The organism is Leucobacter sp. BZR 635 (genome assembly GCF_048061935.2).
Taxonomy (GTDB): domain Bacteria; phylum Actinomycetota; class Actinomycetes; order Actinomycetales; family Microbacteriaceae; genus Leucobacter.
In genome coordinates, this window is record NZ_JBLUNZ020000037.1 from 1 (window position 1) to 42,475 (window position 42,475).

Annotated in this window: 33 protein-coding genes and 1 tRNA gene; 24 read left to right on the forward strand and 10 right to left on the reverse strand. The window is 65.7% G+C overall.

What is annotated here, in order from left to right:
* A partial coding sequence (locus ACI1US_RS07415; RefSeq protein WP_461639418.1) for a DUF222 domain-containing protein occupies positions 1–875 on the reverse strand: 875 nt, incomplete at its 3' end.
* A 501-nt stretch (positions 876–1,376) separates the two neighbouring features.
* On the reverse strand, positions 1,377–1,841 hold the full coding sequence (locus ACI1US_RS07420; RefSeq protein WP_416549498.1) for a hotdog fold thioesterase: 465 nt from the start codon (positions 1,839–1,841) through the stop codon (positions 1,377–1,379).
* 72 nt (positions 1,842–1,913) lie between these two features.
* Between ACI1US_RS07420 and polA the strand changes: the two genes are divergently transcribed.
* Together polA and rpsA are read left to right on the forward strand one after the other, a co-directional pair.
* A complete protein-coding gene (gene polA / locus ACI1US_RS07425) occupies positions 1,914–4,535 on the forward strand; it encodes a DNA polymerase I (RefSeq protein WP_416549500.1) in 2,622 nt (873 codons plus the stop codon).
* 233 nt (positions 4,536–4,768) lie between these two features.
* Positions 4,769–6,220 carry a 30S ribosomal protein S1 gene (gene rpsA / locus ACI1US_RS07430; protein ID WP_416549499.1) on the forward strand — a complete coding sequence of 484 codons (1,452 nt, stop codon included), beginning with the start codon at positions 4,769–4,771 and terminating at the stop codon, positions 6,218–6,220.
* Between the two features lie 538 nt (positions 6,221–6,758).
* Here the strand turns inward: rpsA and ACI1US_RS07435 are convergent.
* Positions 6,759–7,358, reverse strand: a complete 600-nt coding sequence (locus ACI1US_RS07435; protein ID WP_461639421.1) for a DUF4126 domain-containing protein — start codon at positions 7,356–7,358, stop codon at positions 6,759–6,761.
* Positions 7,359–7,402: 44 nt separating this feature from the next.
* Between ACI1US_RS07435 and coaE the strand changes: the two genes are divergently transcribed.
* Entirely contained in the window at positions 7,403–8,020 is a 618-nt protein-coding gene (coaE, locus tag ACI1US_RS07440) for a dephospho-CoA kinase (protein WP_461639423.1), read from the forward strand.
* A gap of 12 nt (positions 8,021–8,032) precedes the next feature.
* Here the strand turns inward: coaE and ACI1US_RS07445 are convergent, their stop codons facing one another.
* Positions 8,033–8,641, reverse strand: coding sequence for a vitamin K epoxide reductase family protein (locus ACI1US_RS07445; RefSeq protein WP_461639425.1), 609 nt, complete (start codon positions 8,639–8,641; stop codon positions 8,033–8,035).
* A gap of 264 nt (positions 8,642–8,905) precedes the next feature.
* On the opposite strand from ACI1US_RS07445, the gene ACI1US_RS07450 reads away from it, so the two are divergent.
* The 11 genes from ACI1US_RS07450 to ACI1US_RS07500 all read left to right on the forward strand — a co-directional run bounded on the left by ACI1US_RS07450 (position 8,906) and on the right by ACI1US_RS07500 (position 19,711).
* Positions 8,906–12,316 carry an Rne/Rng family ribonuclease gene (locus ACI1US_RS07450; protein ID WP_461639427.1) on the forward strand — a complete coding sequence of 1,137 codons (3,411 nt, stop codon included), beginning with the start codon at positions 8,906–8,908 and terminating at the stop codon, positions 12,314–12,316.
* Between the two features lie 160 nt (positions 12,317–12,476).
* Entirely contained in the window at positions 12,477–12,785 is a 309-nt protein-coding gene (gene rplU / locus ACI1US_RS07455) for a 50S ribosomal protein L21 (protein WP_416549501.1), read from the forward strand.
* Between the two features lie 28 nt (positions 12,786–12,813).
* Positions 12,814–13,068 carry a 50S ribosomal protein L27 gene (rpmA, locus tag ACI1US_RS07460; protein ID WP_042542900.1) on the forward strand — a complete coding sequence of 85 codons (255 nt, stop codon included), beginning with the start codon at positions 12,814–12,816 and terminating at the stop codon, positions 13,066–13,068.
* 178 nt (positions 13,069–13,246) lie between these two features.
* Positions 13,247–14,761: a GTPase ObgE gene (obgE, locus tag ACI1US_RS07465; protein ID WP_416549502.1), complete on the forward strand. Its 1,515-nt coding sequence runs from the start codon at positions 13,247–13,249 to the stop codon at positions 14,759–14,761.
* Positions 14,743–15,546 carry a glutamate 5-kinase gene (gene proB / locus ACI1US_RS07470; RefSeq protein ID WP_416549503.1) on the forward strand — a complete coding sequence of 268 codons (804 nt, stop codon included), beginning with the start codon at positions 14,743–14,745 and terminating at the stop codon, positions 15,544–15,546. Before obgE ends, proB begins: the two co-directional genes overlap by 19 nt.
* A gap of 35 nt (positions 15,547–15,581) precedes the next feature.
* Positions 15,582–16,832, forward strand: a complete 1,251-nt coding sequence (locus ACI1US_RS07475; RefSeq protein WP_461639430.1) for a glutamate-5-semialdehyde dehydrogenase — start codon at positions 15,582–15,584, stop codon at positions 16,830–16,832.
* Positions 16,833–16,890: 58 nt separating this feature from the next.
* The gene (locus tag ACI1US_RS07480) at positions 16,891–17,100 is read left to right on the forward strand and encodes a hypothetical protein (RefSeq protein ID WP_416549505.1); all 210 of its coding nucleotides are present in this window, start codon (positions 16,891–16,893) and stop codon (positions 17,098–17,100) included.
* Positions 17,101–17,102: 2 nt separating this feature from the next.
* Positions 17,103–17,702 (forward strand): nicotinate-nucleotide adenylyltransferase, encoded by a 600-nt coding sequence (nadD, locus tag ACI1US_RS07485; protein ID WP_416549506.1) that lies wholly within the window; start codon positions 17,103–17,105, stop codon positions 17,700–17,702.
* The gene (locus ACI1US_RS07490; RefSeq protein ID WP_461639433.1) at positions 17,699–19,153 is read left to right on the forward strand and encodes a hypothetical protein; all 1,455 of its coding nucleotides are present in this window, start codon (positions 17,699–17,701) and stop codon (positions 19,151–19,153) included. The genes nadD and ACI1US_RS07490 overlap by 4 nt, the downstream gene beginning before the upstream one ends.
* Positions 19,154–19,188: 35 nt before the next feature.
* Complete coding sequence (rsfS, locus tag ACI1US_RS07495) at positions 19,189–19,548, forward strand: ribosome silencing factor (protein WP_461639465.1); 360 nt, start codon at positions 19,189–19,191, stop codon at positions 19,546–19,548.
* A 90-nt stretch (positions 19,549–19,638) separates the two neighbouring features.
* Positions 19,639–19,711: transfer RNA gene (locus ACI1US_RS07500), tRNA-Ala, on the forward strand.
* A gap of 57 nt (positions 19,712–19,768) precedes the next feature.
* Here ACI1US_RS07500 and ACI1US_RS07505 read toward each other — a convergent pair.
* A complete protein-coding gene (locus ACI1US_RS07505) occupies positions 19,769–21,520 on the reverse strand; it encodes a CocE/NonD family hydrolase (RefSeq protein WP_461639435.1) in 1,752 nt (583 codons plus the stop codon).
* 100 nt (positions 21,521–21,620) lie between these two features.
* On the opposite strand from ACI1US_RS07505, the gene ACI1US_RS07510 reads away from it, so the two are divergent.
* Together ACI1US_RS07510 and ACI1US_RS07515 are read left to right on the forward strand one after the other, a co-directional pair.
* Positions 21,621–22,391, forward strand: coding sequence for a cyclase family protein (locus ACI1US_RS07510; protein WP_461639437.1), 771 nt, complete (start codon positions 21,621–21,623; stop codon positions 22,389–22,391).
* 26 nt (positions 22,392–22,417) lie between these two features.
* Positions 22,418–23,365: a fumarylacetoacetate hydrolase family protein gene (locus ACI1US_RS07515; RefSeq protein WP_461639439.1), complete on the forward strand. Its 948-nt coding sequence runs from the start codon at positions 22,418–22,420 to the stop codon at positions 23,363–23,365.
* Positions 23,366–23,379: 14 nt separating this feature from the next.
* On the opposite strand, the gene ACI1US_RS07520 is transcribed toward ACI1US_RS07515, so the two are convergent.
* Positions 23,380–23,976: a TetR/AcrR family transcriptional regulator gene (locus ACI1US_RS07520; RefSeq protein ID WP_461639440.1), complete on the reverse strand. Its 597-nt coding sequence runs from the start codon at positions 23,974–23,976 to the stop codon at positions 23,380–23,382.
* 227 nt (positions 23,977–24,203) lie between these two features.
* On the opposite strand from ACI1US_RS07520, the gene ACI1US_RS07525 reads away from it, so the two are divergent.
* From ACI1US_RS07525 to ACI1US_RS07540, 4 genes are read left to right on the forward strand one after another with little or no spacing between them, the layout of a single operon-like run.
* Positions 24,204–25,244 carry an ABC transporter substrate-binding protein gene (locus ACI1US_RS07525; RefSeq protein ID WP_461639442.1) on the forward strand — a complete coding sequence of 347 codons (1,041 nt, stop codon included), beginning with the start codon at positions 24,204–24,206 and terminating at the stop codon, positions 25,242–25,244.
* A gap of 27 nt (positions 25,245–25,271) precedes the next feature.
* Complete coding sequence (locus tag ACI1US_RS07530) at positions 25,272–26,315, forward strand: FecCD family ABC transporter permease (protein ID WP_461639444.1); 1,044 nt, start codon at positions 25,272–25,274, stop codon at positions 26,313–26,315.
* Positions 26,312–27,391 carry a FecCD family ABC transporter permease gene (locus ACI1US_RS07535; protein WP_461639446.1) on the forward strand — a complete coding sequence of 360 codons (1,080 nt, stop codon included), beginning with the start codon at positions 26,312–26,314 and terminating at the stop codon, positions 27,389–27,391. Before ACI1US_RS07530 ends, ACI1US_RS07535 begins: the two co-directional genes overlap by 4 nt.
* A gap of 29 nt (positions 27,392–27,420) precedes the next feature.
* Positions 27,421–28,287: an ABC transporter ATP-binding protein gene (locus tag ACI1US_RS07540; protein WP_461639448.1), complete on the forward strand. Its 867-nt coding sequence runs from the start codon at positions 27,421–27,423 to the stop codon at positions 28,285–28,287.
* Here the strand turns inward: ACI1US_RS07540 and ACI1US_RS07545 are convergent.
* Together ACI1US_RS07545 and ACI1US_RS07550 are read right to left on the reverse strand one after the other, a co-directional pair.
* Complete coding sequence (locus tag ACI1US_RS07545; protein ID WP_461639450.1) at positions 28,191–29,000, reverse strand: helix-turn-helix transcriptional regulator; 810 nt, start codon at positions 28,998–29,000, stop codon at positions 28,191–28,193. The genes ACI1US_RS07540 and ACI1US_RS07545 overlap by 97 nt on opposite strands.
* Before the next feature lie 151 nt (positions 29,001–29,151).
* Complete coding sequence (locus tag ACI1US_RS07550; RefSeq protein ID WP_461639451.1) at positions 29,152–31,518, reverse strand: arylsulfatase; 2,367 nt, start codon at positions 31,516–31,518, stop codon at positions 29,152–29,154.
* Positions 31,519–31,752: 234 nt separating this feature from the next.
* Here ACI1US_RS07550 and ACI1US_RS07555 point away from each other — a divergent pair, with 234 nt between their 5' ends.
* From ACI1US_RS07555 to ACI1US_RS07565, 3 genes are all read left to right on the forward strand, one after another.
* Positions 31,753–32,721: an SUMF1/EgtB/PvdO family nonheme iron enzyme gene (locus tag ACI1US_RS07555; protein WP_461639453.1), complete on the forward strand. Its 969-nt coding sequence runs from the start codon at positions 31,753–31,755 to the stop codon at positions 32,719–32,721.
* Positions 32,722–32,759: 38 nt separating this feature from the next.
* A complete protein-coding gene (locus ACI1US_RS07560; protein WP_461639455.1) occupies positions 32,760–36,590 on the forward strand; it encodes a DUF7927 domain-containing protein in 3,831 nt (1,276 codons plus the stop codon).
* Positions 36,591–36,748: 158 nt separating this feature from the next.
* Complete coding sequence (locus ACI1US_RS07565) at positions 36,749–37,864, forward strand: magnesium and cobalt transport protein CorA (RefSeq protein ID WP_461639457.1); 1,116 nt, start codon at positions 36,749–36,751, stop codon at positions 37,862–37,864.
* Between the two features lie 33 nt (positions 37,865–37,897).
* On the opposite strand, the gene ACI1US_RS07570 is transcribed toward ACI1US_RS07565, so the two are convergent.
* On the reverse strand, positions 37,898–38,818 hold the full coding sequence (locus ACI1US_RS07570) for an NAD-dependent epimerase/dehydratase family protein (protein ID WP_461639459.1): 921 nt from the start codon (positions 38,816–38,818) through the stop codon (positions 37,898–37,900).
* 105 nt (positions 38,819–38,923) lie between these two features.
* Positions 38,924–39,991, reverse strand: coding sequence for a heme o synthase (gene cyoE / locus ACI1US_RS07575; RefSeq protein WP_461639461.1), 1,068 nt, complete (start codon positions 39,989–39,991; stop codon positions 38,924–38,926).
* Between the two features lie 242 nt (positions 39,992–40,233).
* Here cyoE and ACI1US_RS07580 point away from each other — a divergent pair.
* On the forward strand, positions 40,234–42,475 hold a 2,242-nt coding region (locus tag ACI1US_RS07580; RefSeq protein WP_461639463.1), incomplete at its 3' end, for a DEAD/DEAH box helicase.

Genomic DNA, 42,475 nt, shown 5'->3' on the forward strand with positions numbered 1-42,475 from the left:
CCCTGCAGTTCAGCGCCGGTGTTGTGGGCGGCTGCCTCGGCAGCTTCGAAGGGGTCGCGGCTGAGGAGCGCGTAGAACGCGTCGGCCCGCAGCTCATCGAGCCCGCGCGTATCCGGGGCTTCGGCACCACTGCCAGTACCATCAGCATCGATGGCTGTGGGTTCCGGCTGCCCAGCACCAGGAGTTACTGCGTCCGGGCTGGCTGGTGCTGGGATGAGGCCCCGCTTCACCGCCCGACCCATACGCGTCAGCCGGTCGTACAGCCCCAAAGCCTGCACCGCGGGCAGGTAGGCACGCAACTCTGCCATGCCCTCACCCAGCTGCACGACGGTCACCCGCCGCTTCTTCGCTTCCCTGGCTTGCCGCACCTCGATCGGTTCAACCGCCCACCGCTCAGCGATGCGTTTCGCGACCGGGCGTAACCGGTTCGGGGTGAGCTCACGCGCATACACCAAGACTTCTTGCTCGTACGCGTGACGGCGCTGTTCTGCGAGCTTGTCCTGCTCGAGGGCGAGGGCGATCGCTGCCTGGTCAACGCCGGCCGCGGTGACGTTCGTGATGACCATTCCCGCGTCAGTGATGATCTCCGCATGCCGCAAAGAGATCTCCCCGGCACGGACGAGTGCGTGAGTGTCGCGGTAAGTGTCGGTGAGGAACACTGCAAGACCGAGCATGGATTCGACGCGCGGCTCGGACACCCCGAGCGCGAGCGCAGCCTCAGTGACGTAGGCCCGTGTTGCCATTTCGCCGCCAGTGACCGCTGCGTATCCCCGTGCGAGATGCTCGAGCCGGGTCGCTTCCGCGACGCGGATCGCGCGCGTCGCGTCTTCGAGGCCGGTGATGGCCTCGTCCCGGATCTGCGGCTTTGCTTTCATGACTGTAGTCAAACACGCACCACCGACATTCAAGCCCTCAAGTGTGGCCCAAAATAGAATCTTTCGAAAAAGATTCTGAAGCTCTTCAACGGTCATGTTCGGCATGTGAACCGGCAGAGAGGAGACCCGGAAAACGGCACGGGGATTCTTCGGAACTGAGCGAGGAGCAACTACTTACACCAGAGCAGAGGCTGCAACGAGCGCGGCACAGCGGGAATCACCCAAGGCCACCACAACCAGGCCCGACGAAGCACCTTGCGAGCCGCGAAACGCACACGGCCCGGGCGCACCCGCCCTACAGGGCAAGGGTGCGAAGCGCCCGCGGCAGGCCACCCCGCGCCACTTCAACCGAAAACCTCCTCACCCCCATGTAATCCTTTCCGACCCAAGCGAGGGGTGTGCAAGGCTCATACAGGATTAATCGGGGTGGTGAGAAGCGTGCAGACGCCGAGCAATTCGAAGCAGTAGTCCAGCCCCGCCAGCGGTCGAGTTGAGTTTCGCCTACTTCGTCGGAATCGACTTGTAGAAGTTGGTGATGCGCAGCGTCGAGCAGCGGCGACCGTTATCGTCGGTGCAGACGATCTCATGGACCGTCATCGAGCGGCCCGCGTGGATCGGCGTGCAGACGGCAGTGATGGTCCCCGACGATGACGAGCCCGTGTGCGTCGCGTTGATGTCGACGCCGACCGGCAGCTTTCCCTCGGGAGCGAGGAAGCCCGCGTGCATCGAGCCGAGCGTCTCGCCAAGTACGGCATAGGCGCCACCGTTGACGAGTCCGTAGGGCTGCGTGTTGCCCTCGACCGGCATCGTCGCAACGACACGCTCGCGGGTGAACTCGGACAGCTCAATACCCATTGAATTCGCAAGCGCTCCAAGACCCACAGAGTTGATGTATTCGAGGTCTGCGCTGTCTTCGCCGGGGCGAACTCCAAAGCGGTTGGGTGCTGCTGCGTCCTGCTCGGTCATTGCCACTCTTTCAATGTCAGTCCAGCCTTGTAGGCTGTGTGTGTGTCGAATACCACTCAGCAGCCTACCCTCATGGTGATCGATGGTCACTCCCTCGCCTTCCGCGCCTTCTACGCGCTTCCGGTCGATAGTTTCCAGACGCAGACGGGGCAGCACACGAACGCTATCCACGGCTTCATCTCGATGCTCATCAACCTGTTGGCGAACGAGAACCCCGACGCTCTCGCGATCGCGTTCGATATCTCGCGCCACTCGTTCCGCACCGAGGAGTACCCCGAGTACAAGGGAACCCGCGGGGAGACGCCAGTCGAGTTCAAGGGCCAGATTCCGCTCCTGCAAGAGGCACTCCACGCGATGGGCATCACGACCATCGAGAAGGAGGGCTACGAGGCCGACGACATTCTCGCGACGCTCGCGACCGAGGGGCGCGCAGCTGGCTACCGTGTGCTCGTCGTGAGTGGCGACCGCGACACGATCCAACTCGTGAACGACGACGTCACGCTGCTCTACCCCTCCAAGCAGGGCGTGAGCGAGCTCACCCGCTACGACGCCGACAAGGTGATGGAGCGCTACGGTGTGCGCCCCGAGCAGTACCCGGAGATCGCGGCGCTCGTCGGTGAGACGAGCGACAATCTCCCGGGCGTTCCGCGCGTCGGCGAGAAGACCGCGGTGAAGTGGATCAATCAGTTCGGCTCGCTCGACGAGATCCTCAAGCGGCAGGACGAGATCGGCGGCAAGGTCGGCGAGAGCTTGCGCGAGAACGCGCACCTTGCGGTGCGCAACCGCCGCCTGAACCACCTCATCACCGACGTTGAGCTCAACCTGCCGCTCGAGGGGCTGAAGCGCGGCGATGTCGACATGGACGCAGTTGCCGAGAAGTTCGCGGAGCTCGAATTCCGCACCCTGCTGCAGCGCGTCGCCAAGCTCGTTGGTGCTGAAGTGCCGACCGGCTCGGGCAAGCCAGCCACCCTCGGAGCGACGCTCCCAGAGGCTCGCCTGCTCATTGACGAGGAGCTCGGCGACTGGCTCGCGAAGGCCCAGACCCCCGCCGTCTATCTCGCGGAGGCCGACGGTGGCATCGACGTCGGTCTCGCGACGCCCGAGTCGACGGTGAAGCTGCTCTGGCAGCCCGGCGGCCGCGACTACGCCCAGTTCGAGCAGTGGCTTGCCTCCGATGCGCCGAAGATCTTCTTCGACGCGAAGGCGCAGCTGCGTGTTGCGGCAGCAGCGGGTGTGTCGATCGACGGAATCGCAGGTGACGCGCTTCTCGCCGCATGGGTGTTCCGGCCCATCGCCCCCGAGAAGACCATCGCGGAGGCGGTCTTCCGCTATCTCGGCGAGGAGGTGCCGACGGGGGATCCGAACCAGCTCGTCCCCGAAGAGGGCAGCGTCGCGACCCCCGAACAGCTCGCCTGGTACATCGTGCGCGTGCACGCCGCAATCGTCGGCCGCTTCGAGGGCCGGACCGCGGAGGTCTACGAACAGATCGAGCTGCCACTGCTGCCGATTCTCGCGCAGCTCGAGGCGCGCGGCGTCGCGATCGACTTGCCGCTCTTCGAAGCGCATAACGCCGAGCTCACCGAGCGGGTTGCTGCGCTCGAGCAGCGCGCGTTCGACTCGATCGGGCACGAGGTGAACCTCTCGTCGCCGAAGCAGCTGCAGCAGGTGCTCTTCGAAGAGCTCGACATGCCAAAGACCCGCAAGACGAAGAGCGGCTACACGACTGACGCTGCGGCGCTCGCCGACCTCCAGCAGAAGCATCCGCACCCGTTCCTTGACTCGCTGCTCGCGCACCGCGATGCGAACAAGCTGCGGCAGATCATCGAGACGCTCATCAAGGCTGTTGGGGCTGAGGATCAGCGGATCCACACCACCCTCGTGCAGGTGGGCGCGAGCACAGGGCGACTCGCCTCGACCGACCCGAACCTGCAGAACATTCCGGTGCGCTCTGAAGAGGGCCGCCGCATTCGCGAGGGCTTCATCCATGCCCCCGAGTACACGACACTGCTCACCGCCGACTATTCGCAGATCGAGATGCGGATCATGGCGCATCTCTCGGGCGACGAGGGCCTCATCGAGGCGTTCAATGCCGGCGAGGATCTGCACCGCTTCGTGGGCTCGCGCATCTTCGGCGTGACCCCGGCCGAGGTGACCAACGAGATGCGCTCGAAGGTAAAGGCCATGTCGTACGGCCTCGCGTATGGGCTCTCCGCGTTCGGCCTCTCGAAGCAGTTGAACATCTCCGCTGGCGAGGCGAAGCAGCTCATGGAGGACTACTTCGAGCGTTTCGGGGGAGTCCGCGACTACCTGCGCTCCGTCGTCGAGCAGGCGAAGCGCGACACGTTCACCGAGACGATCTTCGGTCGCCGCAGGCCCTTCCCCGACCTCGCGAGCCCGAACCGGATCCTCCGCGAGAACGCGGAGCGCGCGGCGCTCAACGCGCCGATCCAGGGTTCCGCGGCCGACATCATCAAGATCGCGATGATTCGCGTTGAGGATCACATGCGCGAGGCCGGCCTGAAGTCGCGCATGCTGCTGCAGATCCACGATGAGCTCATGTTCGAGGTCGCCGAGGGGGAGCAGGAGCAGCTCGAGGCGATCGTGCTCGCAGATATGGCGGGTGCAGCCGAACTCAAGGTGCCGCTCGAGGTGCAGTTCGGGCACGGGCCGAACTGGAACGCTGCGGCGCACTAGCGGGCCGCGGTGCCAGTGGATGCGAGCCGCCGAATAGCGGTTCGCAAGCCTTCCGACGCGCCGCAGAACGTCACTTGCCCGGCCAAGCAAACTCGCGTTAGACTGAACTGTCACATTTGTGGCGACTACACCATGTCCACGTGTGGGACGTCTCGCGGAACAAAAGCAATTTAGTTCCGGCCTCTTTGGCACGCGCCCACCTGAGTACCATGTCCATTCTGGAGACCAATTACATGACGAACGCAACGACCACGAGCAAGCAGGTCGCGATCAACGACATCGGCTCAGCCGAAGACTTCCTTGCAGCGGTCGAACTGACCATTAAGTCCTTCAACGACGGAGACCTCATCGAGGGTACCGTCGTGAAGATTGACCGCGACGAGGTTCTCCTCGACGTCGGGTTCAAGACTGAGGGTGTTATCCCCTCGCGCGAGCTTTCCATCAAGCACGACGTCAACCCTGATGAGGTTGTCAAGGTCGGCGACTCTGTCGAGGCGCTCGTTCTCCAGAAGGAGGACAAGGAAGGTCGCCTGATCCTGTCCAAGAAGCGTGCTCAGTACGAGCGTGCTTGGGGCGACGTGGAGAAGGTCAAGGAGACCGAGGGTGTCGTCACCGGCACCGTCATCGAGGTTGTCAAGGGCGGCCTCATTGTTGACATCGGGCTCCGCGGCTTCCTCCCCGCATCGCTCATCGAGCTCCGCCGCGTGCGCGATCTCACCCCGTACCTCGGCCAGGAGATCGAGGCCAAGATCCTCGAGCTCGACAAGAACCGCAACAACGTTGTGCTTTCGCGTCGCGCACTCCTCGAGGAGACCCAGTCGGCGACTCGCTCGTCGTTCCTCGCCGACCTCAAGCCCGGCCAGGTTCGCAAGGGCGTCATCTCGTCGATCGTCAACTTCGGTGCGTTCGTCGATCTCGGCGGCGTTGACGGCCTCGTGCACGTCTCGGAGCTTTCGTGGAAGCACATCGAGCACGCCTCGGACGTTGTCGAGGTTGGCCAGGAAGTCACCGTCGAGGTGCTTTCGGTCGAGCTCGATCGCGAGCGCGTTTCGCTCTCGCTGAAGGCTACGCAGGAAGATCCCTGGCAGGTATTCGCCCGCACCCACGCAATCGGTCAGATTGCTCCGGGCGCGGTCACGAAGCTCGTTCCGTTCGGCGCGTTCGTTCGCGTTGCAGACGGCATCGAGGGCCTCGTGCACATCTCCGAGCTGTCGGGTCAGCACGTTGAGCTTGCTGAGCAGGTCGTTTCGGCCGGCCAGGAAGTCTTCGTCAAGATCATCGACATCGATCTCGAGCGTCGCCGCATCTCGCTCAGCCTCAAGCAGGCGAACGAGGGCCTCGACACCGAGGGCACCGAGTTCGATCCGGCTCTCTACGGTATGACCACCGAGTACGACGAGAACGGTGAGTACAAGTACCCCGAGGGCTTCGATCCTGAGACGCAGGAGTGGAAGGAAGGCTTCGAGACTCAGCGCGAGAAGTGGGAGCAGGAGTACGCTGCTGCCCAGGATCGCTGGGAGGCTCACAAGAAGCAGGTCACCACGATGCTCGCAGAGCAGGCTGCTGCACCCGCAATGGACGCACCTTCGTCCTCTTCGGGCTTCTCGAGCGACTCGGCTTCGACCGGTGCGCTTGCTGACGACGAGGCGCTTGCTGCGCTGAAGGCTCAGCTCGAGGGCAACTAACCCTTAAGTCAACAGGCCCGGCACCCCTTCGGGGGTGCCGGGCCTTTTGCGTTGCCTGGGGCCGCCGGGGCCCGCTGCGACGCTTGTGCTTCATTCCGACCCCACTGCGGGGCCCAGAGGGGGCGGAGAGGAACAATCGGGGCGTGTACGAGGGCGAGGGTCGTTGCTGTGGGGCATGTTCGCACCACTACGCGGTCGCGCGGGTGGGGGCGCGGGGGAGGCCCGGTGGCGCGGAGGCGCGGAAGCCCGGAGGCGCTGAGGCCCGGAGACCAGGCGGCCCGCAGCAGCGCGGTCCCGCTGCCTGGCACTCAAACCTGGCACCCCGCTGCCTGGCACCCAAACCTGGCACCCCGCTGCCTGGCACTCAAACCTGGCACCCCGTGGCCCGGCGCACGAGCCGCCAGGGGCATCTACCCCGACCCGAATTCTTCAGTATGAGCCTTGTGCTGGCCACAGAAGGCTCAGAATAGAAAACTCGGGGTGTGGGCGGGGTCGTGGGAGCGTGGGCAGAGCAGAGCAGAGCAGCCGGGAACCGGCGCTAAGGCGTCACGGCACTTGAGGCCCTGCGGGCGCGAAGCCGCTGCAGCGCACGCACCCCAAACACCACGAGCAACACCATGACAGCCAGTGCGATCAGCGGCAGCACCACCGCGAGTACCGTGACGACCGCCGCCGCAATATCCTCGATCGTGCTCATCACGGCCGCCCCCGCGCCCGCGGTGGCAACGTTGATTACTGGGCGCGCAACGAGTTTGAGGACGTGCGGCCCGAGCGCGATCAGCACGCCGAACACGAATGGCCAGAACGCTGAAGAGTTCACGAACGCCGCAGGGTCGCTGACCGCCATCGTGCTGCTCGAGGCCCCGGCGCTGAAGACCAGGCCACCTGAGGCTGGCCGCACGACGCTTTGCAGCACATCGTTGGCGGTGTCGAGTGCGGGAACCTTGTCGACCACCGCCTCAATTACCAAGAGCAGCCCCAGGATGCCGAGCGCCCACGAGTTCTCGAGCCATGCCCAGCTCTGTGGCAGCGTCAAGAGGTCGGTGAATCGCGAGAGCAGACCCAGGCCGAGCAGCGGAATGTACGCGTTCAACCCGGCAGCGGTCGCGAGAGAGAACGCCGTGATCGCTTCAAGCATGATGACCTCCTCCGTCTAGCGTACGGCCACGTTAGTCTTGGCGTATGCAACTCATTGCTCTGACAGGCGGTATCGCCTCTGGGAAAAGCACGGTTGGGCGGCGGCTGGCGGCCCTGGGCGCGGTGCGGATCGACGCCGATGAGCTCGCGCGTGAGGCGGTTGCCCCGGGCTCGCCTGGATTGAACCGCGTCATCGAGCGATTTGGATCGCAGCTGCTCGACAGCAGCGGAGCTCTCGATCGCGCTGCGCTCGGTGGCATCGTCTTTGGCGACCAGGCTGCACTCGCAGACCTCAACGCGATCGTGCACCCAGAGGTGCGACGCCTCGGGCAGGAGCAAATCTCCGCTGCCGTAGCGCGAGACGGCAACGCCGTGGTGGTGTACGAGATTCCGCTTCTCGTGGAGACCGGCGGCCGATCCAGTGCCAGCGGCTTTGACTGGGATCTCGTTGTTGTAGCCGATGCGCCGTCTGAGACGCGCCTCGAGCGAATGATCGCGCTCAGGGGCATGGACGAGCAGGAGGCCCGCAGGCGCCTCGCCAATCAGGCGGGGGACGCCGAGCGGAGGAAGATCGCCGACGTGATCATCGACACGTCGGGCACGGAGGATCACACCCTCGAGCAGGTGGACGCTCTCTGGAAGCGACTCAGCGCTAGCCAGTAAAGGCGCAGCCGCCTAGCGGCTGAACTCAGCGAGCCAGTTCAGCTGGAACTGCGCGACGGCGGCGATGATGATGTACGAGAGCAGTACGAGCACCCATGCCCACGAGTTGATCGCAGCGAATGCCTTCGCGATGCCGGGGGAGGACTGGACGTAGCCCTTCGCCTCGGGGCGGAACGCCGTGAAGAAGAACAGCGGGATCGTTACGGCCCACACGACCATGCACCAGGGGCACAGGGTGCTGATGTTGAAGACGCTCTGGTAGAAGAGCCAGAACACGAATACCGTTCCGAGCGCGAGTCCGGCACGGTAGAGCCACCAGAACCAGGCGGCAAAGTGCGCACCAGCGAGCATCGCGACACCGACCGCGATCGGCGCGACGAAGGCCATGAGGCCGATGATCGTGTTGCTGAATCCGAAGAGCGAGCCCTGCGGCGCGTCCATGTTCGGGCCGCAGGTCACCAGCACCGAGAGCTCACAGTTCGGAATGTAGTCTTCCTGCTGCAACGTCTTGATGTATTCGGTGGCCAGTTCAAAGGCCGCGAAGAGTCCAATCACACCGAGGATGATCGTGACGACTGCGAAGCCGCGATTCTTGACGGGCTGTACCTCGGTAGCGCTCATGAGTTGATAATAACCGGCGAAAGCTGAGACAACGCGCCGCGCGTGAACAACCTGCAATCTTCAGGATCTCCGTGACATAATGGTTACCGTTGGATAACGCCATGATGGCGTGCTCCACGTACAGTCTTTGACCGCCCCATGGTGGTCGCGGCATTTGCCGAACGCTCACAGTTCGTGAGTGAACACAGAAATTCGCGGTGGATCACTGCGCACAATATTGGTTTCCCTGGACCTGAGATCCGGGGTTAAAGGAGCACACCAGTAATGGTGAACACACAAGAGAACACAGAGGGTACGACCAATGCTGCGCCCGAGGCTGCGCCGCCAGAGGTAGTTAGCGCAGGCACCGCAGAAATCGCAGCAGAGGCCGCGCCCGCGAAGCGAGCCACCTCGCGCCGCGCTTCGACGAAGTCTGCCTCTGTGAAGGCGACGTCAGTATCGTCAGCTGCAACGGCGGCAGAAACCGAAGCGACTGACGAAGCAGCAACGTCTGCCGTTGAGCAAGCTGACGAGACGACGGCTGCGAAGAGCGCCGAGGCCAAGTCCGCAGCTACGAAGCCCACCGCTGCGAAGACGACGGCTGCAAAGGCAACCGCGGCAAAGTCCACGGCCGCGAAGACGACGGCAACGAAGTCCGCGGCAGCGAAGACTGCCGCGGCCAAGCGTGCTGAGGCAAAGGCTGCAGCAGAGGCAGCAGAGGCAGTAGAGGCCGGCGCTGCCGCAGACACCGCCGCCGAAGCGCCCGCCGCCGAAGCGCCCGAGCCGTCACCGGCCGTCGCGATCGACGCCGCAGTGGCTGAGCCCGCGGTGACCGAGCCCGCAGTGACCGAGCCCGCAGAGGCTCCGAGCGAGCAGAGCAGCGAAGCTGCGGCAGCGAAGCCGCTTGCCGACGGACTGCCGCTGGTCTTGCCGCTCGGCGAGATGACCCCGGAAGAGCGGTTCCGCGCAACGACGCGGCTGATCTTCCTCGCGCCCGACGTGCCGCCGGTGCAGCCGATGCCGCGCCGCAACGAGCTGCGCAAGCTTGACGATATTCTCGACTCCCGCTTCCCGAGCGGCGAGCCCCGCGATCGCAACACCCGCGACCGCGGCGACCGCGCTGATCGTTCGTCACGCAACGAGCGCGGCGACAGCGAGGGCCGCGACGCCCGCTTTGATCGCGACGCACGGTTTGACCGTGAGGGCCGGAGCGAGCGCGACGGCCGCGGCGAGCGTGGCGATCGCGACAGCGACCGCGGCGGTCGTGACACGACGACGACGCGCAACCGCAACGCCCGCCGTCAGGCGCAGACCGACCACGACGAGGAAGAGTCGCGGCGCGCCCAGCGCACCGCGCCCGTCATCACCGAGCCCCAGAAGCTCCGCGGGTCGACCAGGCTTGAGGCCAAGAAGCAGCGCCGCCGCGACGGCCGCGATGCCGGCCGCAAGCGCATGGTGATCACGGAGTCCGAGTTCCTCGCGCGCCGCGAGTCAGTCGACCGCGAGATGATCGTGCGGACCACGGCTGACCGGATCCAGATCGGCGTGCTCGAGGACAAGGTGCTCGTCGAGCACTACGTCGCGCGTTCGAGCGAGTCATCGCTCATCGGCAACGTCTACCTCGGCCGCGTGCAGAACGTGCTCCCGAGCATGGAAGCTGCCTTCGTTGACATCGGCCGTGGCCGCAACGCCGTGCTCTACTCGGGCGAGGTCGACTGGTCCGAGTTTGAGGGCGGCAACACCGCGCGCAAGATCGAGAACGCGTTGAAGCCCGGCGACCAGGTGCTCGTGCAGGTCACGAAGGATCCCGTTGGGCACAAGGGCGCTCGGCTCACGAGCCAGATCTCGCTGCCCGGCCGCTTCCTCGTGTACGTGCCGGGTGGTGCGATGAACGGGATCTCCCGCAAGCTCCCCGACACCGAGCGCGCACGCCTGAAGAAGATCCTCAAGGAGGTGCTCCCGACCGGAGCCGGCGTCATCGTGCGCACGGCCGCGGAGGGTGCAACGGAGGATCAGCTCACGCACGACGTACAGCGCCTCACGCGCCAGTGGGAGTCGATCCAGGCTCGCGTGAAGAAGGGCGGCGGGCCAGCGATGCTGCACTCCGAGCCCGACATGCTCATCAAGATCGTGCGCGACGTGTTCAACGAGGACTTCCTCAAGATGAGCATCGAGGGGGCCGAGACCCACCAGGTCATCGAGGATTACCTCTCGGCGGTCGCCCCCGATCTCATGCAGCGCGTCGAGCGCTACGAGGGCGAACGCGACATCTTTGACGCGAACCGTGTCACCGAGCAGATCTCGAAGGCGCTCGACCGTAAGGTCTGGCTGCCCTCCGGTGGATCGCTCGTGATTGACCGCACCGAGGCAATGACCGTCGTCGACGTCAACACCGGCAAGTTCGTTGGTGCAGGCGGCAACCTTGAAGAGACGGTGACCAAGAACAACCTCGAGGCTGCCGAGGAAATCGTGCGCCAGCTGCGGCTGCGCGACATCGGTGGCATCATCGTCATCGACTTCATTGACATGGTTCTCGAGTCCAACCGCGACCTCGTGCTCCGTCGCCTCGTCGAGTGCCTCGGACGCGACCGGACCAAGCATCAGGTCGCCGAGGTCACCTCGCTCGGTCTCGTGCAGATGACCCGTAAGAAGCTCGGCCTCGGCCTGCTCGAGTCGTTCAGCGAGCCGTGTGACGTGTGCGCAGGCCGCGGCATCATTGTGCATCACGAGCCCGTACAGCGTCACCGGAGCGAGTCCAGCGGGCGGCAGAAGCGCGGGGGCAACAGCGGAAGCGGTGGCCACTCGGGGAACAGCAACAGCGGCGGGAACAGCGGCAACGGCGGAAACGGCAACGCCAAGGGTTCGACCGAGCCCAAGGGGCAGCAGACGCACGCGATCACTGATGGTGCGAAGAACATGCTCGCACAGGTGGCGGCGTCGACGCTTCCCGCGGCAACTGGTGCGGCAGCCAATGGGGGAGCGGCCAACGGCACCGGATCGAACGGCGCCGGAACGAATGGCACGGCGTCAAACGGCTCGGCAGCGAACGGCTCGGCAACGAACGGCACCGCCTCCAACGCCGGATCGAACGGCTCCGGCGGCAACGCGTCGGCGGCCCGCTCCGCGGCAAAGTCCCACGGTTCCGCCGCGCCTGCAGCGGTGCTCGAGAGCGTGCTTGATGCGCTCCCAGACGCACCTCCGGCAGGCGCATCGAAGTCGCGCAACCGGCGCGTGAGCTCGCGGGCGGGGGCACCCTCCGGGGCTCCCGCTGCCCAGAGTGGCCGTGGGGCAGATGCTGGTTCCGCCGGCGCTGGTTCTGCGGCGGCATCGGTGCGGGTGTCGGGAGACTCCGGGGCGCAGGCCTCGGATCGCGCCGAATCGCAGTCCACGCACTCAGGTGCACGCGGCGCCGCTTCGGCGGGCCGTGGCGGTGCGAACACGCCGGCTGACCAGCGTGACAGCCTGAACGAGGCGCTTGGCGCGCTGAGTGCAGAGCGCAGCGCCCCGGCACAGGGGCGTTCGCGTGGCCGTGCCTCACGGGCTCAGGCCGCTGCCACGAACTCCACGGGAGAGTCCGCAGCCGCGGGCGCGACCGCGGGGGAAGAAAAGAGTGCTTCGAACACGCCTCAGCTCGATCCTGAGCGGATGCTGTTCGACGCGCTCGACGCCCGAATTCCGGGTCGCGGAGAAGCCTGAGCTGACACGCCGACCCCTATTTGACCGATAGCGGTAATTCGGGTTAATATTGACCGTTGTGCGTACTCGCTTTTGAGGCGGGAAGTGCACGTATGACTTCGATCGTGACGGGTTCGCGATTCGACACGATTAAGACAATCCACGAGAGATGGGTGACCAATTGGTTTACGCAGTAGTGCGCACAAGCGGACGGCAGGAGAAGGTCGAGGTTGGCTCGATCATCACTGTGAACCGTGTTGCAGGCGACGACAAGGGCAAGCTTGAGCTGCCAGCAGTTCTGCTCGTCGACGGCGACAAGGTAACGACCGACGCTTCGACGCTCGCCAAGGTGAAGGTCACTGCAGAGGTTCTCGACGACCTCCGCGGCCCGAAGATCGTCATCCAGCGTTACAAGAACAAGACCGGTTACAAGAGCCGCCAGGGGCACCGTCAGGATCTGACGCGCCTCAAGGTCACCGGCATCAAGTAACACTTTTAGACTCTAAGGAGACAGACTCATGGCATCCAAGAAGGGCGTCGGCTCCAGCAAGAACGGCCGCGATTCGAACGCACAGCGCCTCGGCGTAAAGCGCTTCGGCGGCCAGCAGGTAAACGCCGGCGAGATCATCGTGCGTCAGCGCGGAACTCACTTCCACCCGGGCGCGAACGTCGGCCGTGGCGGAGACGACACGCTGTTCGCTCTCGCTGCTGGTGCAGTCGAGTTCGGCGCGAAGGGTGGCCGCAAGGTCGTCAATATCGTCGCCACTGCGTAAGCAGACTGGTATCGACAAAGGCGAGCTTCGGCTCGCCTTTTGTCGTATCTGGCCGGATTGCGCGGGCTAACACGCCCGCGCGTGACGTAATCTGGCGTCGCTCGGCGCGCGCACACACGCGTGCGTCCGGCACAATGTAGGTACTCGAAGCGTCTTCGGGGCGGAAGGAGAATCTCTCATGGTGACGTTCGTAGATCAGGTGCAGCTGCACCTGCAGGCGGGCCGTGGTGGGAACGGCTGCGTCTCTGTACGGCGCGAGAAGTTTAAGCCACTCGCTGGCCCTGACGGCGGCGCCGGCGGCAACGGCGGCACGATCGCACTCGTCGCGGATCCACAGGTGACCACCCTGCTGGAGTACCACCGCAGGCCGCACCGCACCGCCGAGAACGGCGCGTACGGGGCAGGCGATTACCGCGCCGGCGCGCACGGCACCGATCTTGACCTGCGTGTGCCCGTGGGGACTGTCGTCAAGGACAAGGACGGCGAGACGCTCATCGACATGACGGAGCCGGGTACCCGCTTCGTCGTCGCTGAGGGTGGCCTCGGCGGTCTCGGCAACCACGCGCTCGCGAGTCAGAAGCGCAAGGCCCCCGGCTTCGCGCTGCTCGGCACCGACGGCTGGGCCGGCGACATCTTGCTCGAGCTCAAGACGATTGCTGACGTTGCGTTCGTCGGTCTCCCGTCTGCCGGAAAGTCGAGCCTCATTGCTTCGATGAGCGCGGCGCGCCCGAAGATTGCCGACTACCCGTTCACGACGCTGCACCCGAACCTCGGTGTCGTCGAGGTCGGCGAGCACCGCTTCACCGTTGCTGACGTGCCCGGCCTCATCGAGGGCGCGAGCGAGGGCAAGGGCCTCGGCCTGGACTTCCTCCGCCACGTTGAGCGTTGCAGTGCGCTGCTGCACGTGCTCGACTGCGCGACGCTCGAGCCCGGCCGCGATCCAATTTCCGATCTTGAGATCATCAAGAAGGAACTCGCAGCCTACGAGGTGCCCGAGGGGCAGGTGCCGCTCCTCGAGCGCCCGCAGCTCATCGCGCTGAACAAGATCGATGTGCCTGAGGCACGCGAGCTTGCTGAGTTCGTCCGCCCCGACCTCGAAGCCATGGGCTACAAGGTCTTCGAGATCTCCACGGCGTCGCGTGAGGGGCTCCGCGAGCTCGGATTCGCGCTCGCCGAGATCGTTGAGACTGCGCGCGACAAGGAGATTGCGGAGTCCGAGCGGCTCGAGCGAATCGTGCTCACCCCCAAGGCGGTGGACCGCCAGGCTGGCTTCCGTATCGTCACCGAGGGTGGATCGTACGGCACGCTGTATCGAATCCTGGGCCAGAAGCCCGAGCGTTGGGTACAGCAGACCGACTTCAAGAACGACGAGGCAGTTGGCTACCTCGCCGACCGGCTGCAGAAGCTCGGCATCGAAGACGGTCTGGTGAAGGCCGGTGCCGTCGCGGGATCCACCGTGGTCATCGGCCCCGGCTCCGGCGTCGTCTTCGACTGGGAGCCTGCGCTCACGAGCGCCGCCGAGGTGCAGATCGGTGTTCGCGGCAGCGACGACCGTATCGACGGCGGCCTCGCGCAGCGCCGCACGAACAAGGAACGTCGCGCTGACTACTACGAGCTCATGGACGCGAAGGCGGCCGCGCGTGCGCAGCTCGAGGAGGAGCGCAAGTCAGGAATGTGGGAGACGGACGAGTGACCGGTGGCGGCGGCCGTGGCGCGACGCTGCTGGGAGCGCGTCGCGTCGTTGTGAAGGTGGGATCCTCGTCGGTGAGCGGTGAGAATGCGGGCCAGATCCCGACTCTCGTCGACTCGCTGGCGCGGCTCCGCGCCGCCGGTGCCGAGGTGATCCTCGTCTCGAGTGGCGCGATCGCGACCGGTGTGCCGTTTCTCAACATTGAGGCGCGGCCCGACGATCTCGCCACGCAACAGGCTGCCGCGGCTGTCGGCCAGAACATCCTCGTCAACCGCTACCAGCGCGCGCTGAGCAGCCACGACCTCATTGCAGGCCAGGTGCTGCTCACCGCGAACGACATGGAGAACCCCACTCACCGCGGCAATGCCAGGCGCGCGCTCGAGCGCCTGCTCACGCTCGGTACTGTACCGATCATCAATGAGAACGATACGGTCGCCACCCACGAGATCCGCTTCGGCGATAACGACCGGCTCGCGGCCCTCGTCGCTCGGCTCGTCGAGGCTGACCAGCTCGTGCTGCTCTCGGACGTCGACGCGCTCTACACCGCGCCGCCCGAGATGGCTGGCGCAGAGCGGATCGCGTACGTGCCCTACGGCGACGCCCTCGACGGCGTGAAGATCGGGGCAAGCCAATCTGGCTGGGGCACAGGCGGCGCATCGACGAAGGTGCAGGCTGCGCGGCTCGCCGCCGACGCCGGAACCACGGTGTTGCTCACTGAGACGCGCCTGCTGCCCGCGGTGCTTGACGGTGAGGATCACGGGACCCTCTTCGACGCTGCCGCCCGCTAGCGAAGCGGGCTCGTGCCACGGGCTAGAATGGGCCCATGTCTAGCAATGATGCCTTCGTTGAGATCTTGACCCTGGCCAAGGGAGCTTCTCGCACGCTCGCAACCGCCACCGCCGCGATGAAGAACTCCGCGCTGGAGGAGATCGCGCGCGGGCTCGAGGCAGCGATCCCAGAGATCATTGCCGCGAACGCACTTGACCTCGCCCGCGGCGAGGCACACAACATCGGTGCCGGGCTGCTCGACCGCCTCATGCTCGACGAGGGCCGTATCCGGGGCCTCGCGAGCGCGGTGCGCGAGATCATTGCGCTGCCTGACCCCGTCGGTGAGGTCGTGCGCGGCAGCACGCTCCCCAACGGCATCACTATTTCGCAGACCCGTGTGCCCTTCGGTGTTGTCGGCGCGATCTACGAGGCGCGCCCGAACGTCACGGTGGATATCGCGGCGCTCGCGCTGAAGAGCGGCAACGGTGCGGTGCTGCGCGGCGGCACCGCGGCGGAGGACTCGAACCGAGTCCTCGTGCGGGTGCTGCAGGAAGCGATCACGCGTGCTGGCCTCAACGGTGATGCGGTGCAGACGATTGACGAGTTTGGGCGCGAGGGCGCGGGCAGGCTCATGCGCGCGCGTGGCTACGTTGACGTGCTGATTCCTCGGGGGAGTGCCGGCCTGATCGCGACAGTCGTGCAGGAGTCGACCGTCCCTGTGCTCGAGACCGGCGCGGGCCTCGTGCACGTCTTTGTTGATGCCTCGGCCGACGCGGAGATGGCCGAAGCGATCGTGCTCAACGCGAAGACACATCGGCCGAGCGTCTGCAATGCGGCCGAGACGCTGCTCGTGCACAAGGATGCGGCAGAGCGCTTGCTGCCGCGCCTGCTCACGGCGCTCGGGGAGCGTGGCGTCGCGCTGTTCGGTGACGAACACGCCCGGTCTGCCGGCGCGACGGGCGAAGCGAGCGAAGAGACTTGGGCGACCGAGCACCTCGATCTCGAGATGGGCGTGCGCGTCGTGGATTCGCTCGACGAAGCACTCGCCCACATCGCGACATTCTCCTCGAAGCACACTGACGCGATCGTGACGAACGACTTCGCAAACGCCGAGAGGTTCCTCGCAGAGGTAGATTCTGCGGTTGTGATGGTGAACGCCTCGACGAGGTTCACCGACGGCGGCGAATTCGGCTTCGGTGCGGAGGTCGGTATTTCGACCCAAAAAATGCACGCGCGCGGCCCGATGGGGCTCGCTGAACTCACGAGCACGAAGTGGCTTGTGCGCGGCACTGGGCAGATTCGCTAGCCAAACACGGTAGGCTGGGAGAAAGTATTTCTGCCATAGGAAAGGTCAGGGCTCTTCAATGTCATTTGCAGCCACGATTGCAGCAGCCGAGGGCGCAGCCCACGTCGTTACCGAGCTGCCGATCCCCGCGATCGCTTACGGTGTGATTGTCTTCACGATCTTCCTCGTTACAGCAGCTGTCACGTTCTCCTTCCGTGATGTCGCGAACCGACACTCGGAAAAGGCCGCGGCATACGCCCGCGAGCACGGTGAGGCCAAGCAGCACTAATCGTGACTAGTCGGCGACGTGTGGGGGTGATGGGCGGCACCTTCGACCCAATTCACCATGGCCACCTCGTCGCCGCTAGCGAGGTTGCGAAGAGCTTTGACCTCGACGAGGTTGTGTTCGTGCCGACGGGCGAGCCCTGGCAGAAGAGCAACGTCTCTGAGAGCGAACACCGCTACCTCATGACCGTGATTGCGACGGCATCAAACCCGCAGTTCACCGTGAGCCGTGTCGACGTCGATCGAAACGGTCCGACCTACACGGTCGACACGCTGCGTGATCTCAAGCGCCTGATGCCCGACGCAGAGCTGTTCTTCATCTCTGGCGCGGACGCGGTGCAGCAGATTGTGAGCTGGAAAGACGTTGAAAAGCTCTGGGAACTCGCACACTTCATTGCGGTGTCACGCCCCGGACACGAGCTGTCTCTCTCAGGTCTTTCACACGATAACGTAAGCTTGCTTGAGATCCCGGCGCTTTCGATCTCGTCAACTGACTGCAGAGAGCGAGTGTCAAGGGGTTACCCTGTGTGGTACCTGGTGCCTGATGGGGTAGTGCAGTACATCGCCAAGCATGGCTTGTATTCCGAGGAAGCGACAGACAGATGAGTGATCAAGAGCATGAACGGCCGCTGACGCGACGCGAGTTGCGGTTGCGCGAGCAGGCCGAGCGCGAGGGCGTCGATTCGATCGACGAACTCGCAGCGGCAGACGATTCAGATGTCTCTGCGGTAGGCGGAGAGCAAACTGAGGCCCTGGCCGAAGGCATCGACACCTCGGCAATTGAGATCGAGATCGATCCGCTTCACCCCGACGGGACCCCGCGAACCCGCCGCGAAATGCGCGAGCTGCGCGAAGCGGCTATCGCCGCGATCGCGGCCGAGGACTCCGGCGACGTGGCAAGCGAAGCCGAAGCTGAGCTGGAAACAGCTTCGGAGCGCGACGGTCACGATGCCGCTGAGCACGACTCATACGGTGCCCCGACCGAGGCGCTGAGCTTCGAGGATCTCCCGAACGGCGACGCAAGCGCGTCCGAGGAGATCGATCTCGACGCGCCCACTGAGGCTTTCACCCTCACCGATATTCTTGACGCGGCAGAGCCGACCTCGCCCACGGGCGATGCAGAAGCCGTCGCGAACCTCTTTGCCGCTGACGAGGCGGACGCCGCTGACGAGGCGGACGCCGCTGACGAGGCGGACGCCGAAGATCTTGACGGCACCGCGGCTGAGGTGGACGTCGCTGACGTCGCCGAAGCCGACGTGTTTGAGGGCGCGGCCGCCACTGATGCTGCTGCTGACGAGGCCGCCGTAGACGCCGCCGAGCCGGTTGCCGAGGCGGACGACGCAGACGTTGCCGAGGTCGTTGACGCGGCTTCGGGCGCGACCGAGACGGGCGCGGAAGCTTCGAGCGATGAACCGCTTGACAACATCGATAGCGACACCAGTGTCGAAGAAGCTGCAGATGGTGACGACGAAGAAGACACCAGCCGGGACACCGCTGGGTACTCCTTCCCCGATATCCAGCCGCCCGAAGAGTGGCGCTCGGTGTTTGACGATCCGGCCCGCGCCGCGAGCATCAATGCTCCGGGTGGTTCAGGCGACTTCGACGACCTGATCTCCCGCGCGGTTGCCCAGGAGGGCAGCACCGGAGGGACGGGCGCGTCAGCGCTGATCCTCCCTTCGCACCCCGGCGACACGGGTGGGCTCACCGGCCCGCTGGGTTCGACGGGCGAGCTGTTCGTCACGGGCTCGATCGAGCTCCCCAAGTCAATGGGAGAGACCGGCGGGCACTCGGGTATTCACGACTCGATCGATTTCGATCCGTTCTTGACCGATGGCAACGCTGAGCCGATGGCCGCGTCAGCAGACGCCGGCCCGATGCCCGTGTCGGCGCTGAGCGCCGTGAGCGCGCGTCGCCGGCCCGAGGTTCCCGTCGTGGCGGAGCCGACCAAGGATCGCAGCAAGATGCCGCTGATCCTCGCGCTCTCCGGCGGAGGACTCATCGTCGTCGTTGTCGGCGGCGTTATCTGGGCAGCCTCACAGGGCCTGTTCGGCAACTGATTGTGAAAGGCACACACGTGACAGAAGCTCGAGAGATGCTCACTGATCTGCAGATCGCTGTTCGCGCAGCGGACAACAAGGGCGCAACTGCTCCGGTCGCGCTCGACGTCGCTGAGCTCTTCGGCTTCGCCGACGCGTTCCTCATTGTCTCTGGCAGTGTCGAGCGGAACGTCCAGGCGATTTCTGACGGCATCGAAGAAGCGCTCAACGAGGCCGGCGTTCGTACAGTTCGCCGTGAGGGACGCGAGGGCGGCCGCTGGGTGCTGCTCGACTTCGGTGACATCATGGTGCACGTCTTCCACGAGGAAGAGCGCGAGTTCTACCAGCTCGAGCGGCTCTGGCACGATAGCCCGGTCATCAACGTCTCCGAGATGCTTGAGGTCGCCGCTTCCTGACCTCGTGGTCGGGCGCGTCGATTTGCAAGGTGTCGAGGGTGCTGGTGTAGAATAGAAGAGTTGTCGGGCGAGCATTCGTCCGACTTCAACGGGTCTGTGGCGCAGTTGGTAGCGCACCTGCATGGCATGCAGGGGGTCAGGGGTTCGAATCCCCTCAGATCCACTCGTTGGTACAGGCCCCGCTCGCGCGGGGCCTGTACTGTTTCTCGTGACTCGTAAACTATTCGTTCGAAATCACTGGAAGCAGCACGTACGATCGCTGCTCCGGGACTGATGCCAGCGTGGTCTCGCCTCCAAATACTGCCGGGATGCGCTCCTCAGCATCCTGGTGGATATAGATGCCGTTGCCGCGCATCTCGACGCCGTAGAGCCCAGGCCAGGGGCCTTCGCCTGGTAGCTCGACGTCGCACCCAGATACAGTGACCGCGATCGTATAGCCCGCCGGCACGATGACGCTCGTAGGCCAGACCTCGACATCGAGTTCGTAGACTTCTCCGGGCACCACCGGGAGGGCTTCGTCGTGCGAGTGCCAGGGCCGGTAGGGCTCACTGCGTGTCTCGTCAAGCTTGCGATGACTCATGCGCAGCCACCCAGTCGCAACCAGCCCGTGTGGGTCGTTGGCGGCGACGAACGTGACATCGTCGCCGTTCGGGTCGAACACGCGCAGCGTCACGAACACGTCGGCGTCCTCCGTGCTGCTGGCGGCGAACAGCTTTGCCGCGATAGGGCCAGTGATCTCGAGCGTCTCAGTGAGCGGGGCGCTGGTGAACGTCGCTCCGTCTCCGGAGGCGGCGAAGGTCGCATGTGACGAGGCAAGTGGTTCGGTAAGGGTGAGCCGCATGGTGTCAGCGTCGAGGTAGTACTTTGTCCACTGTGTGCGGGCGAGCGGCCACTCCTGCTCGTCGCGGTCGGTGAACGTTCCATCGACGTTGCGCAGCCGGAGGTGCACAGGGGCTTGGTGCCAGGTGTCTTCTCCCTTCAGGAAGTGATCGAAGAATGCGAGCTGCATGGATCGCCCGTACTCGGTGTAGAACTCGGTGAAGTGTTCGAGGCCGTGAATCTCAAGCCACTTGTGTTCACTTCCTGCTCCCAGGAAGCCCTCGACGTTGCCGCGGAGGTGCAGCGCGTTGCCGCCCCAGTTTCCGCAGGACAGCAATGGGACTGAGATGTCTGCGAGATCGACATTTCGCTCCTCGTAGTATTCGTCGTACCACTCGTGGTCGAGGATGTCTTGGCGGATATCGATTCGGTTCTCGTCGAGTTCCTGCTGTGTGAGTTCGGCAGGGCCCGACACGAGTTCGCCAGTCATGCGGCTGGTGTGGCCGCGCGAGCCAAGACCGTGCTGCAGGCTCTCGACCTGCAGCGGGTACCAGAGCGAAGTCATGTCGTGCTTGATGCCGCCGTGTCGCGCCGCCTCACGGTAGTAGTCAGAGCTGCCCTCGAACGGGCAGATGGCGGCAAGGTGTGGGGGATTCATCGCGGCGACCCGCCACTGATTCATTGCGTAGTAGGAGATGCCGAGCAGGCCCACCTTGCCATTACTCCAGCGCTGCACACCCGCCCATTCGATGCAGTCGTAGAAGTCCTGTGACTCACGCGGTGACCAGCAGTCGATCCTTCCGGGGGAGCGGCCCGCTCCGCGCGAGTCCACGCGGATCACCACGTAGCCTTCGGGGATCCATTTTTCGGGGTCCACTGTTTCCCATGTCATGTATTTTCCGCTGGTGCCCTCGAGAATCTCGGGGTAAGCGGTGGCGATGCGGTTCCACAGTGGTGCGTAGCCCTGCTCAAAGTGGAGGCCCTTGCCGTAGGGGCCGTATGTCATGAGCACTGGGTATGTGCCGTCGCTGAGGGGCCGATACACGTCGCACCGCAGCACGATCCCGTCGTTCATCTCAATGGGTACGTCCCAGTCGATGCGCATGTTGTCCTGGTCGACTGTGCGCACGTAGCGGTCTTGGTTATCGTACATTCCAGAATCTCCCTTGATCTGCTCTCGTAGGCTAACTGTACGTATTGCTAGTATGGCTCGCAACCCCGAATCCATGCACCGGAGCGAAGGAGCCCACGACATGCGTCACATCATCGACATCTCAGTCCCACTGCAGGCTGGAATTGCATCGGACCCGCCTGGGCACACCCCAGATATCGAATACCTCGACCATGATGCGACCGCTGCTGAGGTGGTGTCGTATTTCCCTGGCGCGGTCATCGGTGACCTCCCCGACGGTGAAGGTTGGGCTATCGAGCGCGTCACCGCGACAACTCATACCGGCACTCACCTTGATGCGCCGTATCACTTCTCGAAGACCATGGACGGTGACAAGCGTGCCATCACCATAGACGAAGTGCCGCTGGATTGGTGCTTTCAAAATGGCGTCAAGCTTGACTTTCGACATCTGCCCGACGGCTACGTGGTGACTCCAGCCGACATTGATGCGGAGCTCGAACGGATCGGGCACGTGCTGCAACCGCTCGACATCGTGCTGGTGAACACGAGCGCAGGGGCTCGATACGGTGAGGATGACTTCCTCGCCAAGGGGTGTGGCGTCGGCCGGGAAGCAACCCTGCACCTGCTGCGACAGGGCGTCCGCGTGACCGGCACTGATGCCTGGAGCTGGGACGCACCCTTTCGGTACACGGCCGAGCGATTCGAGCAGAGCGGGGACGCCGGGATTATCTGGGAGGGGCATCGTGCCGGCCGCGAGATTGGCTACTGCCACATTGAGAAGCTCGGGAATCTCGACGTGCTGCCGCCACATGGATTCCAGGTGGCGTGCTTTCCCGTGAAAATCCATGCGGCCTCGGCGGGCTGGACTCGCGCCGTCGCAATCGTCCACTGATCCGAACCCAGCACAAGGAGAAAATCGTGCGCATCGCATCGATCTACATCAACGGCACACGCCGCTTCGGACGCGTCGAGGGCGCGACCTTTACACCGATTGTCCATGGGCAAGATCCGCTGGATCTGCTCACGGCGGGGGCCGCGGGCGAGCTTGAGTGGGGTGAGCCGGTGCCATTCGACCCGAATGGCGTGCTCGAGCCACCCTTGCCGGTTACCACAATCAGGGACTTCATTACCTTTGAGCAGCACACCGCTGGCTCGCTGCGGGCCGTGACGGGCAGCACCGAGGTACCCGAGGCCTGGTTCGAAGCCCCGACGTTTTATTTCACCAACCCCTATGCAGCGGTGGGCTCAGGCCAGGGCGTGATCGTGCCGCCCGGCTGCGAAGTCTACGATTTCGAGCTCGAGGTTGCCGCGGTCATCGGCGCCGACGGCTTTAACCTCACCGTTGAGGAGGCCTGGGACCACATAGCCGGGTTCACGATCCTCAACGACTGGTCCGCCCGCGACCTGCAGCAGCGTGAGATGCGCGTGGGGTTGGGCCCGGTGAAGGGTAAGGACACTGCGACCACGCTCGGACCCACGATTGTTACTCCAGAGGAACTCGCAGAGCATTTCTCCGACGGGCACTACGATCTGCAGATGCAGGTCTTCGTCAACGGCACACTTATCGGAGGGGACTCGCTGGCAAATATGGCGTGGACGTTTGCTGAGCTTGTCGCATACGCGAGCCGTGGCACGTGGGTGCGGCGTGGAGACGTGCTCGGTTCGGGGACGAGTGGGGGAGGTTGCCTCGCGGAATTCTGGGGCTGGAACGGGGCACGCGATCCAGCGCCGATCACCGTGGGGGACACGGTCACCATGACCGTGCAAGGTCTCGGCACGATCTCCAACCGGATCGTAGCTGGGCCCCCACTGCACCCTGTCCCCAGGGCGCGACGCGTGGAATGGACGCGGCCGTTGCAGGGGTAGGCGGTGGTCGGCGCCTAGCCGTGACGAATGCCCGCACAGATGAAACTGTGCAGGTATTCGAGCCGCGCGCGAGATCCGGCTTCGCCGACGATCCTGCGGCCGCGCTCGCCAACATTCGTGGAGATGTGCGCGCCGACGGCGAACAGGTACGCCCACTCGTGGAAGCCCTCAGGCTTCCCCGGGACGATGCGCGAGAGGGTCGCGATGAACTCCCGCGCCATCGGGTCGAACAGCGCGTCCAAAATGTCTCGATCATACGCGTGCGGGTCGCCAGCCTCCCGCAGCACGATCGTCAGGTAGTTTGCCACACGCTCGTCGTCAATGCTGTTGCTGCTAATTCTGAGGAATGCTGACACCGCTGCTTCCAGGGCGTCTGCTGCGGTGACGTCGATCTCGCGCAGCTCCCGCATGCGGCTCTCGTTGAGATGCTGATGATGCTCAAAGATCGTGCGATAGAGGTTCAGCTTCGTTTCAAAGTGATACACCACAAGCGGCAGGCCGACGCCAGCCTCGTCAGCAATGTTTCGCATTGAGGCGGCATCGAAGCCTTTGTCGGCGAACACAGTTTCGGCCGCGCGCAAGATGTCTTCTCGACGACTCGGTCTGCTCATGGTGCATCCATTATGGCATTGGGGCGCGCGCTGCAGCGCCCGCTGTCGGATCGCGTTGCTTTCTGCGTGCAGGCACGCTGTCGTATTCTGCTCCGACCTTGACGCGTTCTGCTCATACATCAGATCTAAGTAAGGCTAGCCTAAAACATGCGAGCGCTATGCGCTCTACTCTCGGAGCCCCGAGAGTACTTCCGTGTTCTGATCTGAAAGCAACCATGACATTTGTGATGCCCAATTATCGCCCCGCCGCACTGCTCTCCGGAGCGGTGGCCGCGCTACTGCTCCTCTCAGGGTGTGCCGCTGCAGCAGAGCGCTCTGAGGGGTCCGCCGCGACCTCGGAGATGGCGGCACCCAGCGCACTCTTGCCGGAGGCGGAGGGAAACACGAGCTACCCGCTCACGCTCGATACCCCGTTCGGCGAGACCGAACTCGTCGAACGCCCTGAGCGCATTGCGATCGTCACGACTGCTACGCCAGATACCGACGCACTGCTGGCGCTCGGAGGCATTCCCGTCTTCGCTCCGTCGACGATCGAGCGAAACACCTGGCTTGATGCGAGCCAGACCGACCGGATCGAGACCGTGTGGGAGGCAAGCCCCGACGTCGAGCTGCCGGCTGAGGCGGTCGCTGCGAGCAAGCCAGACCTCATCGTGACGCTACAGGCGCTCGACACCTTTGACCAGAAGACGTTTGACCAGTTGAGCGCTATCGCTCCCGTGCTGTATGCGGGCGTCGACGAGCTGAGCTGGCAGGAGCTTACCGAGACGCTCGGTGACGCCATTGACCTCGGGGATAGCGCTCGCGATGCGGTGCAGCGCACGGAAGACACCATCGCGAAGACCCGCGAAGCGCATCCGGAGTTCGCGGGCAAGACGGCGACCCACGTGATTGCTCACTCTGAGAAGGCCGGCGCGTTCTATGCGAGCACGCCAGGCTCGAACACCGAGCAACTGTTCAACGAGCTCGGGTTCGTACTGCCGGAGGCGGCGCAGTCGATCGCGCCGGGCACCAAGATCAGCGACGAGCTCATCGGCCTCATCGACGCAGACTTCCTGCTCATCAGCACCATCACCGAGCCCGAGTTCTTCCTGGACTCACCACTGCTCGAGACGGTTCCCGCGGTCGCCGAGGGGCGTGCGGTGATCGACCCAGCGGAGGAGGGCACCACGACGAACAACTTCGCGTGGGGCCTCAACCAGCAGAGCGTGCTGAGCATCCCGTGGCTCATCGAGCGCCTCGCAGAGATGGGGTCAGAGGCGCTCAACTAGCTGGGCCGGTTGAGAAGTCGAACGGGCATGACCATCCGTAATCGGTGCGCGGCCAGCTTCGGGCCGCGCACCGCACTCGCGCGGCGCCGCGTGATTGGTGCCGTGATCATCGCCACGGGGCTCCTCGTCACCGTGATGGCGAGCCTCGCATTCGGCGCGAACCCGTTGAGTGTCGGTGAGACGTGGGCTGCAATCTGGCGCCCCGACGGCTCGGAAGCCGCCAGCATCGTCTGGAAGCTTCGCGCGCCCCGCACACTCGCGGGCGTCCTTGTCGGGGCCGCGTTCGGCGTTGCCGGGGCGCTCATCCAGGCGCTCACACGCAATCCAATCGCAGATCCGGGGATCCTTGGCGTGAACGCTGGAGCCGGGTTCGCGGTCACGATCGGGATCGGCGTGTTTGGGGTCACGGGTGCGAGCCAGTATGTGTGGTTCGCGTTCCTCGGAGCCGCGGCCGCAACGCTGCTCGTGTACCTCATCGGTTCCGTCGGCGGCGGAATGGCTTCTCCGGTGACGCTCGTGCTCGCGGGAGTGGCGCTCGGGGCCGTGCTCAACGGCTTTTCGACGTTCCTCTCCCTCCTCGACCCCGACACGTTCCGGGCAGTGCGGACGTGGGGGCTTGGGTCAATCGAGAGTACCGGCCTCGCCGACACCCTCAGTGTGCTGCCGATGCTACTGGTCGGCATGCTGATCGCGGTGCTGGTCTCCGGCGCGCTGAACTCCATGGCACTCGGTGACGACTTGGCGGCGACGCTCGGTGTTCGCGTGATCCGCACCCGGGTACTGGTGATCGTGGCGGTCACGCTGCTCGCTGGCGGCGGCACCGCGCTCACAGGCGGGATCGGGTTCGTGGGGCTCATGGTGCCGCACATCGCGCGCTGGCTGTTCGGGCCGGATCAGCGGTGGATCATCGCGACCTCCGCGCTCGCGGCGCCGGTGCTTGTGCTCTTCGCGGACGTCCTTGGCCGCGTCATCGCGCGCCCCGGGGAGGTCGAGGTGGGGGTCTTGACTGCCGTCCTCGGCGCGCCGGTGTTGATCGCGCTCGTGCGCGGGCGAAGGGTGAGTGGGCTGTGAACGTAACGAAGAAGCAATTGGACTTCGGCTACCGCACGCGAGTCATTCGCACGAGGTGGCTATCGCAGCGGATCCCGTTGCGAACGGCCGGCGTGTCGGCTGCACTGCTCACAGTCGCCGTCTTCGTTGCCGCGTTCGCGATCCGCTTCGGCGACTTCCCGCTGACGGCGGGCGAAGTGCTTGCCGTTGTCCGTGGTGCAGGGGACGAGTTTCACCGCATGATTGTGATGGAGTGGCGCCTTCCGGTCGCCGTGGCCGCCGTCGTCTTCGGTGCGCTGCTCGGGATCGGTGGCGCGATCTTCCAATCGCTCACCCGCAACCCACTCGGCTCACCCGACATCATCGGGTTCGACGCCGGCTCGTACACGGCTGTCGTGCTGTCGATCCTCGTCTTCGGCAGTTCGAGTGCTTGGGCCCTCGCCGCGGCCGCGCTCATCGGCGGGCTCGCGACGGCGTCATTGGTCGCACTGCTCGCGTACCGGAACGGCTTCCAGGGGTTCCGGCTCATCATCGTGGGGATCGGGGTGTCTGCCGTGCTTGGCTCGGTGAATTCGTTCCTCATCACCCGTTCTGACTCCACGGACGCGATCGCGGTGGGGTTCTGGGGCGCTGGCTCGATCACCAGGGTGTCGTGGGGGACCCTGCTGCCGTCGCTCGTGATCGCCGCGGTGCTGTGCGTTGCAGCGGTGGTGCTCGCCGCGAGCCTGCGCCAGCTCGAGCTCGGTGACGACGTCGCAGTCGCGCAGGGACAGCGGGTCGGCGTCGCCAGGCTCGGACTCCTCGTGCTCGGCGTGGCAACGACCGCGCTCGTGACTGCGGCCGCCGGCCCGATCGGTTTCATCGCGCTGGTTGCGCCACAGCTTGCCAGGCGGCTCACCCGCTCGGCTGGCACGAGCCTGCTGTCAGCCGCAGCGATGGGAGCTGCCCTGCTCGCGACGGCGCACCTCGCATCCGTCCTCATCGCGCAGGCGTACCGCGCGATCCCAGTGGGGCTCATCACCGTCTGCTTGGGCGGGCTGTATCTCATTTGGCTCCTGATCCGCGAGGCCCGCCGTGCGGGCGGCGGCTCCGCATGACTCCACTCCGCTCGAGCAGAAAGCACCGTATGGACGCGAACACTGTCCCCACACCAGCCGAGGCGCCAGACCGCCTCCGCATCGAGGCCGCAACCATCGGCTACGACCGTCGAGTCATCGCGCGCGAGCTCACGACGCGGATCCCGCGCGGATCATTCACCGCGATTATCGGCCCGAACGGGTGCGGGAAATCGACGCTGTTGCGGGCGCTCGCACGCGTGCTCTCGCCGAGCGCCGGACGAATCCTGCTCGACGGTACGTCGATCAGTGCGATGCCGGCGAAGGCTGTCGCGCGAGAACTCGGGTTGTTGGCACAGACTTCGTTCGCGCCAGACGGGATCCGCGTCGCAGACCTTGTCGCGCGCGGCCGCGCACCGCACCAGTCGATGCTGCAGCAGTGGCGTGCGGTCGACCAAGCGGCCGTCGAGGGCGCGCTCGCGGCGACGAACCTCACTGCGCTCTCCGGGCACCTCGTCGACGAGCTCTCAGGCGGGCAACGGCAGCGGGTGTGGGTGGCGATGCTCCTCGCGCAGCAGACCTCGATCATGCTCCTCGACGAGCCCACCACCTTCTTGGATATCGCACACCAGTACGAGTTACTTGAGCTGTTCCGGACGCTGCACGAGAGCGGCAAAACACTCGTCGCTGTGCTGCACGACCTGAATCAGGCTGCCAGGTATGCTGACCATCTCATCGTGATGCGTGACGGTGCAATCGTGTCGACGGGCCGCCCAGCAGACATCATCACGCCCGATCTCATTGAGACCGTGTTCGGTCTGCGCTGCCTGGTGCTCCCTGATCAGGTGACCGGAACGCCGACGGTCGTCCCGCTTGACCCGCGTACCGAGGCGTCGTCCTCGGGGAGTACTGCGAAGACGGACGGGCTGACGCCATAGAATCCACGGAACGCGCGCGCAAAGCTGTTTGGGTGTTGATAGCCCACGCGGAACGTGACCGAAGCGACTGCGGCACCAGAGCGAAGTAACCGCGCGGCCAACTGCATCCGCGCACGCAGCCGCCACTCGCTGAACGTCAATCCGGTCTCGCTCAAGAAGGCACGCTCAAGGCTGCGACTGCTCGTGTGTACTTCGAACGCCCAATCGGCGGTGCGGCGCTCGTCGCCGGGGTTGAACAGGAGCGCCTCAGCCACGGCAGCCGCGGTCGGGCTGGCCGGCAGCGGCAACTCCTCCGAATAGGTCGCGCCGCGCTCAAGAATGGAGAGCACCTGGCGTTGGACGTTCGCGCTCGGCCGGATGATCGTGCTGCGGCTCTGATACAGCGCAAGAAAGAAGTTCTGGTCACGCTCGGTGATGGTGACCACAGTTGGCTCGTGCAGCACCGTCGCTGTCTCGTCGATGGGGAACCAGTACGGAAAGACAATGGAGTCGGCTCGAACGTCGAGCGAGTGCGGCGTGCCGACCGGGAGCCAGAGCACCTCGCCCGCGTGTACCTCGGTCGCGTGGCCGGGGTGCGTGAAGCGCGTCGAGCCACGCAGCTGCCAAAAGGCCATGTGCACGTCGTCATGTCGGGTCTCTGGCACGGTGACGGCAGGAATCTGCAACAGGAGATCGACGGTATGGGCGACCGGAGTGCCCGCTCGGGAGTGCATTGCGCTTCCGTTCTGTCGGCGATGGCGCAGCACGAGGGAGCCATCCGCTGCGCCGGAGGCAAGGTTAGCCTAACCTAACCTTGCCTCCGTGACGCCTCGACAGCTCGAGTGACGCGGACTACGCAACGAGCGAGACGAACTCATCCGGCTGTTACTGCCGCCCGATTGCCGAGCGGACTGCGTCCTCCAGCGGGATCAGGTGGCTGTGGTCGTCTGCTCCGATGTCGATCCGGATCCACTCGACGGAGCCGGTGAATGAGCGGCCAGCGCCGCGATCGGTGGTCACTGGCGTGCCTGTCGTGGTGCCGACGTCGCTCGACTCGTCCGCGGAGAAGACGATGGGTTGGGTGGCATCGATGCGGCCGCTGCCGACGGAGACCCCGTCAACGAACAGCGTCAGCTCACCGCCCTTGCCGAAGCCGCCGCCGTCGTACGCAAACTCGGCGCGGAGCTGCCGTGCGCCGTGGGGGATCAGGTCGCCGGAGGTGATGGCCGTGGTGGACAGCCCCACGAAGTTGTAGGCAAACTTCAGCTTGCCCCCGTCGACGTAGAAGGACCAGCCACCCAGGTAGCCGCCCTGGCTGAGGAGGACGCCCTCGGCAGGATCGCCGGAGACGTCGACCTGTGCCGTGACGTTGAATGAGCGGTTCTTGATGTTCAGCACCGCGTTCTCGCCGAGGCGACCCATGCCGGGGAAGAGGATCTGGGTGTCCCCGGTGATGAGTTGCGGGCGGCCTGCGATCTCCGCGTCCATGCGCTCCGTGCCGCGGTCGTCGAGGGGCAGCACGTTGTGCTTCGTCGCCTCGATGAGCCACAGGCGCTGGAGCTCGTGGAGCTTCTCGGGATGCTCCTGCGAGAGATCCCGGGACTGGCTCCAGTCCGCGGTCGTGTCGTACAGCTCCCAGATGTCGTCGTCGAAGGCGAGCGGTGCCGCGCCCGTGAGTTCCCACGGGGTGCGGTGCTTCGTGACTGCCGTCCAGCCCTTGTGGTAGATACCGCGATTGCCGAACATCTCGAAGTACTGCGTCTCGCGATGCTCGGGCGCATCGACGCTCGCGAAGCTCGCCGCAAAGCTCTTGCCCTCGAGCGGGGACTGCGTGACCCCGTGCACCTGGACCGGTTCGGGGATGCCCGCGACATCGAGGATCGTGGCTGCGACGTCGATGACGTGGGTGAACTGGTTACGGATCTGGCCGCGGGATTCGATCCCGCCCGGCCAGTGCGCGATGGTGCCGTTGCGCGTGCCACCGAAGTGCGAGGCGACCTGTTTCGTCCACTGGAACGGCGTGGACATGGCGTGCGCCCACCCGACCGCGTAGTGGTTGTAGGCCGCAGGGGTGCCGAAGTCGTCGATGCGTGAGCTGAGAAACTCGTCGGTTTCGAGGTGGCCGAGCCCGTTGAAGTTTAGGCCCTCGCTGAAGGATCCGCGAAGCGTTCCCTCCGCTGACGCGCCGTTATCGCCGATGATGTAGAGCACGAGCGTGTTTTCGAGCAGGCCCAGCGCGTCGACCGCGTCAATGACGCGCCCGAAGTGGTGGTCGGTGTGCTCGAGGAATCCGGCGTAGACCTCCATCTCGCGCTCGAGCACGGGCTTGAGCGAGTCGTCCATCGCGTCCCACGAGGGGATCTCGTCGTGCCGCTCGGTGAGCTCGGTTCCCGGAGGCACGACTCCGAGCTCGAGCTGGCGAGCGAGCGTCTGCTCGCGGAGCGCGTCCCAGCCCTCCGCAAACTTGCCCTTGTACTTGTCCGACCACTCGTTGGGGACGTGGTGGGGCGCGTGCGTAGCTCCGGGAGCCCAGTACATGAAGAACGGGCGGTCCGGCTGCAGCGCCGTGGACTGCCGCATCCAGCCGATCGCCCGGTCGGCGAGATCCTCGGTGAGGTGGTAGCCCTCCTCGGGCGTCCGCGGAGGTTCGATGGGAGTCGTGTCGTTGTAGAGCGCCGGGTAGTACTGGTGGGTTTCGCCGGCGATGAAGCCGTAAAAGTGCTCGAAGCCGGACTGGGTGGGCCATCGGTCAAAGGGGCCGGCCGCGCTGGTCTCCCACGGCGGAACCTCGTGGCACTTGCCGAACTGTGCGGTCGCGTAGCCGTTGAGCTTCAGCGTTTCGGGGAGCGTTGCCTTCGCGTTGGATCGTACGCCGTTGTAGCCGGGGGCGCCGGTCGCCATCTCGGTGATGTTCCCCATCCCCACCGAATGATGATTGCGGCCCGAGAGCAGCGCGGCTCGGGTGGGGGCGCAGAGCGCGGTCGTGTGGAACCTCGTGTAGCGCAGGCCCTCGCCGGCCAGCCGCTCGGCCGTTGGGGTGTTCACCGGCCCGCCAAATGCCGACGAGGCACCGAACCCGACGTCGTCGATGAGCGCGATGATCACGTTCGGCGCCCCGGCGGGCGGCCGCAAGCGAGAAAAGGGCGGGATGACGTTGTCGGGATCCTTGGCGTCGTACGTCGTGATGCCGACGTGTGGTCGGTCGGGGACGGGCAGGATCGTGCGAGTTTCGGGTTCAAACGGAGCAGTCATTGGTGTTCTCCCGGGCTGTGCGTGCGCTGGCTGGTCGGCGGGGTGCGTGCAGTGAGCATCCCAACTTCAGCATAAGATCGACCTGTCGCTGGGCGGCCTTTTCTCGCGGTAATCATCAATCGCTGATGAGCCCGGTCGGCACCTCTCTTCCTGGTGTGCGATCGGACGGGCCTGGCACTCCGCTTGGCGGCTCCAAGCCGTGATGGAACTCTTGATAGAACTAGAGGTAGAACTATGCGCGATGAACTTGCTCCCGACCTTACGTGGGTGTCAGTGGACGGGGGTGCCTTCCTCATGGGTTCAGACGATTTCTACCCAGATGAGAGCCCGCGTCACGAGCGAACCGTCGGAGCGTTCGAGCTCACCGCAACACCGGTGACGAACCGTCAGTTTGCGCGGTTCGTCGCCGCAACGGGCTACGTGACCGTAGCAGAGCGCCCCCTCTCGGCGGAGGAGTACCCACACCTCGACGCGGCCGCTCGGATCCCCGGCTCGCTGGTGTTTGTTCCCACCGCGGGTCCCGTCGACCTGCAGGACTGGCAGCAGTGGTGGCGGTGGGTTCCCGGGGCGTGCTGGTCGAGCCCGGCGGGCCCCGGCAGTTCGGTATCGGGGATTGAGGATCACCCGGTCGTGCAGATTGCGTACGCAGACGCGAGTGCCTTCGCCGCGTGGGCCGGTGGCCGGCTGCCCACCGAGGCCGAGCTGGAGTTTGCCGCGTGCGGAGGCTCCACGCCCAATCCATTTGCGTGGGGCGCTGAGCGTGACCCGGGCGGCGACATCGTGGCAAATACGTGGCGAGGCAAATTCCCGTATCGCAATGACGGGGCACTCGGGTGGCGCGGGACGAGCCCCGTCGCTTCCTTTCCCGCCAATGAGTACGGGCTCTATGACTGCATTGGGAATGTCTGGGAGTGGAGCGCGGACCGCTATGCGCCGCGGCACGAGACGGAGAACGCGGGGGTGGATCTCGCTTCTGGGGGACCGCTGCCAGCAGGGTGCGGATGCGGCGCAGGCGGCTCTGCTGCGAATCCCTCCGGGGGAGCGGCGGCCCCTACCGTCACGCAGCGTGTGCTGAAGGGCGGCTCGCATCTCTGCGCTCCGGAGTATTGCCTCCGATATCGACCCGCCGCCCGGTCGCCGCAGGAGGAAGACTCAGCAACAACGCACATTGGATTCCGAGTGGCCAGGAGGAGGTCTCTATAAACATTGACCAATCTCTGTAGTTGACTTATGGTCAAATTATGGGGAAACAATGGTTTATTCATAGAAATCGTGCCAGTCGCCTCCTCGCATCTGTCGGAATCGCGGCGCTGATCTTCGGCGGGCTTTCGGGCCCGGCAGCGTTCGCTGACGATCAGGCGCCCGCCGAGGAGCCAGGTATCGCGCTGGTGACGGAGGGGCAGCCGCCGGCCGAAGCGCTGCCGCCGGCCGGGCAGCCGCCGGCCGAAGAGCCACCGGCCGAGGAGCTGGATCCTGCCGAGGTTCTGGCGCCTACCGACGTGGCAGACGTGGACGCCGAGCCGGCTCCCGAAGTCGCCGTGCAAATCGAACGGCGCACCCCCGCAGAGCAGGGCGTGAGCAAGACGTTCGAGTACCTCGTGGAGTTCAGCTGCACGAGCACGCGACTCGACTGCACTGACGTGGTGATCGACGTCCCCCTCACTCAGACGACCACCCTGGCGGCCGACGCGATCCCCATGGTCGAATGGAAGGCCGCCCTCGTCTCCGAGGATCAGAGCCTCATCCCGGACGTGAGTTCTTGGGACATCGGGAAGAATCCGCGCCAGATCGTGCTGGCCGCGCCTCTGTCCGCCGGGGCGAGTGGCAGTGTGCTCGTCCAGCTCAGCCCCCCGAATGGTCGCGTCGCGAACGGGACGGAGTGGGAGATCCTGCCCACGATCCGCGCCGCAGGGGCGGATCCCAGCCCGGCCCCCGCCGCAGCGACGAGCCGGGTGACGGCGAGCGGCAAGCTCCAAATGGATGACGCCGTGACGGTCGGCGGAATGCTCCAGTCGGAGCTGCATCCGGGCACCCAGTTCGACGTCCGCCTCCGCGCGAGCGTGCTGGGAACGCCGGGGAGCTCGTCGGATCAGCTTTGGGCGGACCTCACCAAGCCGTTCACCATCAGTGTGCAACTCCCGACTGACGTCGAGTTCGTAGCGTTCCCGGAGGGCTCGACCGACGGATCGTACGATGCGGCGACGCGCACCGCGAGCTGGAACGTCACGCAGCACCGCGGGGAAGCGAAGTGGATCACGCTGCGGCTTGCGGACACCGCTCAGGCGGGTGCCAAGCCGGTCCTTCACAGCGAGACCTCTGCCTTCTTGATCGGCGAGAGCAAGCCCCTCGCCCACACCCTGGACACGACCATCACCGTGCTTTCGGACGACCTGCTCGAATCCGTGCTCAGCATGAACGTGGAGACCAACGGCGGGACGGTCGGGTCGAGCGAGGACTTCATCGCCCCTGAGGGGGAGGCCGACAAGCCGGTCACCATGACGGCGACCCTGAAGGCTCAGCATCGCGCTACCGTGAGCTCGCTGAGCTTGGTGATGCCCTGCGTCGATGGAACCGGGCGCACCTGTGCGAGCCCGGAGACCTACCCCACCACGCCTCAGAGCGTCGCCATCGAGCATCCCGCGGGCGGCTCGGGCGATGTGGAGGTCGTACTGACTCTCGCAGACGGCAGCACGGAGACCATTCAGGTGGGCACGGATCCTGTGTCCCTCGCCCCCTGGGGCGGTCAGGTCACGCGCGTCGAAGCGATCAACCTCGCCCTACCCGTGGCGCAGCCGCAGTCACCGCCGGTCGCGAGCTACACGCTCACGGTAGTGACGACCGTGCCCGATGACGCAGACATCGACAGCGGCACGTGGCTCCGCGTCGGTGCCGAGTCCACGGTGACGGCTGCCGACGATCCCACCGAGCAGATCTCGCCGAAGCAGACGCGTGCAAACGAGTTCTTTATTGGCGCGCTCCACGCGCCGATTCAGGCCGGCCCCGTAATTCCCGGTTGGAGTCAGGGCCAGACGAACGTGACCCTGGAATCGTTCGCGCGCTGGTCTGCGCCCGAGCATGAGCGCCGCGACTCCGCGGCGATTGCGCTGCTCTTGCCCGCCGGGCTGGAATTTAGTGTCGGCCTGTGGCCTGGCCAGGCCGTCGAACGGGTCCCAAACTATGCCGACACGGGCCGCACGCTCGTGCGGTTCCCGTCGATGCCGGGTCAGCGGAGTGGGCAGGTGCGGGTCGACACCACGAGCCTGGCACCCGGGATCTACGACTACGAAGTGTTTCATGGCTTCGCGGGTTATGAGAGCCCCTCGTGTACATCGATGGTCACCACCGACAAGCTCGTCCCGCAGGCGCTTCGAGAAGGAGTGCCTGGTGTGTTCGTCGATGGGCAGAGCGACGATGCTTGTCACGCGGTGTTGCCACTCGTGGTGACCGGCAACAACACCGGACAGGCCATCACCAAGTCCGTTCGCGGTGATCTCGACGGTCAGTGGCACGGTGTGCCCGGCACTGTTGGCGTGAGCGGCGATGGATCCGGTTCCGCCGAGTACCGGATCGCCTGGGCGAACACGGGGCCCACGGACCTCAGTGACGTCGTCGTATACGACCTGCTCCCCGGCCCGAACGACTCGGGGAGCGTGGGCGCGCTTGCCGGCCTTCCGCGCCAGTCCGACTTCCCAGTGACCTTCGAGAGCGTGGTTGTGCCGGAAGGGTTTACCGCGGCGTATAGCGTCTCCGACAACCCATGCCGGCCCGAGCTAGGAGGCACGCCAGGCAGCTGCATCGACGACTGGAGCGCGACGCAACCTGACGATCCCTCCCAGGTGCGTGCGCTCCGTTTCACGGCGGACGCTCCCGAGCCGGGCGGCAGCACTGTCGAGTTCTTGATCTCTGTAGCGCTGCCGGAGTTCGGCGAGGCCCAGGCCGCGATGAACTCAGCCGCTGCGGGAGGCGTGGACCCGGACGGAAAGGACGTCCCCTCAGTCGAGTCACCCTACGTGGGGGTTGGCAGCGAGCTGCGTGCTCCAGCGTTCGAAGCTTCGAAGACTGCATCGAAGGCTGAGGATGAGCCACTGCATCCGGGCGACGAGCTCGAATACACGCTGACGGTTCGTAACGCGGGGCCAGTGACCGGAGAGCTCGCGTTCGACGACGACCTCGCCGCGCTGCTCGATGATGCGACGCTCACCGGGCCCCCGACGCTGTCGGGCAACGGGAATCTCACGGCAGTGGTCGTCGACGGCGTCCTGCAACTGCGTGGCGCGCTCGAGGGCGGTAAGTCAGCGACGGTGACCTATACGGTCACGGTCAAGGCAGATGCTGGTGAGCGAGGCGACGATGTGCTTCGGAACGCGGTCGTGCCCGCGGGCGAGACCGCGGCTGAAACCTGCGAACCCGACAACGACATGTGCACCGTGCACACGGTCGAAGACGTGACGTTCGCGAAGACGGCGGATCCGAAGTCCGGCACCGAAGTTGCAGGTGGCGACACCGTCAGCTACACCGTCACCGTAGTGAACCGAGGCAAGCTCGGGGCGGAGATCGCCCTGGTGGATCACCTCGCTGGGGTCCTTGACGACGCCAAGCTGGTGGGTGAGCCCGCGGCTACCGGCGGAGACGTTACCGCGGGGCTCGAGCAGTCGCAGCTCGCGATCACCGGGGCGCTCCCCGCGGGGGAGACTGCGACGGTGACCTACGCGGCGCAGGTACTGGCTGACACCCCGGCCGGCGAGCCCGCCAGGAGCCTGGACAACTTCCTGCTTCGCGCAGGGTCCAAGGTTCCCGCTGAGTGCGCGGCAGACTCGACGACCTGCACGACGCACCCGATTGCCGAGGCTGGCGGTGGCGGTGAGACGCCGAACCCCGACCCGACGGATCCTCCGACGACGCCGGGTACGACTCCGCCGGCCGGCGGGGGAGAGCTCGAAGCGAGCGGCGGGGCGTCACCGCAGCAGCTGGTGTTTGCGGCCCTCGCGGTCGCGCTGCTCGGAGCCGCAGCAGTGACGATGAGCGTTCGCCGCGCGCGCCGCGGCATCGTGGCGGGAGCGACTGAGGAGTAACGCAGTCGGAGCGGCCGGGCCGCGGTGAGCCGGTTCGTGCGGGACGGTGTAATCCGTTCCCGCGCGGGCCGGCTCCGCGCTTGGTGCGGGTCGCAGTCTGACCCGTCCACGCCCGGCGGTAGGCTTGGGCAATTACGTGTCGCCGCTAGGAGGTAGCTGTGCCAAATCGTCAAGGCTCCAGGTTTGAGCCGCGCCGGGCGGCTCGCCTGCGCCAGCGGAGTGTCGCCGAGTCCGTGGCAGCGATCGATGCCACGCGGCGCACCCGCTACGTTGTCGACGGGGCGCTGACACCGGCCCCCGAAGGCGTGAGCATCGCTGAGTCCCTGACGTTTGCGAACGCCGCGCCCCAACGCATGGCGCTGAGTATCTTCCCGCGGCCCAACGTTGACGACATCACTGAGCTCGCCGACGCGTGGGGTCTCCACCCGGTGCTCGTGGAGGATCTCAGAAACGGGGGCCAGCGCCCGAAGCTTGAACGCTACGGCGACGTGCTGTTCTTGGTGGTCCGCTCTGCCCGCTACCTCGACGAGGCAGAGGATCTCGACTTCGCCGAATTTCACGTGCTGCTGCGGCCGAACGCGATCTCAGTGATCTGCCAGGACGGGCGGTGGATCGACGGCGGCGACGGCGACGCACTCCCCGAGAACTCGCGCGACACCGTAGCTCAGGGCGACGCGACACTCCTCGACGACGGGCCGCTGCTCGAACTCGGGCCGGAGGCTGTCCTGTACCGACTCCTCGACGCCATCGTCGATGGATACCAGCCCGTGCTGCGCGGCCTCGCGATCGATAAGGAACAGATCGAGAGCCAGGTCTTCAGCGGCGACTCCGCGGTGACTGAGCGTGTCTACCGGCTCAGCCAAGAGGTGATCGAGCTGCAGCACGCCACCATGTCGCTGCAGGATGTACTCGAATTGCTGCGAGCGGGCTTCGACAGGTACGCAATCCCCGAGGCGCTTCGCGCGTATCTGCAGGACGTCGCGGATCACCTCACGCGGGTCACGACAAGGGTGCACGAGCTGCGCGAGGCACTCACCCAGATCCTCAGCGTGAACGCGACCCTTGTCGCGCAGCGACAGAACGAAGACATGAAGAAGATATCCGGGTGGGCGGCGATCCTCTTCGCCCCGACGCTCATCGGCGCGGTCTACGGCATGAACTTCGATGTGATGCCCGAGCTGCACTGGCCGCTCGGCTACCCGCTCGCCGTGGCCGCGATGGTCGCCCTCGCCGCCACGCTGTACATCGTCTTTAAGCGGAAGAAGTGGATGTAGCTACTGCGCGTCGTCGCAGGGTTGCGCGCGCAGTCAGAGCGCTTCTCGCACCCAGTCGACCTCTTCCCCGAGGAGGGGCAGGGCACCGGCGACTGGTCGGTAGCCGAGGGCCGCTGCGGCAGACATATCGAGGGTCATCTGGGTCGACCATGGGTGTGCTCCGCGGCCCGTGCCGCGCTCCACGAGTTCGAGTTCCCCCGCCCACCCGAGCCGGGTGCCGATGCTGCGCACGATCGCCTCTGCGGTGGGAGCGTCGGGATCCGCCGCATTGAGAATCCGTCGACCCGGCTGGCCCGCGACAACCTCGATGAGCGCGGCTGCGTTGGTCGCAGCGACGAGATGGTCGACGGTGCTCCCTGCGGCCAGCGAGACGGTCGAAGCGGGATCCTGCATCGCGCGGACGGTGTCGCGCGTGCGCGGGTTCCTCGCCCATCTCCCGTGCACCTTTGCCGCACCCAGCACCGTGATCGGCAGCCCCGAGTCGAGTGCTGCCAGTTCTGCTGCGACCTTGCTCGGAGCGTAGCCCTCCCTCGTGAAAGGGTCGACATCATCCCCCGCAGGGGAGACGGTGGGTGCGCTCTCAGGCACGGGAGCCGCAAATCTTGGCGTGTCCTCGCCGTTGATGTGTCGCCCAGCTGTGTCGACGTAGACGGCGCGGCTCGAGATGAGCACGGTGCCCGCGACGAGGCTCAGTGACGGCAACAGCTGGCGCACATCGTGTGCGCTGAAGGCGACGAGGTCCACGAGCAACTCTGCACCGGTGCCGATGAGGCGCTCAATTCCGGCAGTGTCGCTGCGCGCGATCCTGTGGAAGCGGGCGCCGGCTGCCGCCAGCTCATCGGGCATCGCAGCTGGATCGCGACCGCTCAGATCGACGTCCCAGCCTGCCTCGAGCAGCCGCTTCGCGATGGCACCACCGATGGCACCGGTACCGCCCAAGATGATGGCTCGCATACTTCCCTCCGGCACCGCGCACCGCGCAACGTGCGCAAAGGCGCTTCCGACGCACCCGGCCGGATGCTGCCGCGGGGGAGTCGACACGCGGTGCCGACCACCAAGCTACGGCAGCAGTGGACCGATCGCAATCATCAGGCTGTACGCCATGATGATGATCAGCGAGAAGCGGAACATGCGGCGCGCCCAGGCGATGTCGTCCTTTGCGCGGAAACCCTGGATGCCGATGACGATCCACCAGACTCCGACGACACCCATCACGATCGCGTACACCCAGCCGGTGTATCCGAGGAAAGTGAGCGCGAGCGAGGAGATGACGTAGGCGATCGTGTAGATGAGGATCTGCACCTTCGCCGCGGGGATCCCGTGCACGACGGTGATGACGGGAACGCCTGCGCGCGCGTACTCATCGCGGCGGTACACGGCGATCGAGTAGAACTCGGGCATCTGCCAGAAGAAGATCGCGAGGAAGGCGAAGATTGCTGCGGCGTCGACGGCACCGGTCACGGCGACGTAGCCCGCAAAGATGGGAGCGGCACCTGAGATGCTGCCGACGAGCGTGCCGTGCACGCTCATGCGCTTCGAGAGCATGCCGTAGAGCACGACGTAGGTGAAGAACCCCGCGAGGCCAGTCACGACGACGAGCCAGTTCGTCCAAGCGATGAGGATCGCGTTTCCGAGCACGAAGAGCACGACGGAGAAGACCACTGCGTTGCGTACGCTGATGCTGCCTGAGACGGTGGCGCGCTTCTTCGTGCGCTCCATCCGGTCGTCGATGTCGCGGTCGAGCACGTTGTTGAGCACGCAGGCGGCGGCGATGACAAGGGTCGTGCCGATCACGGTTGCGAGGAACAGCAGACCGTCAAACTCACGGATGATGCCAGCGGCGAGCAGGAAACCGGCAGCGGCGGTCAGCACATTGCCGTAGAGCACGCCGGGCTTCGTCAGCGAGTAGTAGCGCGCAATCGTCGCCCGCACTGAGTCACCGTCGGCGCGCGAGGCGATCTTCGCGTCGGTGCCGCGGCTTCGCTCAGAGAAGACAGCCGCGTCGGCGAGTTCTGAGAACTCCGGTGCGGTCGCACTCTCACGTGCAGCGGTCTCTCGGTCTCCCCGAGCTGCGCCGTGCGCGGTCGGGTCCTGCTGGTTATCTTCGGGAAACCCACTCGTGGGCATGCAGATCTGGCCTTTCTCGGCCTGAGCTCCGTTCGGCTCAGGCTTGCCGCGTGCGGTGCGGCGTGTCTGCAGCGCCAGCGGTGCCGGGCGCCGTAGCCAATCGGCCGCAGACGTCTTCCATACAAATATACCCGCTCAAAGATGTGTGCAAGCTCGCTGACTCGCCAGCACCGAAAAATGGGGGTGTGGATTCGTTGGTGTGTATTTGAATGTCCGCGGTTGCTTCTACGATGAGAGACATCATGAGTGTTCAGGGGCAGGGCGATACCGCGGGGTGGCGGAGGTACGTCAAGCCGCTGTTGCCGCCGCGCACGGCCGGCGAAGCGGCGGCTCCCTCCGGCGGCCCGGGCCTCACGCATCCCGCACCCGGGCAAGCCGACGTCGCGCCGACGGCTCGCACGCAACTCGGCCTGCAGTTCGAGCTGCGTGAGCTCGTGCCGCGATCTTCAGAGAACTGGAACGGGCCGCTCTCTCAAGCGGTGAAGGCCGGGCGGCGCACGGTGAGCGGCGAGTACCGACTCGGGGTGCGGCCCGCGCTGCGCACGGAACGCGGGTGGGCTCGCGCCTCGCTCACCTGGGCCAACATCGGTCATCACGGGGCCCGGCGCGGCCTCGAAGAGTCGCAGCAGCGCTGGTTTCGGCAGTTGCACGCGCTGCACCGAGCTGCCGAGGCGATCACCTTTGGGCAAGATCCCGACTGGATCTTCCTCGACGACTTCCTCAGTCCCGCGCTCTGGGCAATGCTCGCACAGGCCGATGAGCTCGGGATCGCGCTCGTCGGCCAGTCCGGGCGAACGCCGGTGCGGCTGCACGCCGCGGCCGAATTGCGGCTTGAGGTCGCCGCAGGCCCGGACGACGGCCTCGTGCTCACGCCGGTGCTCCGCATCGACGGCGAGCCCGCGCGGCTTGGCGGTGGCGGCGCGATCGGCACTCACGGGCTCTACCTGCTCCCCGACGGCAGCCCGGCGGGTGCTGGCGCAGAGCGGGTGGTTACGCTCGCCCCGGTGCCCGACGGTCTGAGCCAGGCCGAGATCGCGCTGATCTCCGCTGCGCAGGCTGCGCCGCCTGTCGTGGTTCCCGGTGCCGAGCGCCAGAACTTCCTTCGGGAAGGAGTCGCCGAGTTGCGCACCGCGTTCACCCTCGAAAGTGCAGACGGCTCCCTGGTGGTGCCCGAGCCGGATCCCGCACTGATCGTGCTGCGAGCGGCGTGGCGGAGCGGGCACAGGCTCGACCTGGGGTGGACCCACGAGGGCGCCTCCGGGGCGTACGAGCCCGCGCTTGCGGAGCTGCTGCCGCCTGAGCTTGTCGGGGTCGAGCGGATCCCTGAACCCTGGCTCGAAGACCTGCTGCCCGCCGGCCTCGAGCTGCGCGGGGTTGACGCGGCGGCGTTTCTCGCGAACGTGGTGCCTGCGCTGCAACTGCTCCCGGGCATCGAGGTGCGCATCTCGGGTGCGCCGCCAGCGTATGCAGAGCTGCATGGGGTGCCGCACCTCAAGGTGACGACGCTGCCGAGCGAACAGGCCGACTGGTTTGACCTCGGCGTGCTCGTCACGGTGGGGGAGAAGACCGTGCCCTTCGGGCCGCTGTTCCGCGCGCTCGCCCAGGGCAAAAAGAAGCTCCTGCTCGTCGACCACACGTTCTTGAGTCTCACCCACCCGTCGCTGCAACCGCTCGCCGAGCTCATCGCTGAGGCAGCGGATCTCGACGAGTGGCAGACGGGGATCCGGCTCCACCGCCACCAGGTTGCGCTGTGGAGCGAGTTTGAGGATCTCGCGGACGAATCGAACGCTGCCGTCGAGTGGCGGCAGCTCGTCAGGGAGGTCGGGGCTGAGCGCCCTGATCCCGTGGCGATTCCCGAGGGGCTCACGGCCGAGCTCCGCGACTATCAGCGCGAGGGCTTCCACTGGCTCGCGTTCCTCTGGCGCAACCGCCTGGGTGGGATCCTCGCCGACGATATGGGGCTCGGAAAAACCCTGCAGTGCCTCGCCCTCATCGCACACGCCCGCGAGGGCGACGCGACCTTGCCGCCGTTCCTCGTCGTCGCGCCGACCTCGGTGATGAGCAACTGGGCTGCGGAGGCTGCCCGCTTCGCCCCCGGCCTGCGGGTGCGGGTGAGAACTGCCACCGCAGCCTCCTCGGGCAGGAGCGTCGAGGCAGACGCGCGCGAGGCCGACATCGTGGTGACGAGCTACGCACTGTTCCGCCTCGACGCTGAGCAGTACCGGGCGGTCGCGGCCGATCCGGCGCTGGGATTCGCCGGACTCATCCTCGATGAGGCGCAGTTCGTGAAAAACGGCGCCTCCCGGGGCAACGAGCTCGCAACGGAGATCCCCATCCGCTGGAAGCTCGCGGTGACGGGGACGCCGATTGAAAACTCGCTGCGGGAGCTGCACGCGCTCTGCCGCATCGTCGCGCCGGGCCTGTTTCCGTCAGCGCGCAGGTTTGAAGAGGAGTACGTGCGCTCGATTGAGCGGCCGGCGCCGG

Bases quoted from the DNA above. Each gene is read 5' to 3' on its own strand.
- ACI1US_RS07550 (WP_461639451.1), bottom strand. From the start codon at position 31,518: ATGACTGCTCCGTTTGAACCCGAAACTCGCACGATCCTGCCCGTCCCC.
- ACI1US_RS07450 (WP_461639427.1), top strand. From the start codon at position 8,906: ATGGTGAACACACAAGAGAACACAGAGGGTACGACCAATGCTGCGCCC.
- ACI1US_RS07510 (WP_461639437.1), top strand. From the start codon at position 21,621: ATGCGTCACATCATCGACATCTCAGTCCCACTGCAGGCTGGAATTGCA.
- cyoE (WP_461639461.1), bottom strand. From the start codon at position 39,991: ATGCCCACGAGTGGGTTTCCCGAAGATAACCAGCAGGACCCGACCGCG.
- ACI1US_RS07475 (WP_461639430.1), top strand. From the start codon at position 15,582: ATGTCTAGCAATGATGCCTTCGTTGAGATCTTGACCCTGGCCAAGGGA.
- ACI1US_RS07520 (WP_461639440.1), bottom strand. From the start codon at position 23,976: ATGAGCAGACCGAGTCGTCGAGAAGACATCTTGCGCGCGGCCGAAACT.
- ACI1US_RS07505 (WP_461639435.1), bottom strand. From the start codon at position 21,520: ATGTACGATAACCAAGACCGCTACGTGCGCACAGTCGACCAGGACAAC.
- ACI1US_RS07540 (WP_461639448.1), top strand. From the start codon at position 27,421: ATGGACGCGAACACTGTCCCCACACCAGCCGAGGCGCCAGACCGCCTC.
- rsfS (WP_461639465.1), top strand. From the start codon at position 19,189: ATGCTCACTGATCTGCAGATCGCTGTTCGCGCAGCGGACAACAAGGGC.
- ACI1US_RS07525 (WP_461639442.1), top strand. From the start codon at position 24,204: ATGCCCAATTATCGCCCCGCCGCACTGCTCTCCGGAGCGGTGGCCGCG.
- ACI1US_RS07530 (WP_461639444.1), top strand. From the start codon at position 25,272: ATGACCATCCGTAATCGGTGCGCGGCCAGCTTCGGGCCGCGCACCGCA.
- coaE (WP_461639423.1), top strand. From the start codon at position 7,403: ATGCAACTCATTGCTCTGACAGGCGGTATCGCCTCTGGGAAAAGCACG.
- ACI1US_RS07570 (WP_461639459.1), bottom strand. From the start codon at position 38,818: ATGCGAGCCATCATCTTGGGCGGTACCGGTGCCATCGGTGGTGCCATC.
- ACI1US_RS07445 (WP_461639425.1), bottom strand. From the start codon at position 8,641: ATGAGCGCTACCGAGGTACAGCCCGTCAAGAATCGCGGCTTCGCAGTC.
- ACI1US_RS07420 (WP_416549498.1), bottom strand. From the start codon at position 1,841: ATGACCGAGCAGGACGCAGCAGCACCCAACCGCTTTGGAGTTCGCCCC.
- rpmA (WP_042542900.1), top strand. From the start codon at position 12,814: ATGGCATCCAAGAAGGGCGTCGGCTCCAGCAAGAACGGCCGCGATTCG.
- ACI1US_RS07545 (WP_461639450.1), bottom strand. From the start codon at position 29,000: ATGCACTCCCGAGCGGGCACTCCGGTCGCCCATACCGTCGATCTCCTG.
- ACI1US_RS07490 (WP_461639433.1), top strand. From the start codon at position 17,699: ATGAGTGATCAAGAGCATGAACGGCCGCTGACGCGACGCGAGTTGCGG.
- ACI1US_RS07560 (WP_461639455.1), top strand. From the start codon at position 32,760: ATGGGGAAACAATGGTTTATTCATAGAAATCGTGCCAGTCGCCTCCTC.
- obgE (WP_416549502.1), top strand. From the start codon at position 13,247: ATGGTGACGTTCGTAGATCAGGTGCAGCTGCACCTGCAGGCGGGCCGT.
- polA (WP_416549500.1), top strand. From the start codon at position 1,914: ATGGTGATCGATGGTCACTCCCTCGCCTTCCGCGCCTTCTACGCGCTT.
- rpsA (WP_416549499.1), top strand. From the start codon at position 4,769: ATGACGAACGCAACGACCACGAGCAAGCAGGTCGCGATCAACGACATC.
- ACI1US_RS07435 (WP_461639421.1), bottom strand. From the start codon at position 7,358: ATGCTTGAAGCGATCACGGCGTTCTCTCTCGCGACCGCTGCCGGGTTG.
- ACI1US_RS07480 (WP_416549505.1), top strand. From the start codon at position 16,891: ATGTCATTTGCAGCCACGATTGCAGCAGCCGAGGGCGCAGCCCACGTC.
- ACI1US_RS07555 (WP_461639453.1), top strand. From the start codon at position 31,753: ATGCGCGATGAACTTGCTCCCGACCTTACGTGGGTGTCAGTGGACGGG.